Below are 55867 nucleotides of genomic sequence, written 5' to 3' on the forward strand. Positions count from 1 at the left end.
TCTCGAACAGCCGCTGGTACTGTTTCACCAGCGCGTTCTTCGGCTCGACCAGAATCTTCTTGAGCGAAGCCTCGTCCAGATCCTCCAGCGTCGCCACGACAGGCAGACGGCCGACGAATTCCGGGATCAAGCCGTACTTCAGGAGATCCTCCGGCTCCACGTGACGGAAGATTTCGCCGGTGCGGCGGTCTTCCGGCGCCAGCACCTGAGCGGCGAAGCCGATCGAGGTCGAACGTCCACGGGCCGAGATGATCTTTTCAAGGCCGGAGAACGCACCACCGCAGATGAACAGGATGTTGGTGGTGTCCACCTGCAGGAATTCCTGCTGCGGATGCTTGCGGCCGCCCTGCGGCGGGACCGAAGCCACCGTGCCTTCCATGATCTTGAGCAGCGCCTGCTGCACGCCCTCACCTGACACGTCGCGCGTGATCGAGGGATTGTCGGACTTGCGGCTGATCTTGTCGATTTCGTCAATGTAGACGATGCCGCGCTGGGCGCGCTCGACATTGTAATCGGCGGACTGGAGCAGCTTCAGGATGATGTTCTCGACGTCCTCGCCGACATAGCCGGCTTCGGTCAGCGTCGTCGCGTCCGCCATCGTAAACGGCACGTCCAGGATTCGGGCGAGCGTCTGCGCGAGCAGCGTCTTGCCCGAGCCGGTCGGACCGATCAGCAGGATGTTCGACTTCGCAAGCTCGACGTCGTTGTGCTTGGTCTGGTGGTTGAGGCGCTTGTAGTGATTGTGCACCGCGACCGACAGGACCTTCTTCGCATGGCTCTGGCCGATCACGTAATCGTCCAGGACCTTGCAGATTTCCTTCGGCGTCGGAATGCCGTCGCGCGACTTCACGAGCGAGGATTTGTTCTCCTCGCGGATGATGTCCATGCAGAGCTCAACGCACTCGTCGCAAATGAAGACCGTGGGACCCGCGATCAGTTTACGGACTTCGTGCTGGCTCTTGCCGCAGAACGAGCAATACAGCGTATTCTTGGAGTCGCTCGTGCCGACCTTACTCATTCATGTCTCCGTCCGCGGTTCGATCCCGTTCCGCTCGATCGCTCCATTCCGACACGATGATCGGCATGAAGCTTAAATAGAGCAAATTCCGTACCAAAAAAGACCCTACGCGTTACATCCCGTGCGAATCACGGTCTCAATTCTCCCGCGATCATAGCCGATCGTTCGTAGCCAACCATGCTGTCACCCGACTATCAAGAATTCGCTAATCGGGGGTCGCCGGCTACCCGTGACAATACCGTGATTTCCGGTCTTGGCACGGGCGAAGTGATCGAAATCACCCCGGCGTTGCTGGATTGCCACGAAAAACAAGCACGAAAGCGGAACTTTCTGCCTGTCGCAGGGCGCAAAACTGCGTTTTTGCGACGCGCACACGTGTCTTTAACGTGAACGCACCCTGATGGATGCACGGCATTCCCCGGAGGGATCGCCGTGACCGTAGTGCTACGGAGTCTTCGCCGACGCCTCTTCGGCGCGTTTGTCGATGACCCTGTCGACCAGACCGAACTCCTTGGCATCGCTCGCGGTCAGGAACTTGTCGCGTTCCAACGCGTCCTCGATCGCCTTGTAGGTCTGGCCGGTGTGCTTCACGTAGATCTCGTTGAGCCGCTTCTTCAGGTTCAGGATTTCCTGGGCGTGCAGCATGATGTCGGTAGCCTGGCCCTGGAAGCCGCCGGAGGGCTGATGCACCATGATGCGCGCGTTCGGCAGCGAGAAGCGCATGTCCTTTTCGCCGGCAGCAAGCAACAGCGAGCCCATCGAGGCGGCCTGGCCCGTGCACAGCGTCGAGACCGGCGGGCGGATGAACTGCATGGTGTCGTAGATCGCGAGACCCGACGTCACCACGCCGCCCGGCGAGTTGATGTACATCGAGATTTCCTTCTTCGGATTTTCCGCCTCAAGGAACAGCAGCTGCGCGACGATCAGCGTCGACATGCCGTCCTCGACCGGTCCGGTCAGGAAGATGATGCGCTCTTTCAGAAGGCGCGAGAAAATGTCGTAGGCGCGCTCGCCACGGTTGGTCTGCTCGACCACCATCGGCACGAGGTTCATGTAGGTTTCAACCGGATCGCGCATGAGTCACCTAGGGTTTTGAAGAGGCGGACATCGCCAGTCTTGGCTGCCAGTTTCGCTGGATGTGCCGGAAGGCAGATGGACGTCCCGTGATGCAGGAACTTGGTAGAAGAACTTGGTAGAAGCAGAAGGCGTACCGACAGATATAGCCCAATTCGCGCCTGACAAGTGCGGAGCGAATTAAGGCTTGATCCGTGAGGCACTTGAAGCTGATTCGTACAAAGAGGCCCAGCCGGCCACCTAGCTAGCTCGACCTCTTCGCTGATCATCCTTAATGGAAGACTCTATGGAGGGCCCTCCTGGAGCCTTCAGGCGGCGGTCTTTTCCGCCTCGTCGTCCTTGTAGAGGTCGTCGCGCGAGACCTTCTTCTCGGTCACCTTGGCGAGCTCGAGGATGAAGTCGACGACCTTGTCCTCATAGATCGGTGCACGAAGCTGGGCCAACGCTTGGGCGTTGCTGCGGTAATAGTCCCAGACTTCCTTCTCGCGGCCGGGCATCGAGCGCGCCCGCTCGATCACGGCGCGGCCGACCTCGTCGTCGGTCACGCTGATCTTGTTCTTCTCGCCGATCTCGGAGAGCACGAGGCCGAGCCGCACGCGGCGATCGGCGATCTTGCGGTACTCTTCCTTGGCGGCGTCTTCAGTGGTGTCCTCGTCGGCAAAGGTCTTGCCGGCGGAGTCCATCTCGGCTTTCACCGAGTTCCACATCAGATTGAACTCCTCGTCGACCAGCGAGGGCGGCGCCTCGAATCGATGCGCCTCGTCGAGGCGGTCGAGCAGCGCGCGCTTGACGCGCTGGCGCGTCGCGGTAGCGAACTCGGCGACCAGCCGCTCGCGCGCCGCTTCCTTCAGCTTGTCCAGCGATTCGAGGCCGAGCGTCTTGGCGAACTCGTCGTCGATCGCGAGATCCTGCGGCGCCTCGATCAGCGTCGCGGTGGTCTCGAACTCGGCCGGCTGACCGGCGAGCTTGTCGTTCATGTAGTTCTTGGGGAACGCCAGCTTCAGCGTGCGGGTCTCGTTGGCGGCGATGCCGGTGAGCTGCTCCTCGAAGCCGGGAATGAAGGTATTGGAGCCGATCACGACCTGGATGCCCTCGCCGGCGCCGCCCTCGAAGGCTTCGCCGTTGATGGTGCCCTTGAAAGCGATGGTGACGCGATCACCCGATTCGGCCTTGGCGCCCTCGGCCTTCGCGGCATAGCCGCGATTCGAATCGGCGATGCGCTTGATCGCCTCGTCGACGTCGGCGTCGGTGACTTCGGCGACGGGCTTCTCGACCTCGAAGGCCTTGAAGTCGGCGAGCGCAATCGACGGCACCACCTCGATCGCAACCGTGTAGGTCAGATCGGTCTTGCCGTTGAGCAGCTCCTCGACCTCGGCCTGCTCGGTCGGCATGGTGATCTTCGGCTCGGTCGCAAGGCGGAAGCCGCGCTCGGAGAACAGCTGCGTGTTGGTGTCGCGGATGGTCTGGTCGATGGTCTCGGCCATCACCGAGCGGCCATAGACCTTCTTGAGGTGCGTGACCGGCACCTTGCCGGGACGGAAGCCATTGATTTTGACCTTGTCCTTGAGGTCGACGAGCTTGGCACCAGCCTTGGCGTCGAGATCAGACGCGGGAACGCTGATCTTGAACTCGTGCTTCAAACCTTCCGAGAGGGTTTCTGTGACCTGCATGGCGTCCAATCTTCTTCTCGTTCGGTCTCGGCGCGCATGCGTCGGGACGCTGTCATTAATCGATCCAGCGCGAGGCAAACGCCTCAACGCCGGTGGTTCATCGGACCGGCTTCAGGCGGACAAACATCCGCGCGGGAGCAGGTCGCGTAATCCGTGCAAACGCTGAAAGCGCTTGGTGCGGGCGGAGGGACTCGAACCCCCACAACTTTCGTCACTGGAACCTAAATCCAGCGCGTCTACCAGTTCCGCCACGCCCGCGTAAATTTGCATCAAGACCGGCCGCGATGCCGCGGGCGGCGGGCTTATAACATGGGCCCGCCTGTTCGCAGCAAAAAAATGGCCGCTTGGCGGCACGCTTCAAGTAGGCACGGCGGCTGGACTTATCCACCGCGGCGTGGTCCGGATCGGCCCATGAAAACGCGGATCTTTGCCCTGACGAGGCGCGAGGTTTTGGCCAGCTTTGGAGCCTCGGCGGCCGGGCTGATGGTGGGCGGCGCAGGCCCGCTCGTGACCACCCAGCTCGCCCTTCAGGCAAGGCCGACAACCCTGGCTCTGAGGCCGGGTCAGCCGCCTACACCGATCTGGGAGCTGGCCGCCGTAAGCCACCTTGGAGACGTCCGTCTCAAGCGCGGCGACCGCTGCGAGGTGGTCTTCCGCAACCAGCTGCCTGTGCCGCTTGCACCAGTCTGGTACGGCCTCAATGGCCCCGCGGCAGCCGACCCGCTCCGGGGCCGCGCGCCGACGGCGCCGGACGCGACTGAAACATCAATTATTTCAATACCAAGCGCCGGAACCCTGCTGGCCGACTTCCGCCTATTCGAGGAAGGTCTGCAGCAGCCTGCGCGCCCGCTTCCGATCATCGCCGCCGAGACCAACCCGGTCGCCATCGATCGTGACGTGGTCCTCTTGATCGAGGAATGGCGGCTGCTGCCGGATGGCACCGCGCTTCCCCCGGGCCGGGACCCCAAGGACACGACCCCGCTCTATACAATCAACGGGCGGACTTCATTCGAACTCTCAGCCGCGGCCAATGAACGGCTGCGGCTGCGCTTTATCAATGGCTCGCAACGTTCTGTTCTGGCGATCAAATTGGAAAGCCACGAGGTCCACGTGATGGCCCTGGACGGACAGCCGGCCGAGCCGTTTTCGGCACGCAGCGGCGCTCTCGTGCTGGCCCCCGGCGCCCGTGCCGATGCCATTGTCGATGCGGCCGCCTCGGCCCCATTCCTGCTGCATGACGGCAAGGAGGCGCGCCAGGTTGGCAGCCTCGTGATCTCGGGCAAACAGGAGCGGCGCGTGCCGCTAGCGCCGCCACAGCCGCTCCCGTCAAATGACCTGCCTGACCGGCTCGATCTGAAAGGTGCCCTGCGGTTCGATGTCGCGCTCGGCGCACCCGACGCCGGGTGGATACGGCCTGCTAATTTCTCGACGTCCTCTGCTCCCGCCATCCGCGCCAAGGCCGGCCGCACCATCGTGCTGGCGCTGAAGAATCCCGGGCCGGTCGCATCCATGTTCCACCTGCACGGCCACCATTTCCGCCTGCTCGACAAGCTCGACGACGGCTGGAAGCCCTATTGGCTCGACACGCTCGCGATCGAACCCGGCCAGACCCAGCGCATCGCATTCGCTGCGGCCTCCCCCGGGCGATGGCTGATCGAATCCGTCGCAACCGACTGGGCCGCGCCGCGGCTGGTGCGCTGGTACGCGGTGGAGTGAGAGCTCAGTATTCTATGCCGAGCGCATTATAGATCCGCCGGTGCACGGCCGGCAGCGTTTCGGTCAGGTCCTCCGCAATCAGCCCCGGCCCCGCCTCACTCCCGGCCTCGCCATGCATCCACACCGCGATGCTGGCGGCTTCGAATGCCGGCACGCCTTGCGCAAGGAGACCGGCGACGATGCCGGCGAGCACGTCGCCGGCGCCGGCGGTGGCGAGCGAGGGCGGCGCGTTGGCGGCGATAGTGGCGCGGCCGTCGGGCGCGGCGATCGTGGTGTCCGGGCCCTTCAGCAGTACGACCGCGCCGGAGCGCTCGGCGGCGGCGCGCACACGCTCGATCTTCGAGCGGCCCGGATATTTGTTGCTGAGGTCGGAGAACAGGCGTGGAAACTCGCCCTCGTGCGGCGTCAGCACCACCGCCTTGTCCTGCGAGGACTTGATCGATTCAAACAGCCGCTCGGGATTCGCGGCAAAGCTGGTCAGCGCATCCGCGTCGAGCACGAGATGCCGCTGTGCGTTAAGCGCCGTGTGGACGAAATCGCAGGTGCGATCGCCGATGCCCGCGCCGGGGCCGATCATGCAGGTGTTGTAACGCTTGTCGCCGAGGAGCTCGCCGAACTCGATCGCGGTGTCGACGGGGCGAACCATCACCGCGGTGAGCGCAGCCGCATTGATCGCGAGCGCATCACGCGGCGTGGCCAAGGTCACCAGGCCCGCGCCGGCGCGCAGCGCCCCGCGCGCGGCGAGCCGCGCCGCGCCGGTCGCAGCCATATCGCCGGAGACCGCGAGCACGTGACCACGCGCGTATTTGTGGCCGTCGATGCGCGGCACCGGAAAGGCCGCGCCCCAGAAATCCGGATCGTTCTCGAAGATCTGCGGCGCGATCTCGTCCAGCACCTGCGCGTCGATGCCGATGTCGGCGACGCGCACCTGGCCGCAATGCATCCGCCCCGGCAGCAGCAGATGCGCCGGCTTCTTGCGAAAGAAGGTAACGGTCTCGGTGGCATTCACCGCCACACCCAGCACCGCGGCGCTGGTGCCGTTGATGCCGCTCGGCAAATCGACCGCGAGCACCGGCGCGCCATTGGCGTTGATCGCCTCGATCATCGCGCGTGCCTCGCCGTCGACCGGGCGGCTGAGGCCTGCGCCGAACAGCGCATCGATGATCAACGCGGGCCTGCCGATCGCCTGCGGATTGAACGGGAGCACCGGGTGCTTCCAGCCGCGCGCGGCGGAGGCCGCATCGCCCTGAAGCTGGTCGCGCTCGCACATCAGGATCACCGAGACCTCGCGGCCCTGGGCGGCGAGTTCGGCAGCTGCGACAAAACCGTCGCCGCCATTGTTGCCCGGGCCGGCGACGATCAGGATCGGCCCCTCCTCCACCAGCGCATTGGCGGCCTCCGTCACCGCCTGGCCCGCGCTGAGCATCAGCTTGAAACCAGGGGTGCCTGCCGCAATACTGAGCTGGTCGGCGCGCTGCATTTCGGCGTTGGTTAGAACTTCCATGCCACTTCCCCGTCCAAACGCCTTTTCAACAGGCACGGTTCGTGCCGGTTCATCCGACGGAACAACGATCTGCACAGATATTGAACCGTTTGCCTATTTCGTAGTCTTCGGTATTTTGTGCCGGTCGGCGCCACCTATCAGGGCTGCACGTTAAAAGGCTGATAACGCTCCAATAATCAGGGCATTTGCAACTTGGCATAGACCCTGCTTTCGCGGAAGCCGCTTCGGTTCGTCGTGCTCACTGGCATTTATCATGGTGCGGCCGGCCGTTGTTGCCGGACTGGTCAGGTTATTCCGGCATAGCGAAGACAAGATCGTGCGTTAAGAAAAGCGCATCCTGACGAAGACGTTGCTATTTGATCGACAGGCCGGGAGGCGCGCAGTGAAGAAAATCGAAGCCATCATCAAGCCATTCAAGCTCGACGAGGTGAAGGAAGCGCTTCAGGAAGTTGGCCTTCAGGGCATCACCGTCACGGAGGCCAAGGGCTTTGGCCGCCAGAAGGGCCACGCCGAGCTTTACCGCGGCGCAGAATATATCGTCGACTTCCTGCCCAAGGTGAAAATCGAGATCGTCATCGGCGACGATCTGGTTGAACGCGCCATCGACGCGATCCGCCGCGCCGCGCAAACCGGGCGCATCGGCGACGGCAAGATCTTCGTCTCCAACATCGAAGAGGCGATCCGCATCCGAACCGGCGAATCCGGGCTGGACGCTATCTGAGCCGGGTGCTATCCCGCATTTTGGCGACACTCTGACAAGAAATAGGCTGCTTCGGCGGCCTCATTTTGTTTGTGCCTCGCGCGCCTCAAGAAGCGTGAACACGGTCGCTTGAAGTTTGGAAACCGACCCGCAGAGCCAAAAGGGGTATGCATGAAGACCGCCAAAGACGTCCTGAAATCGATCAAGGACAACGACGTCAAATACGTCGACCTGCGCTTCACCGATCCGCGCGGCAAGTGGCAGCACGTCACGTTCGACATCAGCATGATCGATGAAGAAATTTTCGCCGAAGGAACGATGTTCGACGGCTCCTCGATCGCCGGCTGGAAGGCGATCAACGAGTCCGACATGTGCCTGATGCCCGATCCGGTGACCGCGACGATCGATCCGTTCTTCGCCGAGACCACGATGGTCATTACCTGCGACGTGCTCGAGCCGACCACCGGCGAGCCCTACAACCGCGACCCCCGCGGCATCGCCAAGAAGGCGGAAGCCATGGTGAAGTCGATGGGCGTGGGCGACACCGTGTTCGTCGGCCCTGAAGCCGAGTTCTTCGTGTTCGACGACGTGCGCTTCTCCGCCAACCCCTACAACACCGGCTTCCGTCTCGACTCCTCGGAGCTGCCGACCAATTCCGACACTGAATATGAAGGCGGCAATCTCGGCCACCGCGTCCGCACCAAGGGCGGCTACTTTCCGGTGCCGCCGCAGGATTCGGTGCAGGACATGCGCTCGGAGATGCTGGGCGCCATGGCCAAGATGGGCGTGAAGGTCGAAAAGCATCACCACGAGGTCGCTTCCGCCCAGCACGAGCTCGGCATGAAGTTCGACACGCTGACGCTGATGGCCGACCACATGCAGATCTACAAATACTGCATCCACCAGGTCGCGCACATCTACGGCAAGACCGCCACCTTCATGCCGAAGCCGGTCTTCGGCGACAACGGCTCGGGCATGCACGTGCACCAGTCGATCTGGAAGGACGGCAAACCGGTGTTCGCCGGCAACAAATACGCCGACCTGTCGGAGACCTGCCTCCACTACATCGGCGGCATCATCAAGCACGCCAAGGCGATCAACGCCTTCACCAACCCGTCGACCAACTCCTACAAGCGTCTGGTCCCGGGCTATGAGGCCCCCGTGCTGCTCGCCTATTCCGCGCGCAACCGCTCGGCCTCCTGCCGCATCCCCTACACGGCGAACCCGAAGGCCAAGCGCGTCGAGGTGCGTTTCCCCGATCCGCTCGCCAATCCCTATCTCGGCTTCGCCGCGATGCTGATGGCCGGCCTCGACGGCATCAAGAACAAGATCGATCCGGGTCCGGCGATGGACAAGGACCTCTACGATCTGCCGAAGGAAGAGCTCAAGCAGATCCCGACGGTGTGCGGCAGCTTGCGCGAGGCGCTCGAAAACCTCGACAAGGACCGCGCCTTCCTCAAGGCCGGCGGCGTGTTCGACGACGACTTCATCGACGCCTATATCGAGCTGAAGATGACCGAGGTCGTCCGCTTCGAAATGACCCCGCATCCGGTCGAGTTCGAGATGTACTATTCGGGCTAACGGGCTCGAACCTTATGCGGCAAGCAAAAGGCGCCCCGCGAGGGCGCCTTTTCGTTTGAGAGCGTAGGACCTTCCAGCTACGGGTTCTCGCGCCGCGGCATCAAATGATCGAGCAGGCCGATTGGCAGTGGAAACACGACGGTCGACGACCGCTCGCCCGCGATGTCGTGCAGAGCCGCGAAGTAACGCAGCTGCATCGCCTGCGGCTCCTGCGCGAGAATCCGGCCGGCCTCGACCAGCTTTTCGGCGGCCTGCTGTTCGCCCATCGCGTTGATCACCTTGGCGCGCCGCAATCGTTCCGCCTCCGCCTGTTTGGCAATCGCACGCACCATGGTTTCGTTGAGATCGACGTCCTTGATCTCGATTCCGGTGACCTTGATGCCCCAGACGTCGGTCTGCTTGTCCAGTATCTCCTGGATGTCGGCGTTCAACCTGTCGCGTTCGGCCAGCATCTCGTCGAGCTCGTGCTTGCCGAGCACCGATCGCAACGTGGTCTGGGCGAGCTGACTGGTCGCGGCCATGTAATCACCGACCTTGATGATGGCGCGCTCGGGGTCGACGATGCGGAAGTAGAGAACGGCATTGACCTTGACCGAGACGTTGTCGCGCGAAATCACATCCTGGGGCGGCACGACCTGCACCATTACCCTGAGGTCGACCTTGACCAGCTGCTGCACGATCGGAATGAGGATGATGAGGCCGGGCCCCTTCACCCCGGTGAAGCGCCCGAGCGTGAAGATAACGCCGCGTTCGTATTCCCTGAGGATGCGAACGGCCTGGGTGAGAAACATGATGACGATCAGCGCAAGCACTGCGTAAATCGAATATTCAAACATCAGAGTTGACCTCCCTCGCTCACAGCGCCCGGACGCCGGACCACCAGCGTCAGGTCGACGATATTGGCGACCTCGACCCTCTCGCCGGGCTTGAAGGTGTCAGTGCCGCGCGCTTGCCAGCGTTCGCCGTGCGTAAAGACGTGCCCCTCTTTCTCGTTCCAATCGAGGACCTCGGCGGCCAGGCCTCGCATCGCTTGCGCACCGACCCGTGGCGGACCGCGGCGAGCGCGCCGGAGCGCGCCGAGCACGACCAGAACGAAACCAGTGAACATCGCCGCGACGACGGCGATGACCGACCACGACAGCCGGTAGCCCGGCGCTTCGACCCTGACCAGCATGATGGCACCCAGCACGAAGGCGACGACGCCTCCAAGGCCGATCACGACGGTCGGATTGAACGCCTCGATGGCAAGGAGCGCGATCCCGACCAGCATCAAGCCGAGGCCGGCATAATTGATCGGCAGCAAATTGAGGGCGTAGAGACCGAGCAGCAGGCAGATCGACCCGACCACTCCCGGAGCGACTGCACCGGGGGACATGAACTCGAAGATCAGGCCGTAGATGCCGACCATCAGGAGAATGAACGAGACGTTGGGATCGGTGATGACCGCCAGGAATCGGGAGATCCACCCGGGATCGACGGCTTCGATGACGGCGTTCTGCGTTGCCAGGCGTTGCGTCTTGCCGCCCGCAACCTCGACGTCGCGACCATCGATTTGCCTGAGCAGGTCGGCCGGATCGCGCGCGACAAGGTCGATGGCGTGCGCCTGCAACGCGCCGTTGGCGGACAGGGTGGCGGCCTCACGGACCGCCTTCTCGGCCCAATCGGCATTGCGGCCGCGCAGTTCGGCGAGGCTGCGGATAAAGGCGACGGCATCGTTCGTCACCTTCGCCGTCATCGCGTCTTTCGGTTCGTCCTTCTTGTCCTTGCCGTCCTTGTCGGGCGTGCCACTCGGCAGGCCTGGAAGCGGTCCGCCAATCTGCACCGGCGTCGCGGCACCGATATTGGTGCCTGGCGCCATCGCTGCGATATGGGTCGCATACAGGATATATGTCCCGGCGCTCGCCGCATGGGCGCCTGCCGGCGCGACGTAGCCGATCACAGGAACGGACGAGGCGAGCACATCCGCGATGATCTCGCGCATGCTGGAGTTGAGACCGCCGGGGGTGTTCATTCGAAGAATCACGATCTCGGCGCGTCGTTCGCCTGCCTTGACCAACGCCTCTTTCAGATAGCTTGCCGATGCCGGGCCAATGGCTCCCCCGATCGTGACAGTGATTGCAAGAGGACGATTCTCCTCCGCTGAGCCGGGAAGGAGATAAAAAAGACAAGCGACGATGCCGATTGTCGCAACGAGGGCCGCCTTCATGGTCTGCACGGCAAGGGCTCCCTTGCCAAAGATATGGTGTTCCTCTCCCAAACCTCAATGTGGTGGCTTGTCGTCCGCGGTTGCGATTGTGCGATGCAATGGACGGGATCGAACTGCGGCAATCCGTGGCAGGCATGTGGAGCTCAGCAACGCGCTTCGACTTGAGATGCAAATTGTCAGGATTTGCGTCGCTGCGCTCGCAACGATGGGGCGGAATGCGCTCGCGTTAGAGCTTCCGACACCGCGTTCAACTACGCCGCCGCGCGCTGGCGTTCGACTATGGCTTCGCCAAACGCCTCGAACAGTTTTCGGTTGATCGGATTGCACTGCGGGTCGTATTCGGCGTGCCATTGCACCCCGAGCGCAAAGGTCGGCGCTTCCGCGATGCGAATGGCCTCGATGGTGCCGTCCTCGGCGATACCCTCGATCAGCACGCGTTTGCCGGGATCGAGGATGCCCTGGCCGTGCAGCGAATTGACCCTGATCTTCTCGCAGCCGAGCAGCGTTGCGAACGCGCCTCCGGGCGTCAGATCGACGTCGTGACGGTCGGCGAACACGACGGTCGGATCGGGATGGATCTCGCCGTTTTCGAGCCTCGGCATGCGGTGGTTCATGCGGCCCGGGATTTCGCGGATCTCGGGGTGCAGCGAGCCGCCGAAGGCGACGTTCATCTCCTGCAGGCCCCGGCAAATGCCGAACAGCGGGATGCCGCGGGACACACAGGCGATGGACAGCGCCAGCGCCACCTCATCACGGTGAATGTCGTAGGGCTCGTGCCGTTCACACGGATCGACATTGAAGCGGGTCGGATGGACGTTAGCCCGGGCGCCGGTGAGCACGATCCCGTCGACCACATCGAGCAGCGCGCCGAGATCGGTGATGTCGGGTGCTCCCGCAAACATCACCGGCAAGCCGCCGGAAACCTCGGCCACCGCACGCAAATTGCGTTCGCCGACCATCTGGACCTGAAATCGATTTTCGACGCGATGGGCGTTCCCGATCACGCCGACGACCGGCTTTCTCATCTCCCGTTCCGACCTCTCCAGTAAGAAGATTCTCCAAACATGCCCTTGGGGTGGAACAAATTCAACAGAAGGCTTCGCGGGACGGCAATGCTATTTTCGCGCAAATGCCTCCCGGGCCTCGATCTCGCCGCCGACGGGCAGGCCGGCGGCCTTCCCTGCGGTGGCCGCCGCCTCGCCCTGTGCAGCCAGCCAGGGCAGTTTTGCCTCGATTCCGCGCGTCACGGGCTCCCCGAGCACGCCCCCGAAATCCATCGGCCAGAATCCGTTGGGCACCACCTCGGCGGTGAGGCCGCGGATCGAGTAGCCGTCGCCCAGCACCGCCTCCGCACGGTCGGCGGCAACAAGGCGCGCGGTATTTGGCTCCATGGGATCGCCAAAGCTCACGAGCACGGGAATGAGGTCGCCCTGCACCGGAACGGTGCCGGTCTGCCGGTTGATATCGCTAAACGAGACGCGGTTGCCGCGCGCGGCGCCATAGGCGCGGAGCGCGACGTAGTTGATGTCATCGAGGTCGAGCTTGCCGCCCTGCTGATGCGCCAGCAATGCCACCAGGTTCTTGCCCCGACCGAGGTCGGCGAAGACCGCCTCCCCGCGCATCGTAGTGTGGCCGCCGCGGTTATAGTTGCGGTCGGGCACGACGGCCAGAATGCCGGATGCGGTCTTGATCCCGTCAGGCGTCATCATCTCGACCGTGAGGCGAAATTTGTGCCCGGGCCGGTTGATCCGGATCTGATCGCCGATCACGAGCACGGCCAAAAGCCCGAGCAGACCGGCCCATTTGCTGATGAAACTCAAGCGTCCTCCACCTGTTCATTCCTCATCGCTCTGCGCCGTTCGCGCGGCAGCGTCAAACCAGCGCGTTGCCCGGTCTTGATCGGAAGCGCGTTTGCCGAAAGAGTGCTCCGCCCGCCGCTCTCGAAAAGGACCCGAAGTGACCATTCCCAGAGATGAACGGCCCCGGACCCGCAACGATCTGGCCTGGTCGATCTCGGTCGGGGGCATCGGCATCGTGCTGTTCGCGGCAATGCTGGTGTTCAGCTGGTATTTTGCCACCACCCTGCTCCTGATCTTCACCGGCATGCTGCTCGGCGTTGGCCTCAACGCGCTGACCAACGCGCTTGGGCGGCGCGTTCACCTGCCCCATGCGGTCCGGCTCGCGATCGTCTGCACCGCGCTGGCCGTAATGCTCGCGGGCGTCGGCTATCTCGGCGGCGCTACCATCGCCGATCAGGCTTCGGTGCTGAGCAAGACCATCAAGTCGCAGATCACGAACGTAAAGTCCTTCCTCGACAACCACGGCATCGACACCAGCGTGTTTGATCTCGGCAATGCCGGACCCGCCGCCCCCACCGACGCCGGCTCGACGCCCGCCCCCAGTTCCGCCCCGCATGGATTGCCGAGCGGTGCCGGCGCGCTCGCCTCGAGCGGCGGGGCGATCGTCAGCCAGACCTTCAAGCTGCTGCTCGGCACGATCAGCGCCGTCGGCAACATCTTCATCGTGCTGTTTCTTGGGCTCGCCTTCGCCGCCCAGCCCAGCGTCTATCACGATGGCTTGTTATTTCTTGCACCGGCGAAGCATCGCACTCGCGTGGCCTTGATCATCGACCGCATCGGCGAGACGCTGGAGCGCTGGCTGATCGCGCAGATCGTCGTGATGCTTGCGGTCGGGGTCGTGACCTGGATCGGGCTTGCCGTCATCGGCATTCCCGGCTCGTTCATCCTGGGAATCCAGGCGGGCCTGCTCGCCTTCATCCCGACCGTCGGCGCCATCATTGCCGGCGTCGTCGTGGTGCTGGCGAGCCTCGCCTCGGGCTGGATCCCGGCGCTGTCGGCCTTCATCCTCTTCCTGGGCGTGCACGCCATGGAGAGCTATTTGCTGACGCCGATCCTTCAGCGCCAGGCACTGGACATCCCGCCGGCCACGCTATTCGCGTTCCAGATCCTGCTCGGCGTCGTGTTCGGAATCTGGGGCCTGGCGCTGGCGTTGCCACTGGTCGCCATCGCCAAGGTCATGATCGACCATTTCAAAGCGTATGAGGCGCCGCCTTTGGCGGAGGCGGCCTGACCGGCATCAGGTTGTGAGCACGGTCGCGGTGTGCTCGACCTCCGGGGGCGACGCAAAATACTGGCCGACGAGGCCGCGCCATTCGGTGAAATTCTCCGAGCCGCGGAAGTCGACGGTGTGGCTTTCCAGCGTCTGCCATTTCACCATCAGCCGGTAACGCTGCGGCTTCTCGATCGACTTGTGCAGCTCGAAACCATGAAAACCCTTGGAGCGGCCGAAAGCGGCCTTGGCCTTGGCGACGGCGGCCTCAAAGTCCTTCTCGCTGCCCGGCTTGACGTCGATTTGCGCGATCTCGGTGATCATCTGTTTCCACCCATTTTTGTTCGATGGGCGTGTCTAGCGCAGACGGCGACAAAGAAAAAGGCGCCGAAACGGCGCCCTGCCCGGTCCAAAAATGCAGATCACTCAGGCAAGCAGCAGAACGGTGCCCGCCACCATGAGCGCACAACCGGCGAACAGCGCGAGCGGCCAGTAGTTGCGGCCTTGCGCATAGCGTCCCTGGGCGCGGCGCTCGCTGATCAGCGCGCGCTCGTATTCATCCGCGGTAGAGAAGAGGCAGGCGAAACCGCCGCGTGCCGAGGCAGCTCGGGCTTCCAGCGACATCAGGGCAGTCTGCGGGTTCTGTCGACGGATCGATTCCATGACCGCAATGTTAGGGATCGAATGGTAAACAGGGGCTTACCGCAAGGCCTCCCTTGCCTAGGCTGTCGCCGGCTGCGCCTTGGATTGGGTCTTGGATTGTGTCTTGGGCACGCCGATCCGCGCGGCGCTCTGGCGGCGCCAGTTTTCCAGCGACAGCGGCAACTCCTCCGCCGCCTCGACGCGGTTACGGCCGCCGCGCTTGGCCTGGTAGAGCGCGGTGTCGGCCGAGGCCAGCAGCACTTCGAGCTCGGTGCCGGCCGGACCGCCGGCGACGCCGATGCTGACTGTGGTGTCGACCGGGCCTTCATCGACCACGACGCCGGAGGTCTCGAACGCCTCGCGCACGCGCTCGGCGACCAGCACGCCCTCCTCCAGCGAACAGGGCAAGAGGGCAGCAAACTCCTCGCCGCCGATCCGGCCCGACATGTCGGTGATGCGCAGATTGCTGACGACGACGGTCGAGAACAGTTTCAGCATCTCGTCGCCGGCGGGATGGCCGAAGCGGTCGTTGATCGACTTGAAATGATCGATATCGAAGATCATCACCGTCACCGGGCGGCCAGCCTTGGCCTCGCGCTCGATCACGCGGCCGCAGGCTTCCGAGAAGCCGCGGCGGTTGAGCATGCCGGTCAGCGGGTCCGTGGAGGCGGCAGTCCGGTGCGCCGTGACCGTGCGCTCGGACACCAGCATGAAGATCACGAACACGGTCCCGACGGCATAAAGCACGAGCTCGACCGCGAACACGGTGACCCAGATGCTGCCGGAGAAGCCGGCATCGTTCGGACGCAGGAAACTTCCGAGCAGGATCGGCAGCATCAAGGCGCAGCCGTGCATCACCGGGACCACGAAGGCCGGCCAGCGCCGTTGCAGGCTCTTGCGCCGCTCGACCCAGAGCTCGCTCGCGGTCAGCGCCGCGTAGACCGAGACGATGCCGGCGCCTACGATCATGCGCAGCATGGACGCCGTGGGATCGAGCAGCGTAGCGGCAGCGGCCCAGGCGAGCGCGCCGACCAGGAGACCCGGCCAGTTCGGCTTGCGGCCATGGAAGACGCGCGCCGCATTCCAGACCATGCCGCAGGCGACGAAGCCGACCGCGTTTAGTGCGAGGTAAAGATGCGGGCCCAGCTTTTCGCCGGCCGCAGTCCACAGCGCGACCGATGCGGCGCCGAGGAGATACGCGGTGCCCCACCATTTCAACGCAGGGCTGTTCTCCTGCCTGCCGAAAAACACCATCATGGCGCCGAGCAGTGCGGCAATCATGGTGGCGACCAAATAGAGCGTGATGCTATCGAGCGACGTCATGTCGGCCCCCTTCTAGACATAGCAGTTACGCGATCGACTCAGCCGATTTGCGCGCCCTTCCAGATGCGACGCTATGTCTCGCGCCTTCCATTCAGGTTTTTATCCAGACCCAACTTTTCAGGAAACACGCCATCAATTTGCATACAAACGAACAGCAAAAAGGGCGCTGAAATCAGCGCCCTTTTGCATCTCATTGAAGCCGCTTTCGCGGCGAATGTGACCGAAGCGATTAACGCTTCGAGAACTGGAAGGACCGGCGGGCCTTGGCCTTGCCGTACTTCTTGCGCTCGACCACGCGGGAGTCGCGGGTGAGGAAGCCGCCCTTCTTGAGCACGGTGCGCAGCTCCGGCTCGAAATAGGTCAGCGCCTTGGAGATACCATGACGCACCGCACCGGCCTGGCCGGACAGACCGCCGCCGGCGACGGTGCAGATCACGTCGTATTGGCCGGAACGCGCGGCCACGGAGAAGGGCTGCTCGATCATCATGCGCAGCACGGGACGGGCGAAATAGACCTCGACCTCGCGCGAGTTGACCGTGACCTTGCCGGCGCCCGGCTTGATCCAGACGCGGGCGACCGCGTCCTTGCGCTTGCCGGTGGCATAGGCGCGGTTGAACTTGTCGACCTTCTTCTCGTGCTTGGGCGCGTCGGGCGAGGCCGCCGTCTTGAGCTGCGAGAGCTGGTCGAGCGACTGGATGGATTCGGCCATGTTATGCGGCCCTCGTGTTCTTGCGGTTCAACTTGGCGATGTCGATCTTCTCGGGCGTCTGCGCCTCGTGCGGATGATCGGCGCCGCCATAGACGCGGAGGTTGCCCATCTGGACGCGACCGAGCGGACCACGGGGGATCATGCGCTCGACGGCCTTCTCGAGCACGCGCTCGGGATGCTTGCCCTCGAGGATCTGGCGCGCAGTGCGCTCCTTGATGTGGCCGACATAGCCGGTGTGCTTGTAGTAGGTCTTCTGCTCGCGCTTGCGACCGGTGAGGACCGCATGCTGCGCGTTGATGATGATGATGTTGTCGCCGCAATCAACGTGCGGGGTGTAGGTCGGGAGGTGCTTGCCGCGCAGGCGCATGGCGACGATGGTGGCGAGACGGCCGACGACCAGACCCTTGGCGTCGATCAGTACCCACTTCTTCGTCACCTCAGCCGGCTTTGCCGAAAAGGTTTTCATGTCAAAGTTTCCGTGAACGGGGAGCATCGGCGCGAACACCGCACCGGACTGAGCGGTTTTCTAGAGAACAGAGGCGCCATGGTCAATGCCCAAAGGCGCAATTTAAATGTTCAATATCAACGGGTTAAAAATATGGTATCGAGATACCCGCGAAAAGCTCAAGCATTTGGAATGGAATAGGTCGAGGTGACATGGGCAATCGGATCGGGCGAAGTGCCGGACAACAGGTTCACCTCGCCGACCGCCAGCCGCTTGCCGAGCTTGAGGAGCCGCGCCTCCGCCAGCACGTCCTGCCCGGGCTGGCCCTTGCGCAGGAAGTTGATGTTGAGATTGGTGGTCACGGCGAGCCCGATCGGCCCGATCGCCGACAGCAGCACCACGTACATCGCGAAATCGGCGAGTGCCATCAGCGTCGGGCCGGACACGGTTCCACCCGGCCGCAGCATCCTTTCGCTGTAGCGCTGACGCAAAAGGCAGGCCTGGCCGTCCGCGCTCTCGATCGTGATGTCGTCGCCGCTGAAGGCCTGAGGAAACTCGTTGCGGAGAAACTGCTCGAGCTCCGCCACGCTCATTTTCGCTAACGCCATGCTACCCCTCACCCTCGCTTCACGTCCCCTGTTACATTAAGTTATCTGCGTCATCCAATCGCAATAATCCAACCGGAAACGCTTCGATGTCCGTCCAGGCCGCCCGCGCCCCCTCCCCGCAACCGCCGATCCTGCTGCGCGAGACCATAGGTCCCATCGCGGTCCTGACCCTCAACCGCCCGGCCGCCCGCAACAGCCTCTCGGAGGCGATGATCGCAAGCCTGCATGCCGAGCTCAATGAGATCCGCGACGACAAGGCTGTCCGCGGCGTCGTGATCGCGGCCAATGGTCCCGCCTTCTCCGCCGGCCACGACATGAAAGAGCTGACCGCGCGCCGCGACGACCCCGATCGCGGCCGTGCCTTCTTCGCCGAGATGATGACCGCCTGTAGCGCGATGATGCAGGCGATCGTACACTTGCCCAAGCCCGTGGTCGCATCCGTCCAGGGCATCGCGACCGCCGCCGGCTGCCAGCTCGTGGCGAGTTGCGATCTCGCGATCGCCTCGGAAGCTGCGAGCTTCGCCACGCCCGGCGTCGACATCGGCCTGTTCTGCTCGACGCCGATGGTGGCGCTGTCGCGCAACGTGCCGCGCAAGCAAGCGATGGAGATGCTGCTGACGGGCGAGCCGATCCCGGCTGCACGCGCCCGCGAGATCGGGCTCGTCAATCGTGTCGTCGCCGTTGGCACCGAGCGCGAGGCCGCGATCGCGCTGGCCGAACAGGTCGCGCTGAAATCCGCCTACACCGTCAAGCTCGGCAAGGAGGCGTTCTACCGCCAGGCCGAGATGAGCCTTGCGGACGCCTATCGCTATGCGGCAGAGGTGATGACCGAGAACATGATGGCGCGCGACGCCGAGGAAGGCATCGGCGCTTTCATCGAGAAGCGCACGCCGACATGGCGGGACGAGTGAAATTCGTCATTGCGAGCAAAGCAAGCAATCCAGGATATCTCCGCGGTGACAGTCTGGATTGCTTCGTCGCTTCGTTCCTCGCAACGACAGCAAGAAGAAGAGCCAATGAACCACGACAGCTATCCCGACAACTACATCCGGGGCATCCTCAACGGCGTGAAGTCGATCGCGATGGTCGGCGCCTCGCCGGTCAACGTGCGACCGAGCTATTTCGCGTTCAAATATCTGGCCCAGCGCGGCTACGACATGATTCCGGTCAATCCCGGCCATGTCGGCAAGGAGCTGCTCGGAAAGCCCTTCGTCGCCTCGCTGTCCGACATCGGGCGTCCCATCGACATGATCGACATTTTCCGCAACTCCAGCCACATCATGCCGGTGGTCGAGGAAGCCCTCACACTCGATCCGCTGCCGACGGTGATCTGGATGCAGCTTGGCGCACGCGACGATGCGGCGGCACTGAAGGCGGAATCCGTCGGTATCAAGGTGGTGATGAACCGCTGCCCCAAGATCGAATATGGCCGTCTGTCCTCGGAGATCTCCTGGATGGGCGTCAATTCGCGCACGCTGAGTTCCAAGCGCCCCCCGGCGCCGACGCAGGGTATGCGCTTATCCCTCAATCGGATGAGTGTCGGCGGCGGCGAGACCGCGGCATCGGATCGCGCCGCCAAAAACAAGACCGAGCAAAGCTGACGCAATTGCGACGGGTTCATTTCGCGAACGCGACAATGCGTAGCACGATCATTCTGATGTGAAGCGCCGCCTTGACGGCAGCCACGGCGCCAATCAGCATGCCGCGCGATTTCAGACCACGAGAACAGGACGCCTCAATGAGCGATCGCCTTCCGGGATTTTCGACCCTCGCCGTGCATGCCGGTGCACAGCCCGATCCCACCACCGGTGCGCGCGCGACTCCGATTTATCAAACCACATCCTTTGTCTTCAACGACGCCGACCACGCCGCCTCGCTGTTCGGCCTGCAGGCGTTCGGCAACATCTATACCCGTATCGGCAATCCCACCAATGCGGTGCTGGAAGAACGCGTCGCGGCGCTCGAAGGCGGCACGGCCGCACTTGCCGTGGCCTCGGGCCATGCCGCGCAGGTCGTGGTGCTGCAGCAATTGCTCCAGCCCGGCGACGAGTTCATCGCTGCGCGAAAGCTCTATGGCGGCTCGATCAACCAGTTCACGCATGCGTTCAAGAGCTTTGGCTGGAACGTGGTGTGGGCCGATCCCGACGACATCGCGAGCTTCGAGCGCGCGGTCACGCCGCGCACGAAAGCGATCTTCATCGAGTCCATCGCCAATCCCGCCGGCAGCATCACCGACATCGAGGCGGTCTCGACGGTGGCGCGCAAGGCGGGCGTACCGCTGATCGTCGACAACACGCTGGCCTCGCCCTATCTGATCCGGCCGATCGATCACGGTGCCGACATCGTCGTGCACTCGCTGACGAAGTTTCTGGGCGGCCACGGCAATTCGATCGGTGGCATCATCGTCGATGCCGGCACCTTCGACTGGTCGACCGGCGGCAAATATCCGATGCTGTCGGAGCCGCGGCCCGAATATCACGGCATCCGGCTCCAAGAGACGTTCGGCAATTTCGCCTTTGCGATCGCCTGCCGCGTGCTCGGCCTGCGCGACCTCGGCCCCGCACTGTCGCCGTTCAATGCCTTCATGATCCTCACCGGCATCGAGACGCTGCCGCTGCGCATGCAGAAGCACTGCGACAATGCGAAGGCGGTCGCCGAATTCCTCGCCGGCCATCCGGCGGTGGCCTCGGTGAACTATGCGGGGCTTGCAAGCGACAAGTACTACCAGCTTGCGCGCAAATACGCGCCGAAGGGCGCCGGCGCCGTGTTCACCTTCGGCCTGAAGGGCGGCTACGACGCAGGCGTCAGCCTGGTGTCGAAGTTGCAGCTGTTCTCGCATCTGGCCAATGTCGGCGACACCCGCTCGCTCGTCATCCATCCGGCCTCGACCACGCACAGCCAGCTCGACGACGCCGCCAAGGTCAAGTCCGGCGCCGGCCCCGACGTGGTGCGGCTCTCGATCGGGATCGAGGACAAGGAAGATCTGATCGCCGATCTGGAACAGGCGCTGGGCGCGTAGCCTTCTCGGTCATTCCGGGGCGTTTGGGTGCGTCCCCGAAGACGGCCTCCGTTAACAGTCATTAACCATATCTGCCGCATACATCGTCACTGGATCGCCCCTTTGATTCGGAGCCGACGATGCTGCGCTGGATGGTGCCTGCCCTTGCGGCGATGCTGACGGTCTCAGCTGCGATTGCCGCCGATTTGCCGGCCACGCCGAAACGGCGGCCCGCCGCTCCGCCGCAGGAGCCGCCGCAGGTCTATGTCGAGACGGATCCGGATGCGCTGATCTCGCCGGCCTATGGCATCGGCAGCTACATCCGCAACCTGCCGGGTACGCCACTGCTGCCGGGCTCCCACACGCTGCCGGGCTATTACGGCCGCCCGTGGGATTACGATTATCAGGGCCCGTATTACGGCGGGAAGCAGGTCGATTATTTCTGGCGCCTGCCCTACTCGTGCGGCATCTACGGCTATTGCTGATCAGCCGGGCTGGTAGTGATCAGCCGGGCTGACTGACAGGAATCGCCCGCGGCTGCGCTTCGGTTGAGCCACGCGTCGCGAGCCGCTCTGTCTGCATCACCGCAAGCGTCAGCACCACGAGGGCAACCGCCTGATGCGCCAGCGCGAGATCAATCGGCACCTGGTTGAGCAGCGTGAGAATGCCGAGCACTGCCTGCAGGCTTACCGCGCCCAACAGCAAAAGCGCGCCGCTTGCCGCAGAACCTGCGCGTGAACGCACCGCATCGAACGCGTGCAACGCCGCCAGCGCGAACAGCGCATAGGCCGTCATGCGGTGCTCGAACTGCACCGTCAGCACATTGTCGAACATGTTGCGCCACCACGGCGTCTCGAACCACAGCCGCTCAGCCGAGGGAATGAACGCGCCGTCGATCTGCGGCCAGGTGTTGTAGGCGCGCCCGGCGCGCAGGCCGGCAACCAGCGCACCGAAATAGATCTGAATAAAGGTCACGACGAGGAGCAAGGCGCTCGTGAAGCGCAGCCGCGATGGTGCTGCGATCTGCGGCCGCTCGGCGAGCCGCCGCACCGTCCAGACGATGCCGGCGAAGATCAGCAGCGCGAGCACCAGATGCGTCGCCAGCCGATATTGCGAAACTTCGACCCGTTCGGACAGTCCCGAGGCCACCATCCACCAGCCAACCGCGCCTTGGAGCCCGCCAAGCCCAAACAGCAGCCACAGCCGCCGCTTCAACTCACCCGACAGGCCGCCGCGCCACAGGAAGAACAGGAACGGCAGCAGATAGGCGACCCCAATGAAGCGGCCGAGCAGCCGGTGGCTCCATTCCCACCAGAAGATCTCCTTGAACTCGGACAGGCTCATGCCCGCGTTGAGCTCGCGATATTGCGGGATCTTCTGGTAGGCCTCGAAGGCCGCCGTCCACTGCCCTTCCGAGAGCGGCGGCACGCTGCCCGTGACCGGCTTCCATTCGACGATCGAGAGGCCGGATTCCGTCAGCCGGGTCGCGCCGCCGACCAGCACCATCAGGGCGATCAGCGCCGCCACGGAGATCAGCCACCAGCGCACGGCGCGATGCGGCTCGGACGGGGCGGAAATCGTCGTCATTCGAGGCAAAAACCAGAGCTTGAACCGGACTGCGTGCCCCTTATAGTCCCCCGCTCCCGCAGCGCAAGTTACGCGAAAGCCGCAATATTCCGTCATGACGATCCGCACCCGCAAGTTCCTCGGCACCATCCTCCTCCTGATGCTCGCCACCGTCTGGGCCCTGCTCGGCATGGCGCTGGCGCAGATGCCATGGATCGCCGAGTCCGGCTGGCGGCAGGCGATCTATTACGTGGTGGTTGGCATGGGCTGGGTGCTGCCGGCGATGCCGATCGTGAGTTGGATGCAGCGGCCCGACCGGGCCAAATCTAGTTCGTAGCGCTGCCAGGTCGTAGCGCCTCTAGTTCGTAGCGGTGCCGGTCGGCTTCACCGGCGCAAAGGCCGTGCCCGACACCAGCACGCGTAGCATGCGCAGCGAGCGCGAGCGCACCCCGCCATCCCAGGAAATGCGCGGCAGCGCGCGCAGATTGGTGCGTCCCTCCGCATCCACGATGCCCGGGATCGTCGACACCGCGCTGGCGAAGCCGGCCTCCTCCGCCATCACGACATGGCTGCGCCGGAACGAGGCGCGATCGCCGAACGGAAAGGCGAGATGCCGGATGTCGCGATGGAAGGCCGCTTCCGCCACCGCCTTGCCCATCGTCATCTCGCGCAGCGCGGCTGCATCCTTCATGTTGGCGAGAACGGGATAGTTCACGGTCGCGCTGCCGATCGTCACCAGCGGATCGGCCGCGAGCTTCGCCAGATCCTCCCAATTCATCGACGCCTCGCGAGAGAGCGCGGCAAGGTCGATCCGGTAGCGCGTGCAGAGATCGGCGATCGCAGCCGACACATCCGCCGGCGGCAGCGAGCGCAGCCAACACTCGACGAACGAAAACAGCGCCTGCTTCTCGGCTTTGCCTGTGACGGTGAAGCGCTGCTCCTTTTCGCCCATCAACAGGCTGACACGGCTCTCGCGCGCGATCACCTGCTCGAGTCCGAGCCACCAGGCTTCTCCGACGCCGTCGGGAAACGCCGTGGGCACATAAATCGTGAAGGGCACGCCGTGGCGCGCCAGCACCGGATAGGCAAAGTCGATCAGATCCTTGCCGGCGCCGTCGAAGGTGAGCGCCACGAAGCGCCGCTTTTCCGGCAGCGTCACCGCGCGCCGGCAGACCTCGTCCATGCCGAGAAAATCATAATTCCACCGCTTCAGCGCGCGAATGGCGCGATCGAAGAAGTGCGGCGTGATCTCGTTCTCGCGCAACGGCTGAAACCCGCCGCGCCGCCGCGGCCGCACATGCGCAAAGCGCAGGATGGCGCCGGCACCACGACTACGCAGCGCAGCCTGGCCGGTGAACCAGGTCAGCTCGAGGCGCAGCCGTTCCAGCCATCTGTCGTCGGATGCCATATCCCACCTTCACGCCCGTCGGCGCCCGTTCCCCCTCCCTATAGTCATTACGCTTTGTTGACATTTCTTTGCAAAGGTCGGCCACAGGCCGAATTACGCACATTTTTGATTTCTCGACAGGTTTCGCGAATGACCATGGCTGCGGCGATGCAAAGCCGGACGGCAGAATCGCCAGCGCGGTCGAAAGCGAGCCGCATCGCGCATGTCGATATCGTCACCGATCTCGGCACGGCCGAGGCGGTCTGGCGCGCCTTCGAGGAGCCCGGTCACCTCTTCACGCCCTATCAGCGATTTGACCTGCTGAGTCCCTGGCAGGGCCTGGTCGGCGAACACGAACGCGCCCGCCCCTTCATCGTCATTGCCCGCGACGCCGAGCATCGGCCGCTCCTGCTGCTGCCGCTCTCGCTGCGCCAAAACCACGGCGTGCGCACGGCCTGCTTCATGGGCGGCAAGCATACCTCCTTCAACATGGGCCTGTGGAACGCCGAGTTCGCAGCGCAGGTCGCCATCGCCGATCTCGACGCGCTGCTTGCGTCCTTGCGCGAGCATGTCGACGTGCTCGCACTGACGCAGCAGCCGCTGCACTGGCACGACCAGCAGAATCCGTTTGTGCTCCTGCCGCGCCAGAGCGCGATCAACGGTTGCCCGCTGCTCACGATGGAGCCGGGCGGTCCGCCGGCGTCGCGGATCAGCAATTCCTTCCGCCGTCGTCTCAAGAGCAAGGAGAAGAAGCTCCAGGCTCTCGCCGGCTATCGCTATCACCTGGCGACCACGGACACGGACGTCACCCGCCTGCTCGACTGGTTCTTCCGCGTCAAGCCGGCGCGGATGGCCGAACAGAAGCTTCCCAACGTCTTCGCCGAGCCCGGCGTCGAGCAATTCGTCCGCAGCGCCTGCCTTGCGCTGCGCGGTGAAGGCCGCGTCATCGACATCCACGCGCTCGAATGCGACGACGAGGTGATCGCGATCTTCGCCGGCGTCGCCGATGGCCAGCGCTACTCGATGATGTTCAACACCTACACGATGTCCGAGCACGCCCGTTACAGCCCCGGGCTGATCCTGATGCGCTACATCATCGACCGCTATGCCGAGCGCGGCTACCGTTCGCTCGACCTTGGCATCGGCTCGGACGAGTACAAGCGGATGTTCTGCAAGGACGACCAGAACATCTTCGACAGTTTTGTTCCGCTGACGTCACGCGGAAAACTCGCGGCGATGGCGATGTCCTCGCTGAGCCACGGCAAGCGGCTGGTGAAACAAAACCAGATGCTGTTCGACCTCGCGCAGCGGCTGCGACGCGCGTTCGGGTAATCTGTCTTTGCCTACGCCGCCACGACGCGCGGCGCATCCACCGGATTCGACGGCTGCACCGGCTTGCTCAGCATCGTGACTTCGCTGAAGCCGACGGCGCTGAGCTGCTCGCACATCAGCGCGCGCGCATCCGGCGCCATCGACGCGTCGGGCACCACGACGGCGCGGGCATTCGCCGTCAGCAGTTCGGCCGGCAGGTCGGAGGCGCTGCCGGCATCGAGCAGCACGTGGTCGTAGGCGCGCAGCAGCGCGTCGACCGCCAGGGTCACCCGCGGCGACTGCAACAGACTGCGATCGAAGCCGGGACGGCCGGGCAAGACCAGATGCAGCCGCGAGAGCTTGTCCCGGGTGATGATTTGCGCGAACGACGCCTCGCCCTGCATCAGCTCGGCAAGGCCGGGTGCGGAGGCGTCGACGGATACGGCGGCCATGGTCGGCGAGGACGCGGCAAGATCGACCACGACAACCCGCGCATCGCGCGCGAGATACCGGGCCAGTGTCAGCGTCGACAGCGTGACGGCTTCGCCGGCTGCGGTGCCGAGCACCGTGACTTTCTTCGCCCCAGCCCCGGCGGCGCGCAGGCTAGCGGCCAGGCGTTCGATCTCCGGGAATTCGCTGACATCGGCATCCGCCGTCATCTCCGGCTGAAGCGGCGCGGGCTCTGCCATGACCGGATCGACGAACGGCTCGATGACCATCGGTTGAACAACTTGTTCCTGGCGAGCCGACGCCCGCGTTTGCGCTGGCGTGAATACAGCGACTGCACGGGGCGCGGTCTGGCGCAACAACTCTCCGGTGACGACGACGCCGGACGAGAGCAACAGTGTCGCGATCGTCGCGATCAGCACGATCGGCAGCTTCTTCGGATAGGCCGGCATGTTCGAGACGATGGCGCGTGAGATGATGCGGCCATCCGTCGGCGCGGTATCGATGGTCTCGCGGGTGTTCGCTTCACGGTACTTCGCGAGATAGGTTTCGAGCAGGTCACGCTGCGCCTTGGCCTCACGCTCGAGGGCGCGGAGCTGCACGTCCTGGCCGTTGGTTGACGTCGCCTGCTTCTTGAGCTGCTCGAGGCTTGCGGACAATTCCTGAACGCGCCCGCTGGCGGCACGCGCATCGTTTTCGAGCGTGCGGGCGAGCTTGGCGGCCTCGTCGCGGATCTGGGTGTCGAGGTCGGCGAGCTGCGCCTTCAATTCCTTGATGCGCGGGTGGTTGCCGAGCAACGTCGACGATTGCTCGGCCAGCTGCGCCCGCAACGCCACGCGCTGCTGGGAGGGCGTGCGCATCGATTCCGAGTTCAGCACTTCCGACGACTCGATCGGTTTGCCGCTCTGGATCATCTCGCGGATCAGGCGCGCCTTGGCCTCGGCATCGGCCTTGAGCGCGCGCGCATTGTTGAGCTGGGTGTTGACCTCGCCCATCTGCTGGTTCGACAGCGTCGTGTTGTTGGTGCCGATGAACAGGCTCGACTTGGAGCGGAAATCCTCGGCCTTCGCTTCGGCCTCGGAGACATTCCGTCGCAGCTCGTCGATCCTGCCGCCATACCACTGGCTCGCGTTCCGGGCCTGGTCCTGGCGCGCATCCTGTTGGAGCACGAGATAGCCGTCGGCGATTGAATTGGCGACGCGCGCGGCGAGATCGGGATCGGCGGACTGGAATTCGATCACGATCACGCGCGACTTGTCGACGGCGTAGGCCTGGAGGCGCTCGTAATAGGCGTCGAGCACGCGCTCTTCCGGCGTCATCGAGAACGGATCGCGGCCGATGCCAACCAGCGCCGCAAGCGACCTCAGCGGCGAAATGCCTTGCAGCACCGGATCGAACTCGGGCCGCTCCGCAAGCTTGTTCTTCTTGATGATCTCGCGCGCGAGGTCGCGCGACAGCACGAGCTGCACCTGGCTGGTGACGGCCTCTGCGTCGAGCGCCTGCCGCTCCTCGGCGCGATCGCTGTTGGGGCGCAGAAACACGTTCTCGCGGCCGTCGATCAGGATGCGGGACTCAGACTTGTAGCGCGGCGTGACGAGATTGACGATCGCGACGGACGCGACGAGCGCCAGCACCGTCGGCACGATGATCCAGCCGCGCTTGCGCGCCAATGCCGCGCCGAGCGCGTGAAGGTCGATGTCGCCGGATTCGACTGGCTGCTGCGTCGGAGCAACGGGCGCAGGCTTTGCTTCGATCCTGGGCGCGAGTTCGGCCCGCTTGGTTTCGGCTTTGGCCTTCGAGACGGCCCGCTCGACCACCGCCCTGTCCTTGCCGCCACGCCAGAACGCTAAACGCATCGAACACTCCCGCAGGCGCAACGCCACGAACTTACCTCAACCGGGACGATTACACTCCATTAAGGTTGCCGCTGGGTTAATCGCGGCATCCGACAGCTCGCGCAGGCGCGCTCGTCACCATTTGTTAACCACGAGGGCTCTTAATCCGTCTCGATTATTTCGTGAGTTTTGTTCGAGCATTCGCCGTCGAGCGCTGGTTTTGATCATGCCCCCCTCTCAAGACCAGCCGCTTCGCATCCTGCACGCCGTGCGCGCTCCAGTCGGCGGCATCTTCCGCCACATCCTCGACGTCGCCAACGGCCAGGTCGACCGCGGCCATCATGTCGGCATCCTCGCCGACAACCTCACCGGCGGCGAGCGCGCCGACAAGGCCCTTGCCGAGCTCGCACCGCGACTGAAGCTCGGCGTGCACCGGATGGCGATCCGCCGCGAACCGTCGCCGGACGATGTCCTGGTCTGGCTTCGCTTGCGGCGCCTGATCGCTACGCTCAAGCCCGACGTCATGCATGGCCACGGCGCCAAGGCCGGTGCTTTCATCCGCATGCGGCGGCGCTCCGACGACACCATCCGCATCTACACCCCGCATGGCGGCTCGCTGCATTATCCCCTCAACACGCTCAAGGGCGAGTTTTACGCGCGGCTCGAGCGCACGCTGATGGGCGCGACCGACCTTTTTCTGTTCGAAAGCGCGTTTGCCCGCGACACCTATCAGCGCATCGTCGGCACGCCGAAGGGCGTGGTGCATTGCGTCTTCAACGGTGTGACGCCGGAAGAATTCGAGCCTGTTATCATCGCCGGCGACGCCACCGACCTCGCTTATGTCGGTGAGTTCAGGCACATCAAGGGCGCCGATCTGCTGGTCGATGCGGTGGCGCGCCTGCACGAGGGCGGCAAGAGGGTCACCCTGACGCTCGGCGGCGATGGCGAGGAGACCGCGGCGTTGAAAGCGCAGGTCGAGAGGCTTGGCCTGACCAGTGCCATCCGCTTCATCGGCCATGTCAAGGCGCGCTACGGCTTTTCCAAGGGGCGGCTGCTGGTCGTTCCCTCGCGTGGCGATTCCATGCCCTATGTCGTGATCGAGGCCGGTGCTGCCGGCATTCCGATGATCGCGTCCAGAATCGGAGGCATCCCCGAGATTTTTGGGGCGGAGAGCCCGGCGCTGTTCGCGCCGAGCGACGCGGAGGCCATGGCGGAGGCGATTGCGGCCGCGCTCGACAATCCGCAAGCGACCGTGCAGCGCGCATCGTCTTTGCGCGAGCGCATCTCCGCGCATTTCTCTCAGCAGGCGATGGTTGATGGCGTGCTCGCGGGATATCGCGACGCATTTACCAAACACTAACCATCCTTAAGGCCCGCTTTAGAGAATCTTCCGATTTGTTCGATACTCGATGTGCCAGGGGATGCTCGCCCGGGGCGCAAGGACGCGTCCCGCGGGTTTTTGGAATGGACGTGGACGCCCGTGGAACCGCTCAACGCACGCTCGATGCTCGATGCCGCGACCAGCGCCGCGGCGAACCCGGCTGACCCGCCCTTTGTGGAGCGCCGCCGCCGACTCTCGCCCGCCGCGCTGGACATCGTCAACCAGAAGGTCGCCCGCGCCTATTCGCCAATCGTAATCACCGGCTTCGTCCGCCTGGCCGATTTCGCGCTGCTGAGCCTCGTCGGCATCGCGCTCTATCTCGGCTATGTCATGCCGCTCGCCGGCTCCTTCAGCTGGGTTTATCCCGCGCAAATCATCGCCGTCGCGATCTCCGCCGTGGTCTGCTTCCAGGCCGCCGACATCTATCAAGTGCAGTTGTTCCGCGGTCAGCTCCGGCAGATGACGCGGATGATCTCCTCCTGGTCGTTCGTCTTCCTGCTGTTCATCGGCATCTCCTTCTTCGCCAAGTTCGGCAGCGAAATATCGCGGCTGTGGCTTGCCGCCTTCTACTTCCTCGGGCTCGCCGCGCTCGTCTGCCAGCGCCTGGTGCTGCGCTCGCTGGTGCGCGCCTGGGCGCGCGAGGGCCGGCTCGACCGCCGCACCATCATTGTCGGCTCCGACCGCAACGGCGAACAATTGGTCGAGGCGCTGAAAGTGCAGGAGGATTCCGACATCCACGTGCTCGGCGTGTTCGACGACCGCAACGACAGCCGCGCGCTCGACACCTGTGCCGGCGCGCGCAAGCTCGGCAAGGTCGACGACATCATCGAGTTCGCCCGCCGCACCCGCGTCGATCTCGTGCTGTTCGCGCTGCCGATCTCCGCCGAAACGCGCATCCTGGAGATGCTGAAGAAGCTCTGGGTGCTGCCGGTGGACATCCGCCTCTCCGCGCACACCAACAAGCTGCGCTTCCGTCCCCGCTCCTACTCCTATATCGGCGAGGTGCCGACACTGGACGTGTTCGAGGCGCCGATCACCGACTGGGACCTGGTGATGAAATGGTTGTTCGACCGCATCGTCGGCAGCCTCGCGCTGCTGGCGGCCCTGCCGGTCATGGGATTGGTGGCGCTGGCGGTGAAGTTCGACAGCCCCGGCCCGGTGCTGTTCCGGCAAAAGCGCTTCGGCTTCAACAACGAGCGCATCGACGTCTACAAGTTCCGCTCGATGTACCATCATCAGGCGGATCCGACGGCCTCGAAGGTCGTGACCAAGAACGATTCGCGCGTCACCCGTGTCGGCCGCTTCATCCGCAAGACCAGCCTCGACGAGCTGCCGCAGCTCTTCAACGTGGTCTTCTCCGGCAATCTATCGTTGGTCGGTCCGCGTCCGCATGCGGTGCAAGGCAAGCTCCAGAGCCGCCTGTTCGACGAAGCCGTCGATGGATATTTCGCCCGCCACCGGGTCAAGCCCGGCATCACCGGCTGGGCTCAGATCAACGGCTGGCGCGGCGAGATCGACAACGAAGAGAAGATCCAGAAGCGCGTCGAGTTCGACCTCTATTACATCGAGAGCTGGTCGGTGCTGTTCGATCTCGTCATTCTGCTGAAGACGCCGATGTCGCTGCTGACTAAGAACGAGAACGCGTATTGAGCTGAGTTTCTCCGTCATGCTCCGCCTTGTCCGCAATTGCGTACTGGGGTGGGGCATCCAGTACGCCGCGGCGCCGCCATAGAGCCTCGCTGTCTCGGAGTACTGGATCGCCCGGTCAAGCCGGACGATGAGAGCGTGTTTTGTGGCGTACCGGTAGCGTGAGCGTGAGCGTGTGATGGCGTATCCGGCGACAGCGGGGGAGATGAATGCAGCGGTTCGCGCGGCGCCCGGCGTGCTGGCCCTTCAGCGTGCGCTGGTGTGGCTGGTCGGCGCCTCCGGCGCGATCGTCTTCATTGAGCCGAGCCCCTACGAGATCGTGACGTTGCTCGCCACCATCACCTTCTTCGCCACCGGTCTGCGCTTGCGGCTCGCGCTGATGCCGCTGGTGCTGATGCTGGTCCTGCTCAATGTCGGCTACACGATCAGCGCGATCCCGTTATTCGAACAGTCCGAGGTGGTGAGCTGGATTGCGACCTCCTGGTACATGGCGGTGACGGTCGTGTTCTTCGCCATGGTCACATCGGAGGACACCACGGCCCGGCTCGACATGCTCCGCCGCGGACTCGTGATCGGCGCGATGGTTGCCTCCCTGTCGGCGGTCGCCGGCTACTTCCACCTGGTCCCCGGCGGAGACGACCTCCTCACACTTTATGGACGCGCCCGCGGCACGTTCAAGGACCCGAACGTGCTCGGCGCCTTCCTGATCCTGCCGGCGCTGTTTTCGCTCCAGAGCGTGGTTTCCGACAAGCTCGGCAAGGCGTTCCGCAACGTCATCGCCTTCGGCATCATGTCGCTGGCGATCCTGCTCGCTTTCTCCCGCGCCGCCTGGGGCGGGCTGGTGCTGACATCCGCCTTCATGCTGGCGCTGATGGTGCTGACCAGCCGCACCAACGCGCAGCGCTCGCGCATCATTGTCATGGCGATCCTGGCCGCGGTCCTGGGCCTGGCGCTGATCGCGGTGTTGATGTCGTTCGATTCCATCGCCGAAATGTTCAAGCAGCGCGCGAGCTTCGACCAGAGCTATGACGAAGGCCGGTTCGGCCGGTTCGGCCGGCACATCCTCGGTGCGGAGATGGCGCTCGACCTGCCGTTCGGCATCGGCCCCCTGCAATTCCACCGCTTCTTCCCCGAGGACACCCACAACTCCTACCTCAACGCCTTCATGTCCGGCGGCTGGCTGTCCGGCATCTGCTATCCCGCGCTGGTCTTCACGACCGTTATCATGGGTATCAGGCACATCTTCGTCCGTGTGCCATGGCAGCGCGCCTATCTCGCCGTCTTCTCCGCCTTCGTCGGCACAGTCGGCGAAAGTTTCGTGATCGACACCGACCACTGGCGGCACTTCTGGATGATGCTGGGCGCGATGTGGGGCATGATCGCGGCCACACAGATCTACAAGACTAGGGCTGGCGACGAAGCTTCCTCAGCTTGAGATCGGGACGCTTCTCCGGCGGCGTGTCTAGCAGGCCCTTCAGCGCCGCGGTCGCCGCGAGCACGCCCTTGTAGCCCTCATTGGCGAAGCGCAGCAGCAAGCGCAATTCCGCGTCGGAATAGCCGCCAAAAACCTTCTCCATCGCCTGCTGCATCGGCACGTAGAACTGGCCGAGCCTTTCTATCGCCTCCGACACGACAGCAATGAAGACCTTGCGGCGATCGGCATCGTCGCGTTCCCGGCGCACCAGCCCCGCCTTTTCGAGCCGGTCGACCACGCCGGTGATGGCGCCCGTCGTCAGGCCCGTGACTTCGGCGAGCCGGCCGGCGGTGACGCGGCCTTCGAGATACAGGATGTCCATGCATTCCAGGTCGGAATTGGCAATTCCGGCAACGTTCGCAACCGTCTGGCCATAGAGCACGCCCTGCGCGGACGATCGGCGCATCGCCTCCTCGAGCTCCTGCAACAGCGCAGCGCGCGCCTTCGTCCTTGACAAGGCCGACCTCATATCTTAGTCGATATATCTCTTAGTCACTAAGAGATTTAGCGACCTTAATTCTCCTAGCACCACGGAAACGTCGGGAGCAAGCCATGTCCAACCGTCCCCGCAAGGCCCTGATCATCGGCGCTGGCATCGCCGGCCCCGTCGCCGCGGTCCTGTTGCGCCGCGCCGGCATCGAGTCCGCGATCTACGAGGCCTGGCCCTATTCGAAAGGCATCGGCGGCGGCCTTCAGATCGCACCGAACGGCATGCAAGTCATGGACGAGATCGGCCTTTCGAACGAGCTGATCAGCCGTGGCTCGATCGCGGAGTCGTTCGACTTCTATTCGCAAGGCGGAGAGAGACTCGGCGCGATCAATCGCGACATGGCGCGGCGCTTCGGCCAGCCGGCGGTCAATGTCTGCCGCGCCACGCTAAACGAGATGCTGATCGACAAGGCCTGGTGTGCCTGTGTGTCGCTGTATTTCGAGAAGCGCCTGATCAAGATCGAGGACCGCGGCGACCAGCCGATCATCGCCTATTTCGCCGACGGCACCACCGCCGAAGGCGACTTCCTGATCGGCGCTGATGGCGTGCACTCGGTTGCGCGGCGCCAGGTCGTGCCGGACGGACCGCAGCCGTTCGACACCGGACTGATCGGCTTCGGCGGCTTCGTTCCGTACGCCGTCCTCGACGGCCGGCCGATCGGCCGGAACGTCGAGACCACGTTCGGGCAGAGTGGCTTCTTCGGCTACGGCTATTGCAGTCCCGATCCGAACGACGGCGTGATGTGGTGGAGCACGCAGCCCGCACATGGCATGGACGCGGCGATGTTCCGCGCGCTCGACCCCGCGACACTGAAGCAGCACCTGCGCGGCTTCCATCGCGGCTGGCATGATCCGATCCCCGCCATCATCGACGCGGCCGAGAACATTGTGGTCACCGACACGCTCGACGTCGCGACTCTGCCGACCTGGTCGCGCAAGCGCTCGCTGCTGATCGGCGACGCCGCGCATGCGACCAGCCCGCATGCCGGCCAGGGCGCCTCGCTCGCGCTGGAGGATGCGATGCGCCTCGCCCGGCTGATGCAGCAAGGCCAGGAGCTCGGCGCCACCTTCCAGGCATTCGAGGCCGAGCGACGCCCGCGCGCGGAAAAGATCGTCGCTCTGGCGCGCCGGAACGGCAACAGCAAGCGCGAATTCAGCGCCACCGGCGCTTGGATCCGCAATCAGATGATGAAGTGGCTGCTGCCGTTGGGTTCGAAGAGCATGGAGTTCATGTACGCGTACGACGCGCGGGCGGTGTAGTTGCGAACGCTGTCATGCCCGCGAAGGCGGGCATCCAGTACGCCGCGACCTCTCGATTCGATCAGTGCCATCTCTGGGATACTGGATCGTCCGGTCAAGCCGGACGATGACACCGCGATTGTGGCAAGTGACCGGCTCTATCTCTCCACGGCGAATGTCAGCCCGGCGTGCTCGACCAGCCGCTTGATCAGCTTGTGCTGCATCGCTGCGCCCGGCGTCCAGAAGCCGGCGGCGACGTCTGTCGCGTCACGCAGCATGCAGATGGCGCATTCGGAGATCATCTTCGAGGTCGAGCCGTAGCCGGGATCGCGGTCGCCGGTGACGCCGGCGCGAACCATGCGGCCATCGGGTGCGATCGCGATATAGAGCAGATCGAAGAGACCGTTTTCGCGCTCTTCCTTCGACGGCCCCTCGCCCGGCTTCGGTGCGTCGGGGCCGGTCTTGCCCGCATTGGCCGCCATCACGAGCTTGGCGTTGGCCTCGCCCTTCTCGCCGGGACCGGTCAGGACCATCTCGTCGTAGACGAACTCCTGGCCGTAGGGGAAGCCCATCAGCATGTTGGAGCGATGGACGTTGCGCGTGTTGATCAGCGCCATCGTGAACGGCGCGGCCCAGGATTGCAGGTCCTCCTCGAGCAGCGACCTGTTGCCCTTCGGCTGCTTCGGGCCGGTGAAACCCGGTGTCAGCGCGAACGGATCGTTCAGGATCGTGATGAGGCTGATGTCTTTGGCAACCGCATCGAAGGTCGCCTTCGCGCTCGCCGCGGTGCCGCCCGAGAGCGTGCCGCGCATATCGCGCACGCGACCTTTCACGCGCGACGCCGGTGCGCCGAACATGCGCTTGGCCTCTTCCTGCACGAAGAACGCACCGAGCTCGAACGGCACGGAATCAAAGCCGCATGAAAATACGATGCGCGCGCCGCTCTCTTTTGCAGCCGCCTCGTACTTGTCGATCATCTGGCGCATCCAGATCGGTTCGCCGCAGAGATCGAAATAATCCGTGCCGGTGGCGACGCAGGCCGCGAGCAGTTCCTCGCCGTAGAGCTGATACGGACCGACCGTCGTGATCACCGACATCGTCCGTTCCGCCATCGCCTTCAGCGAAGCCGCGTCGGACGCATCCGCGACAATCAGCAGCGTGTTCCCGGGCGCGCCGACCGCATCGCGTACCGATTTCAGCTTGCCAAGGCTACGGCCTGCCATCGCCCATTTGAGCGTCTTGTCGCTCTTGTAATGCTGGGTCAGATATTCGGCGACGAGCTGACCAGTGAAACCGGTCGCACCGTAGACGATGATGTCGAATTTCGCAGAGCTCATGGTCGGCCTTTACTTCTTCGCGTAACTCACGCCCATGCCGGCACGGACGTCGCTTTGAATACCGTAGGGCGGGATCGGATAGCGCAGGCCGTTCTTGGCCAGCGCCTTCATGCCCAGAACCGCCTTGGCGAGATGTTCCGGCTTCAGTGCCATCAGCATCTCCTCGTCGGGCACGCCGCCATAGCGCCGTTCGGCATAGCATGGCAAGGACAGGCTGGGCTCACCGCTTTTGAGCGCCCGTCCCCAGGAATCCGCGCAAGCGGTCTCGCCGACCACACCCCATTCGAACTTCTTGTAGCCGGTATATTGCAGACCGTTGATCAGGATGATCATCTGTCCCGGCGTGGCGTAGACGAGGCAGATGTCGGGCGGATCGAGCCGGCCGCTGGCGAGCGGGCTGACCGCGAGCGCCTGGTACCGGCCGAACGGAACGACGTCCAGCGCCTCCTGGCGTTTGCGCGCGTCCTCTGCCGTGCCGTGCCAGACCCCGACATAGTTTTCGCCGGCGAGCCATTTCTCGTCCTGCGGTGCAAGGCCGATCACGGCGCGGCATTGCGCGCCGACGAGATCGTCGCCGGTAATGCCGACGGTCCAGCCGAGCCGCGAGGCCATGCTGACGATCTGGTCTGTGGTGTGAACCGCGTTCGGCCGCCGGATTTTCGGGATCGCCTCCATCTCCGCGGTACGCGCGAACAGCTTCATGCCGATCACCGTGGTCTTCAGCCGCAGCAGGCTGTTGAGATCGGCGACGAGGCCGGCAAGATCGATGCTGTCTGCACTCTGCTGTTGCATGGCGTCCTCCCGGCCGGCGGTCGCGCGCCGGCGCTATTTATTGTTTCTTGAACGGTTCTAGTCCTTCGCCGGTCCCGGGAGCAACTCGCTAGTCCGGCCCATCAGGCGGTAGGCAACGAGCCCGATCCATTCGCGCACCGCCACTTCGGTCCTGGCAAGACCGTCGCCGCCGACATTGGTGAAAGAGAGGAGAGCGTCACGCCCGCCCATTCGCCAGTCCACGGGATAGGCTTCGACGTCAAATCCGGCCTTGCGGAAGATCCCCATCGCGCGTGGCATGTGAAAGGCCGACGTGACCAGGAGCCAGCGTTCGCCCGGCTTTGGCGATACCAATTGCCTCGTGAAGATCGCATTCTCCCAGGTGTTGCGGGAATCGCGATCGAGAATCAGGCGATCCTTCGCGATGCCGAGGCTTTCGAGGATCGGCGCGGAGTAGTCGGCCTCCCTGGAATCGGTTTCGACAAGATTCGCAGTGCCCCCGGTGAAGACGATGCGCGCATTGGGATAGCGGCGCGCGAGCCCGGCCGGCGCAAACAAGCGATCGGCCGCGTGCGAAACGACTGGCGTGCGATGCGCCGCCGACAGATCGGTGTCGATGGAGCCGCCAAGCACGATGATGCCGTCGGGCGCGCCGCGCGCCGGGTCCCATGCCGGAAACCGCGATTCCAATGGATAGAGCAGCAGATTACCGAGCGGCGAGAACGCAGCCAGTGCCAGCAGCACCAGCGTGGTCACGGCGAGCTTGCGGCCGACCGCGGAAAAACGCGTCGCCATCAGCAGCAGCGACAGGATTCCCAGCTCGATCAGAAGATTGATCGGCAGCAGCGCGGTGCCGATGGTCTTGGAAAGAACGAAATACAGGGGAGCCTCGCTGGGATGATCGTGCCATGTGCGGGCTTGACCAGCCCGTCCATCTTCAGAAATCTTCTTGAAAGAGGATCGATCACCCGGTCAAGCCCGGGCTCGATGAAACCGGACGGACAAGCCACATGACCCATCACCACCTGCATTCCAGCCCCGAAACCTGCCATTGGGGCTTCTTCGAAGCTGCGCTCAAGCCCGTCCTTACCATCGCGAGCGGTGACGAGGTGACGGTCGACACCATCAGCGGCGGCCCTGACATGCTGCCCGACCGCAGCAAGTTTCACATCCCGCCCGAGATGTTCGAGGTTCATGCCAAAAACGAGCGCATGCTCCCCGGCCATATCCTCACCGGCCCGATCGCGGTCGAAGGGGCCGAGCCCGGTGACGTGCTCGCGGTCGAAATCCTCGACGTCCAGCTCCGCCAGGATTGGGGCTGGAACATGATCAAGCCGCTGTCCGGCACCCTGCCCGACGATTTCCACGAGACTCGCATCCTGAACATCCCGCTCGACCGGTCGCGGATGGTCGGCCGCATGCCGTGGGGGCTCGACCTGCCGCTCAAGCCGTTCTTCGGCGTGATGGGCGTTTCGCCGCCGCCGGCCTGGGGCCGCATCTCCTCGCTCGTTCCACGCGCCATGGGCGGCAATCTCGACAACAAGGAGCTTGGCGCCGGTGCGACACTCTATCTGCCGGTATTCGTTCCCGGCGCGCTGTTCTCCTGCGGCGACGGCCATGCCGTGCAGGGCGACGGCGAGGTCTGCGTCACCGCTATCGAGACCGCACTCCAGGGCCGCTTCCGCCTGACGCTGCGCAAGGACCTCAGGCTCGATTATCCCCGCGGCGAGACGGCGACGCACTACATGACCATGGCGATGGACCCCGATCTCGACCAGTGCGTGGTGCGGGCGCTGCGCGACATGATCGTGTTGCTCGGCGAGAAGCGAAACCTGTCGCGCGAGGACGCCTATACGCTGTGCAGCCTGGCGGCCGATCTGCGGGTGACCCAGACCGTCAACGGCTGCAAGGGCATCCATTGCATGATCGAAAAGGCGATCGTGCACGGCTGATCCGGCCCGCCCTTTCTGACCCATCGACGCCACACCGCCGCCAGGCCTCTCGCGCGGCGCGCCGCGCCATGCCGAACTTCCCCAGCGATTCCAATGGGCTGACGCATCGGCCGAAGCCGGATTTGACTTCCGCCTCCAAATCTAAATAGACTCTTAATCGTTACTTTTATGTACCCGCGTATGAGGCTAGCGTTTAGGCATGGCCACCGAAAAAGCCGAGACTGACCGCATTCCCGTAACCTTGGCGCTCTCGACCATCACCTATCTGGAGAAGCTGGTGAGACAGGGCACCCACGGCACCAGCGTTCCCGGCGTCGCACGTACCTTGATCGAGGAAGGCATCCGTCTCGCCATCAAGGACGGGCTTTTGTCGATTCGCGACAATGGCAGGACGTGAGCGCGCGCCGGGCGTGAGGCGGACGGATATCGAGAGGCGGATGGCCGACATCTGCAACCTGGGACCGCTACAATGCCTGTTCTCTCACCGACTTCTTCACAGACCTGGACCGACGAACGAATCGAACTTCTGAAGCTGCACTTCGAGGCCGGCCTCTCCTGCCGCGAGATCGCCGCCGACATCGGCGTCAGCCGCAACGCCGTGATCGGCAAGCTGTCCCGCCTGAATCTGACCCGCGGCCGGACTATCGACGACCGCAAGATTCAGAACAGGGGCACCGCGCCGCCGCGCGCGCCGCGGACCGTGCCGCGGCTGCAATACGAGATGCTCGCCACGATCTATGGCGAGACCGGCGCGCCCGTAGTCACCGGCCCGATCGACGATGCCAATCGCTGCTCGCTGCTGGAGCTTGCCGAGAACCGCTGCCGCTGGCCGATCTCCACGCCTGGCGCAGACGATTTCTGCTTCTGCGGTAACTCCGCATCCGACGGCCAGTCCTATTGCGCCGGCCACAGCCGCCTCGCCTACCGGCCAAACTCCCGGGCGCGCGTGATGCGCGGCTGAGCCGTGTCCCAAAAACGAAAAACCTCCGGCAGGGCATTGCCGGAGGTTTCTGGAGGCTTAGCATCACGCCAAGAGCCGCAACTTTCGTAAATCGGCTGCAAGCCATATAGCTTAGTAACTCAGGTAAGTAAATAAATTTGGGGCCGGTCGAATCGCATGGCTCGTCTTCGTCGTCCGCACGGGCCGTCGGATTTTCCGAAAGCCATCTCGTAAAAAGCCCCGGCGGTTTCCCGCCGGGGCTAGTTCAGATCCGAAGACCTTAGCTTACCAGTTGCGCTGGGCGCGCAGCAGCAGGCTGTAGGTGTCCTGGTCCTTCAGTTCGTATGCAGCCGCCGGCTTGGCAACGCTTGCCAGCGTCGGCGCCGTGATCGTTCCCGAGTACTTCTGGTCGAGGTGGCTGTAGACGAAGTCAGCCGAGAAGGTCAGGTTCTTGACCGGCGTCCAGCGGGTGATGACGCCGATCTGGCCAATGTTGAAGTCCGGGTTGCAGGTACCGGTCAGCGAAGCAAACGCAGCGCTTCCGCAGATCAGGCCCTTGGCCGTGCCGCTGTAGTTGACCGCAGCCCACGCACCATAGAGCGCCGAGTTCCAGTACGGGTTCCAATTGTGGGTGTAGGCACCACGGAAGCCGTAGGTCTTGGTCAGCTCGAGGCCGCCGCCGGCACCGAACACCGCATCAGACACGCCGGCGAAGCCGATGCTCTGATACGCGGAGCTCGAGCTGCCGAACATCGAGTAGCTGGTCGCTGCCAGCTCCTGGAAGTTGTAGCGGCTCGCGCCATCGGTATAGACGCCCGAAATGTTGATCTGGTCGCCCGCGCCCGTTGGAATGTTCTTGATCGACAGTGCGAGTTGGACCGCCCAGCCCCATTTGTCCTCGGGGTGACCGGTGGCTTCGGTTGCGCCGTAGTAGCCGACATGGTTGTCGTGTGCGGCAACCGATGCTTGGAACAGGCCCCAGGCCTGATCGACGCGGACCATGCCAACGATGTCGGGCGCAGTGGTGCCACCGAGATCGTTCGCGCCATAAGCTCCGCCGAGAACGCCGGCCGTGGACATCGCGGCTGTGTTCCAGACGTTGGTCTGGAAGGCCAGCGACTGGTCCTGCGCCGAGATCGACGCCGTCACGCCCTGACCGAAATCGGCAGTGTAGGTGAACTGATTGACACCGTTGGTGGTGCCGCTGCCGCCGACGAGCTGGTCGAAGTTGTTGCCGGGATAGTTGATCCAGGGCGCGTCGAACTGCGACACGGACTTACCCATGGTGAAGCCGGCGAACTGGATGAAGGCGTAGTAGACGCCGAGCGAACCGCCCGAGATCGTGCCTGAACTTGCGTTGTTCGGCGCAGACACACCGGTACTTCCGAGTTGCGAGTAAACGGTCGCACCCGGCGTCGTGCCGCTTCCCGTATAAATGTCAGTCGTCCAGGTGAACACCGCATCAAAATAGGTACGAACCACGCCGTACTCGGTCGCGGTACGCGTATCGATGTTGAGGTCCTCGCGAGCGCGAGTCGAGTAGTAGTTCGCCAGACGGTTGTTCGCAGCGGCAACACTGCTATACGCACCGCTGTAGTTGCCTCCAGCATTGAGCGCAACTTCAGCACGCAGGTAGCCGCCGAGCTTGATGCAGGTATCGCTGCCCGGGATATAGTAGAAGCCCGCGCCGTACAGCGTGCAGATCTTCACGTACTCGACCGCCTTGGCCTTGACCGGAAGATCAGCCGCCTGAGCTCCACCGACGGCGATCAGACCCGCCGCAGTGCCGAGCAAAAGGCTCTTCACCATTTTCATTTAAAACCTCCAAGTTGCTCATTTTACGGAGACTGGACCGTGAGGCCCCCCAGATCCCCGTCTCTAAATCCGCTCGGCCGCTTCGCGCTTTCGGACACACCCGCTTTCGACGCGAGGGACGTGAGCGGACCACCTGCAACGGGACGATCGAGTACCCCCACCGTCACGGATCAATATGCATCCGCTGTTCCCTAATCAAAATAGTTTATTTAGTCAGCCTTATGGGTTTCATTAAACCTGTGCCCCGCGCGCAACACCCGGGAGGAACGATTCAGCTGAGCAGATCATGTTTGTAGTTTTAGTGACAAAATCACCCTGCTCTGCACTTGCGTCAGAGCAGGCTTGCGTGGACTATCAGTTGCAGGACACCCGCCGCAAAGAAATCAGATCACGGGAGTGACGCTGTGTCAGCCACGAGGAAAGAAGGGGCGCGCCTCCGCTCCATCGGCAATCTGGATATCATCAAGCGCTTCACCTGGGAGATATCGTCGATCAACATGTACCTGGAGGAGCTGCGTCAGTTCTGGGCGAGAACGCTCGGCATCAGCGGCCCGCAATGGCTGATCCTGATGGCGATCTCCGACCTCGACAAGGACGACGGGATTCCGGTCAACGTCGTCTCCAAGCTCCTCCACGTCGATCCCTCGTTCGTCACCACCCAGTCCAAGCTGCTCGAGAAGAAGGGCCTGTTGCGCCGTCGCCCCTCGCCGACCGACGCAAGGGTGGTCCGGCTGTCCCTGACCGAGAAGACGCAGAAGCACCTGGCGAGCCTCGACGAGCAGTACAAGACGATCAAGGAATTCGTCTTCCAGGAGTTCAACGAGAAAGAACTGACGGCATTCACCACCAAGCTCGCGATGCTGAAAACCCGTCTCGAAAAGGCCTGCGTCCGCCTGACCCTCGACTTCTGACGCAGCGGCCGCTGCTAGATGCGCCCGGCGGCCCCGAGCCGCGATTCGAGCCAGTCGAAGATGTATTCATTGGCAAGGCTAGGATTGTCCGCATGGGCCTGCGCCGCGCCGGTTTCGGTCGCGGTGAACACCTTCAGCATCACATCCGAGCTACCGAGCCGGGACGTCCGTACGATCTGACGCGCCCGATCGGCCTTGAGCCAGCCGTCCTCGCCCAGCGTGATCAGCACCGGACAGTCGGCGCTGGACGCCATCAGCGGAGCATGGGGCACCGGGACGATGCTGACGTCGCTCATGGCGAACCGGCTGGCAAAGAAGGCCCGCTCGTGCAGATCCCACAGTCCGCCGTCGCAGACGGCGGCGGCAAGCCGCGGCTCCTGCAACACCGCGCGCGCCACGAAGGAAGAGCCCCAGCCATCGGCGACGATCGCGACGCGATCGAAATCGACGTCGCTGCACGTCTCCAGATAGTCCATGACGCACGGAATCGAACTCTCGAGATCCCGGCGCCGCAACAGCGCGTCGAGATAATCGTCGCGCTGGTCGCCAAAGAGATCCAGCGCCAGCAACGAGAATCCGCGCTCGCGCGCATGCGGCGCGAGCTTGAACAGGAACTCCTCCTTGCGGTGGCCGGGCTCGCCGATGCAGATCACGGTCGGGGCACGCACTCTTCCCGACGGCGCGGGCAGAAAATAGCCCTGCAACGAATGTCCGTCGAGCCAGGGGATCGTCACGACTTCCCCGGCCGGGTCGCGCGCCGCGAGGGAGCGGCGGGCGCAATCCTGCATCGCGAGCACCGCGACCCAGCGGCGCTCGTCGGCCTGATCGAGCGGCATTGCGGCCGCACTGTAGTAATTCATGGCGCGCAGCCAGTTGCGCTGTGCGGTCGCCCTGTGACCTTCGGCGAACGCGGCCTCGGCGCGATGCCGATTGGCCTGCGCCAGCTTCTTCCACTCGCGATGCCAGGACTGGTCTTCGCCCCGCTTCAGCCGCCGCGCGATCATCAGGCATTCCGCGATCGTGGCGCCGCCCTCCTGGGCCGCGGTGAGGAGCCGCGTGAATTCAGCGGAGATGTCCTCTCGCTCCGGGCAAAGGATCCAGTCGTCGGAGAGACATGCGGGTATCATCGGGAGCTACGCTCTGGTCATCGCCTTACACATCACTGACTAAACTATTTCAGTTCCCTGACCAAGCTGCCGTGCACTGAATGAGAGCCGTTCGAGATCACCATCGCTTGAACGCATGGAATGTGTCGCATGCGTGACATTCCAATTCGTCATAAGTGGCCGAGCACTGGCAAGAGGTGGCACGTAAAATGACCTGCGCGCCTCTTGCCATGATGATCATCATACTTATATCCGCGCGCTCGCCGACGGCCTCAGCAAGCAGCTTCAACCAAGCCGCCAGCCGACTTCCTGCGTAAAGCTTTCGTAGAAGGATCTTTCATAGGCGTGCTCCGGCGCAGCACGAACGCGCTCGTCAAGGCGCTTTGCGTCCTCGCCCACAAGAATGCGCCACTGCTCTGCCTTGACGCCGTCGAGGATAATCTTCGCGGCCTGCGCGGCGGTCGTCGGTGCATCCTCAAGGAAGCTGCGCGCGCGCTCGGCGAACACCGCCTGGATGTCGTCGTCCGACATCTTGTCAGCATCCGGAACGCCGGCCGCGACCATGCGCTTGCGGGTCAGCGCGACCTCGTCGGCGTTGAGCCGCTCCGAGCCGTCGACGCTTTGCACCTTGCGCGAGTTGGACACGATCGAGGTGCCGATATGGCCTGGCATCACCACCGAGCATTTGACGTGCGGCGCGTGCAGGCGGAGGTCGTTGATCAGCGCTTCGGTAAATCCCTTCACGGCGAACTTCGCCGAGCTGTAGGCTGTGTGCGCCTGCCCCATGCCGATCGAGGCCCAGAAGCCGTTGACGCTCGCGGTGTTGACGATGTGGGCCTCGTCCGCCGCGACCAGCATCGGCAGGAAGGTGCGGACGCCCAGATAGACGCCGCCCCAGCAGATGTTGAAGGTGCGCTCCCACTGCTCGCGCGTGTTGGTGAACAGGCTGCCGCCGCCACCGATGCCGGCATTGTTGAACAGGAGATGGATCCGGTCGGTCTTCTGCTGCTCGGCGAGCTCGTCGCGAAATCGCTTCAGATGATCCTCGATCGAGACGTCGGCGACATGGGTCGTGACGCGCAGGCCCTGCGGCAGTTTTTCGACCTCGCACAGCCGCTTGGTCTCGGCCATCGCGGCTTCCGAGACATCGCACATGGCGACATTGCAGCCCTCGGCGACGAGCTGCCGCGCGAGCTCGCGTCCCATTCCCGTGCCGCCGCCGGTGATGACGGCGATCTTTCCTACAAAATCCTTCATGGGACTTTCGGCCCCTCCCCTTGTCGGTATGTTTCTTCATGGCCGCGCCGCGCATCGGGGCGCAGCGCAAAATGTAGCAGCGCCGCATCCGCAGGTAAAAGCGGATCGGCGCTGCCATGGTCGACAGTTATTTCGGGGCGCGGACTATTCGGCCGCTTCGACGCGCGCTCCGTTCAACGCGCCGAGACCGTCCAGCGCCTTGCGGACCGCCGCCTGCTGCGCGGGCGAGGCCTCCGGCATCGGCGCGCGCGGATAAGTCCTGGGCAGCCCCTGGAGCGTCTGCGCATAGCGCGTGCAGGCCGGCAAATTGTCGGCGATCACAGCGTTCCAAAGCGTCAGCAGCTTCTTGTGCAGGTCGAGCGCGCGCGGATGGTCGCCCGCCTTCACCGCATCCCACAGTGCGACCGAGGCATGCGGCGCTGCGGTCAGGATCGCGGCGATCGAACCATGCGCCCCCAGTGTGTAGGACGGATACATCAGCGCATCGACCGCGCTGTAGATCAGCTTGTCCGGCGCCATCATCATTAGGTCCGCGAACAGTTTGAGATCGCCGGCGCTCTGCTTGACGCCGACCACCAGCGGCACCTCCGTCATGATCCGCGTCAAGAGCGCCGGCGACAGATACGACCACGGCACCACGTTGTAGATGATGATGGGCATGCCGGTCTCGTCAGCCATGGCGCGGAAATGCGCTACCATCGCCTCGTCGTCCGGCTTGAACAGATAATGCACCGGCGTGACCTGGAGCGCGGCGACATTCATGTCGCGCACGAGCTTGCCGCGGCGGATCGCATCGCGCGTGGAATCGACGATGATGCCGGCGATCACGGGAATGCGCCCCTTCACCGCCGCAACGGTCGCTTCCATCAGGTCGCGATATTCCTCGTGATCGAGCGTGTGCCCCTCGCCGGTCGAGCCGCCGGCCGCGACGCCATGCGCGCCGGCGCCAATCATCCAGTCGACCTGGGGCGCCACGAGGGAGTAGTCGATCTCGCCATCCTTGCGGAACGGCGTCGTCATCGGCGGAATCACGCCGGTCGGTCGTGCCTTCATGGTCTGTCCTCGCGTTTCCATAACGGTCCCGCTCTTTTGGCGAGGATCCGCACGACCCCAGCCTATCGGCTGTGCAGGCCCTGTGAAGGGCTGCCCGCGCGGCGCTGCCCTCAGCATTCAACATCCCTGCGGTCATCCCTTCCCGGTTCCGCGTATTTGCCCGGCTTCGGTTTGGGGCAATTTTTTACAATCCGAATCGTCAAATGGACTCCGGACGCTGGGTCGGGTCGGCCAGGCCCGCGTGTTGTTTGCGTCACAGGCTCTGGCACTTCGCTTGCATCCTCTTCGTGGTCAGAAACAACCGATGAGGTGACTGGAATGTTCGTGACCGTCGTTGCCGTGCTCTGCCGGCTGAGTGCAGCCAGTTCAGGCAGTTGCATCGAGGAAATCGTGACCGACAGCAACATGACGCCCGAGATGTCGATGATGCAGTGCGCGATCGGCGCACAGGCCCCGTTGGCGAAATGGATGGGCGAGCATCCGATCTATCACGCCAACTGGCGCCTCGATCGCTACAAATGCGTGCCGGGTCACTACGAGATCAAGAGCCACGCCTAAGGTCCCGCAAAACTACTGATACCAAGACGACGGACGAGGAAACGTCCCGGGGGCCGCATGGTCTCTCCGCGCGGGCAGTGCTTAGCGCCAGCCAGCGGCGGCGCACTTTGTGACAACGATCACACCTTCCCTTTTAGGCCACCGCACCCAGATAATCGCACGCGCCTGCCGCCCCTCCGGCGTCGGCATCGGCGCGTAATTGTGCGGCTGGTCACGGAGCAGATGCAGCTCGACCAGCAGGGCCACCGCCTCGCCCGCTCCGCGAGATCGACGCTATCGGGGTAAAGCAGATCGTGCGTGCCCGAGAAGATCGTCATCGGCGCCAGCGCGCGGAAGGCGCCATTGAGCGGGCTGACGAAGGGATGACCGACATCGAGCTCGCCGGCATAGAGCCGTCCCGCTTCGACGATCCCCGGAATATCCTGGATCGGATCGCGCGCCGCGATCGCCACCTGCTCCGGACGGCTGACCGACGCATCGGCCGCGGTTGGCGCGAGGACGCTGACGCCGTCCGCGCTGGCGATCTCAATTTCCATGACAACCGGGGCACCGCCGCGATCCTACTAGAGTCTAGCCGAGACCGGCGCAACGGCGCCGGAGGTCGCCGAGGCGCTAACCTAGACCGTGGATAGGGCCCAGCGGGTGATCGATGCCTATCTGGCATGCCGTGGCGTGTTGGCGGCAAACGCGATTCAGAAGCTCGAAGACGATCGAGACAAACGCGCCTGAGGGCGCGCGCCGCGGAACCGATGCTGAAGGCACTAGGCCGAAGATGACGGCGCTTGCGAACTCATGTCTTGATCAAGTTCTGCGGCACGTGCCTGATCAATCGGAATTATTTCGAGAGCGGCCTCTACCAGCGCTTGCTTTACTTTCCTCGCCTTGGTCCCGCTTACTGAGCCATGATACCAATTCCACGTTGCTGGATCGTGCTCGACCTGCGCTCCGGCAGCTCGAATTTGTCCGATCGTAAGAGACGCGGCACCAACGGGGTTGCGGACAGCTGGATACATCGCGATAGGGGACAACCCGTCCGAGACTAGGATCTCTTCGAGATCGCCGGACAGTTTGCTGTCCGCTTTCGAGGGACTGAAAGCCTTCGATGATATGCGATAGCGTCCGGTCCGTTCGTCGCGAACTACATGATAGGGCGACTGAAGAGTGCGGATAAACCGAAACTCAGGCTGCAACCGGGAATGTGACCAGGTCGGTCTGAGGAGGCACATGAGCTGCATAACGCTGCTGCGCAGCAATCCAGGGCGCCCAACGATAAAAGAGAGCAAGCGCTTCGCCACCTTCACCGTCGAACTCCGCCCCACTCGAATGATCACGAACCCAAATCGAAGCTTCGCCTTGGTCATCAAGGTCAAACTCGAGTTCGCCGCGGTGCGTATGCCATTCGATCTGGAGACTGCCATCACCACCAGGCACTAAACGCGGCGCTGCGACCTCATTGGCCGATGCGCCCTCTAGCGCACTCTTGACGTAGAACAGCGCGCGCGACAGAAGCGCCGAGGAGATCGATACCGAGCCTGGGCCATCCCAACCGGCCGGAAGAAGGGCCAAGTGGTGCGCATTCGCCGCAAGCCGTGCCCTCCAGTCGGAACCGGTAGCGGCAAATATGCCGCCGGGCTGGCCGAACGATGGCTGCGCAGCAACCGAATCGACGGGCTTGATCCAGTGAGCTTTCTCGCTCAGCGTCGGCGCGGACGCCGGAGCACCATTTGCGAGGAAAACACTCGTCAGGGACCCGACTAAAAATTGGTTAAGCGGCATCGGACACAATCGCGCTCTGATACATCTCGCGAATCTTAGCATGCAGATCGTTCATTATATGCTTACTTTCGTGGCCTTCCGCAACCTCTGCCATTCCCGTGAAGTTGAATGCGACTACAGGGATATCCGGCGGGGCGTTTCCTAAAGCGACCATCGCGGTAACGATCCCTGTTAACCTACCCTCCGCAGGCGGGTAGACGCTCTCAGTCCAGGTCGTGTTGAAAACATTCACCGGCCGTCCCGTCGTCTGAACAAATTTAAAGATTTCCGAAATACGCTTCTGCTGCCCATGCTGGTTTAATGGAGACGCGTTGGCATAATTGACTTCCACGAGCCGGTGCTCAGAACGAAGATGAAAACGTTGCGTAGTCCATGCCTCGAATCTCGACAGCAATTGTGACCACCTCTGCAGCATTATCTCGAAGCCTGGGTAATCGGCCAAGTCCCCCAATGGCTCAATCCTGCTCCACCCCATAGCAAACCTGTCAGCCTGCAGCTGAATCGAAGAACGTCCGTCCCCCGTTCGCAGCAACATACGCGGTAGCGTTCCGACAGGATGGATCTCGAATGAAAACTGCGGCGCTCCAGGTGCCGGCATGTTTGACACAGGTAGCGGTTGCAGCTCCTGGATGATCGGGAAATCGGAAAACGCACCAACCCAGTCCGCGAGGTCAAGCACGGTCAACGGCAACGGTGCGCGAAAGTGTGTGGCCAGGATCAATTCCTGAAGCGTTCTAGTAGGCGCTACCGGCGCGTCAACTGACACTGGCATCAAACGAAGTCTCCTAGCCTCACCTGACCAAAGCACCACGCAATTGTCGCGGCAAGGCCGCCCTGTGGACGAACCTAAACCGCAACTACAGATGGGGTCCATTCAGGCTGCCCTTCCGCAACCGAACAGCCCAGGAACACAAATTGCAAACTAAATGCAAACGGGCAGATAGGTTCAAACCAGCCGCTCCGAAACAACATTGTGAATATTTAGGAAAAATGGTCGGAGCCAGAGGATTGAGCCTCCGCCCCCTAGTTCCCAGACCAGCACCAGGCCAGGCCGGGCCGGGCCGCCCCCGAGGCGCACTGCGAATCCCCGCACAGCACCGAAGCCCTGGCGTCTCTTCCCCATCTCGGAAGCTTGGCATGATGACACCATGCTCCTGTTTTGCCCGACACGTCAAACCGCTTCGGAAAAACCTCATCTCGCCAATAGCTTCGCTACTGTGCATGGGGTTGTTTTCGGCATTTCGTTTACCGGCCACGGAAGCAGCCCCGCCACTGATCGCGGCGCATGCGTCACGAGCGGCAGCCGGCTCCACGCCGCCCCTCGATCCACCCGACAGATGATTTGGAAAAAATGGTCGGAGCGAGAGGATTTGAACCTCCGACCCCTAGTCTCCCAGACTAGTGCGCTAACCGGGCTGCGCCACGCTCCGAACGTCGTTCCATTAGCTAGGATCGCCGGTTTGCGCAAGGCGAGGTCACACCATTTTGGTGTCTCTGCCGAAAGGCCCCGGAACTGCCCCCAAGCGGAGGGAATCCGGCGTCAGGCGTCCTTCAGTGCCTGATCCAGCATTTCACGGCAGGCCATGAGCTCAGCGAGCACCCGTCCGAGGCGCTCCCGGTCGATAGCGCTGGGGCCGGGGGGCGCGGCGGGGGCGCCGCCCTTGCGGAAGGTGGTGAGGATTTCCTCGTCGTCGGTCTCCGAGAAGCGGAAGTCGATGCCCTCCTCCTCCTCGCCCTGGTAGTCGTCATCGTCGCTGTCGCGGGCGCCGCGGACGCCGGTCTCCTCCTCGGGCTCCATCAGGCTCGCGCCGACGGCGTCCTCGATGGCGCCGAACGAGACCGCGGCCGCGCCGTCAGCCAGGCCCTGCACCGATTTGACGCCATGCTCCTTGAGGATCCGCTGTACCCCGCGGATGGTGTAGCCCTCCCCGTAGAGCAGACGGCGGATGCCCTTGAGCAGGTCGACGTCGTCGGGACGGTAGTAGCGGCGGCCACCGCTGCGCTTCATCGGCTTGATCTGAGAGAATCGGGTCTCCCAGAACCGCAGCACGTGCTGCGGAATGTCGAGTTCCTGCGCTACTTCGCTGATGGTTCGGAACGCATCCGGCGCCTTGTCCAAATGCCAAATCCTTATCCGAAAGGCGGTTTAGGCCTCGGGTTGTACCTTGCTGCCGTCGCCGTTGGTGCGGTGCTGGGCGTTGATCCGCTGCTTCAGGATCGCCGAGGGCTTGAACACCATGACGCGACGCGGCGAGATCGGCACCTCGGTGCCGGTCTTCGGGTTGCGACCGATGCGCTGGCCCTTCTTGCGGACCATGAAGGAGCCGAACGAGGACAGCTTCACCGTCTCGCCTTTCTCAAGGCAATCGGTGATCTCCTTCAGCACGAGTTCCACGAAGGCGGACGATTCCGTGCGCGACAGTCCCACCTTCTGGTAGACGGCTTCGCACAGATCGACACGCGTTACGGTTTTACTTTGATCGGTCATCGCCCTGCCCCCACATCACGGCGAACAATTGTTGTCTGAAATTATGAGGTTACGATACGCCGGTCAACAGCGCTCATCAATGCAGACGCATCGATAATCGTGCTGATTCGGGCAAAATTTTATCGACTGTTGCTACCAGCGCACCAGCGCGGAGCCCCAGGTGAAGCCGCCGCCCATGGCTTCCAGCAGAACCAGGTCGCCGCGCTTGATGCGGCCGTCCTTGCGCGCCACCGCCAGCGCCAGCGGGATCGAGGCCGCCGAAGTGTTGCCGTGACGGTCCACCGTCAGCACCACCTTCTCCGGCGCGATATGGAGCTTGTGGGCGGAGGCGTCGATGATTCGCTTGTTGGCCTGGTGGGGCACGAACCAGTCGATGCTGTCGGCATTGAGCCCGGTCGCCTCGAAGGCGTCGACGATCACGTCGGTGATCATGCCGACCGCATGCTTGAAGACCTCGCGGCCCTCCATGCGCAGATGACCGACGGTCTGGGTCGAGGACGGCCCGCCGTCGACGAACAGCTTCGCCTTGTGGCGGCCGTCGGAGCGCAGATGCGTGGTCACGATCCCGCGGTCGGTTGCGGCATTGCCCGGTTGCTCCTGCGCCTCCAGCACCACTGCGCCAGCGCCGTCGCCGAACAGCACGCAGGTGCCGCGGTCGTTCCAGTCGAGGATGCGCGAGAACGTTTCCGCACCAATCACCAGCGCGCGCTTGAAGGCGCCGTTGCGCAGGAAATTGTCGGCGGTGGCGAGCGCGAACACGAAGCCCGAGCACACCGCCTGAAGGTCGAAGGCCGCGCCATGGTTGATGCCGAGCCCGTGCTGGACGGCGACCGCGCTCGCAGGGAACGTGTTGTCGGGCGTCGAGGTCGCGAGCACGATCAGCTCGATCGACTGCGCGTCCACGCCGGCGTCGGCGAGCGCAGCCTGCGCCGCCTTGAGCGCCAGATGCGAGGTGAACTCGCCCTCGGCAGCGATACGCCGCTCGCGAATGCCCGTGCGCTGCACGATCCACTCGTCGGACGTGTCGATGCGCGCCGCCAATTCGGCGTTGGTCACCACCTGCTCCGGCAAATAAGAGCCGCAGCCCAGCACGACCGAACGAATTTGAGTCACGAAACATCCTCCGGCGCGGTGGGCACGAAATTGAGTGCACCACCCTCGCGGTTGAGCATCTGATTGATCTTGTTGAGAAGATCGAATTTCACCATCTCATAGCCAACATCGATCGCATAGGCAAAGCCTTCGGCGCTGATTCCGCCATGGCTCTTGACCACGATCCCGTTCAATCCCAAGAGCACGCCGCCGTTGGACTTGTTCGGATCCATCTTGTTGCGCAGCGCCTGGAAGGCGCCGCGCGCCAGGAGATAGCCGAACTTGGACATCCAGCCCCGCATCATCTCGTTGCGGAGCAATTCCGCCATCTGCCGCGCGGTTCCCTCGGCGGCCTTCAGCGCGATATTGCCGCTATAGCCTTCTGTGACGATGACGTCGGCCACGCCCTGGCCGATGCCGCCGCCCTCGACGAAGCCGAGATAGTCGAGCTCCGGCAGGTTCCTGGCACGCAGGATTTCGCCGGCCTCGCGAATCTCCTCGTGCCCCTTGATCTCCTCGACCCCGATATTGAGCAAGCCGACCGTGGGACGGCTCTTGTTGAACAACACGCTCGCCATTGCCGCGCCCATGATGGCGAGCGACACCAGATGGTGCGCATCGCCGCCGATGCTGGCGCCGAGGTCGAGGACGACGGAATCGCCGCGCTTGGTCGGCCACATACCGGCGATCGCCGGACGGTCGATGCCGGGCAGCGTGCGCAGGTGGAAACGCGACATCGCCATCAGCGCGCCGGTATTCCCGGCAGAGACCGTAACATCCGCCTCGCCCTTTTTCACCGCATCGATGGCAAGCCACATGGAGGAGGTCTTGCGGCCGCGCCGCAGCGCCTGGCTCGGCTTTTCCTCCCCGCTGACCGCGACGTCGGTGTGGATGATCTTCGAGGCGGCCTTCAGCGCGGGGTGGCGGTCGAGCTCGGGCTCGATCTTGGCGCGGTCCCCGACCAGCAGGAATTCGATCTCGCGATGGCTCTGGAGCGAGATGGCGGCTCCTGGAATGACCACGGCGGCGCCGGCGTCGCCCCCCATGGCGTCAAGCGCGATGCGAACCTTGCTTGGCATAAAAGTCCTGGAAACCTGGTCTGGTGCGGTCTTGAACGAGCGGGGCCGCAAAGTGGGTTCGCCATCCATGTACATGGCGGTCGGCCAAGCGCCACGCGCACCCGGACCGGGCCGCGACAATAGCGTTTTGTTATCCCGAAACAACCTCTTGCCCCCAGCCTTTTGCATCCGGGACGATCCGGCTGCGGACGGACGATTTCACAGGTAGTATATAGAAATCAGATAGATAACTTGACCTTTCAAAGCGCCGCCGCAAACACCTCACGCCCCCTGGCAAAGCGGTCTTCTGGGGAAGACGGCACCTATTTGTCTTTCTTCTTGTCCTGAAGCGCCTTCAGTACCGCAAAGGGATGGTCCTCCGGATCGGGGGCGGTGGCCTCCACCTCGAACACGACCCCCGGCTTCCGCGGATAGGGATCGACCGCCAGGAACAGCGCATCGGTGGCAAGCCTCCCGAGGTCAATGATGCCATTGACGATCGCCTCCGGCGGATCGGCGACATGCTCCTTATCGTTCTGCCCCTCCTCCATCAGATCGGCCAGCCGGCGCACCTCGGCCTCCGGGGCGAATATAAGGTCCACCTCTTCCCTGATCTCGCTCTCGATCGGGTCGAGCGTGACCACACAGATCTGGCCGATCCGGGCGTGAACGTGCCCCGTGACCTGGATCCGGTTGCCGCTTTTCGGCACGACATCGAAGGCGGCCTGGACAGAGAGGACCTCCCGCAAGCCTGCCGTCTCGGCCATGGCCTGCCGCTCGGCGGCCGAGGCCTCGAGCTTGCGATGCAGCCCGGTGTCGGGGATCTGTGCAACGACGACGGGCACCCGCCAGGGATCGGACCCGGATCCTGTAATCGGTCGGCTCATGGCGTGACATCCTCAGGAAGCGCTGGAGGAAACTTGAAGGACGCACCCAGCAGTGCGGCCTCGCCGGTCCGGCCCAGATCGGCCTCGGTAGCCCTGGCATAGTCCGCCAGCCGCTGCGCCTGATCCATGCCGGCTCCATTCAAGATATTCTTGCAGATCGCCGATGCCAGCGTCGCGGCGCCGCCTTCCATGGCCTGGTCGTAGGCCTGGACCCGGCCGTAAAAGGCCTCGCCGAAGGCGCGCATCCGCTTCGGCACGGTCTGGTCGCCTATCCCCATCTCGCGCAGATTGTCGTCCATGTCCTCGCAGAAGCGATCGAACAGCGCCTGCGACAGCTCGGTGGCGCCTTGTTGGGAAGCGCTCTGGACCGTGCGCAGGCGGCGCAGCAGCAGCCAGAGATGCAGCAGCAACAGGTCGAAACGCCCGTTAACCGTATCCGGCACGCCCAAGTCTCGGTAAAATATGGGTTCTCGCGCCTGCGTCACGATCATGCCATAGATGGCTTCAATGGTGCCCGGCGAGGCTAGCCGGGGTTTCCTGAAGTGATTGAACGGCCAAAACATTGTGGTTTCCGCAAGCGGGCGCGCGCGTGTTGCATTCAGAGTCTCCGCCCGGTACTTCAGCGCCTCGCGCGACGCAAGGGGACGGAATCAGTTCCGCTATGACGATAACGAACCAGACCAGCCGGCGCGCGGACAAGCGGCGCGGCGTTCAAGCACGTTGGCGCGGCTTGCGCCTGTTCGCGGCCACGGCCCTGGTTGGCGTTGCGCTTGCCGGCTGCACCGGCGAGCAGTTCCAGAAGGGTTACATCCTGCCGCCCAACGCGCTGGAGCAAATTCCGATCGGCGCGAGCCAGGATCAGGTGCTGATCGTGATGGGCACCCCTTCCACGGTCGCAACCCTCGACGGCGAGGTGTTCTATTATATCTCGCAGCGCTCGGAGCGCATGGTCGCCTTCATGAACCAGAAGGTGGTCGACCAGCGCGTCATCGCCGTCTATTTCGACAAGTCGCGACGCGTGCGTCGGCTTGCGAATTACGGTCTCCAGGACGGCAAGATCTTCGACTTCGTCAGCCGCACCACGGCGACGTCGGGCCAGGAGATGAGCTACCTCACGCCGATCTTCAAGCTGCTGAGCTTTAACTGAGCCTTCAGCCTGCGGCGTCGTGCCGCTGCGTGCGACTTGCCGTTGCGCGTCCTGTTCCATACGCTCCTTGCAAAACAAGAAGCAGGGAGTGGATTCGTGCCCAATAGATTGCTGTCCCGCCGTCGCGTGCTCACCGGTGCTGCCGGCCTCTCGGCCGCAGCGATCCTGCCGCGATCGAGCCTGGCAGACTGGAAACCCACCGAAAACGTCCGCGTCGTGGTGCCCGCCGCCGCCGGCGGTTCGACCGACGTGATGGGCCGGCTCCTGGCCGCGCATCTGCAGACCGCCTGGGGCCAGTCGGCCGTCGTTGAAAACCGCTCCGGTGGCGGCGGCACGATCGGCGCGGCCGAGGTGGTCCGTTCGAAGCCGGACGGCCACACCATCCTGATCGGCAATCCCGGTCCGAACGCAATCGCCTACAGCATTTTCAAGAACCTCACCTACAAGCCGGACCAGCTCCAGCCGGTCTCCAACATGATCCGGATCCCGAACATCGTCTCGGCGCATCCGAAGACCGGCATCAAGTCGATCGCCGAGCTGATCGCCTATCTCAAAACCAATCCCGACAAGCTCAGCTACGCCTCCTCCGGCGTCGGCCAGAGCCCTCACCTCACCGGCGCCTGGTTTCTCCAGCTCACCGGCCTGAAGATGACGCACATCCCGTTCCGCGGCGCTGGTCCCGCGCTCCAGGCGGCGCTCGCCGGCGACATCCAGATTCTGTTCGACAACCTCTATCCGAGCCTGCCGCAGGTGCAGAACGGCACCCTCACCGGCCTCTGCGTCACCACGACCGAGCGCAGCGACCTCGCGCCGAACCTGCCGACCATGCGCGAGAGTGCGCCGGAGCTGGCGAATTTCGACGTCTCGTCGTGGTTCTCGGTTTTCCTGCCGAAGGGCGTCTCTCCTGCCGTGCTCGAGGCGCTCAATCTCCAGGTGAAAGCGATGCTCGAGCGCGACGACATCAAGAAGAACATCGTCGCTATGGGCGCCCGTGCCGACTACGGCACGCCGCAGCAGTTTGCCGAATTCGTGGACGTCGAGACGAAGAAGTTCGCCGGCATCATCCAGAAGGAAGGGCTGCAGATGGACGTGCAGTAGGCGTCACTTCCGTCATTGCGAGCGCAGCGAAGCAATCCAGAATCCCTTCGCGGAGAGACCCTGGATTGCTTCGTCGCAAGAGCTCCTCGCAATGACGGATTGAAAGCATCCAACCTATCGAACAGAAAACCCCGCGGCTCACGCCGCGGGGTTTTGTCTTGTTCGTTCGCGCCGCTCAGTGCGCCAAAATCGCCAGCAGCAGCAGCGCCACGATGTTCGTGATCTTGATCATCGGATTCACCGCGGGACCTGCCGTGTCCTTGTAGGGATCGCCGACGGTGTCGCCGGTCACGGCCGCCTTGTGAGCATCACTGCCCTTGCCGCCGAAATGACCGTCCTCGATGTACTTCTTGGCGTTGTCCCAGGCGCCGCCGCCCGAGGTCATGGAGATCGCGACGAACAGGCCCGTCACGATCACGCCGAGCAGCATCGCACCCACGGCCGAGAACGCCGCCGACTTGCCGGCGACGCCGCCGCCCGCGATGGCGTAGATCAGGAAGTAGACCACGATCGGCGATAGAACCGGCAGCAGCGAGGGGATGATCATCTCCTTGATTGCCGCACGGGTGAGCAGGTCGACCG

General features: G+C 63.6%; 56 protein-coding genes and 2 tRNA genes (2 of these 58 only partly in view). 21 read left to right on the forward strand and 37 right to left on the reverse strand.

Annotation, left to right across the window (positions count from 1 at the left end; genetic code table 11):
• The 4 genes from clpX to IVA74_RS26735 all read right to left on the reverse strand — a co-directional run.
• Window positions 1–1018 carry the 5' portion of an ATP-dependent Clp protease ATP-binding subunit ClpX gene (clpX, locus tag IVA74_RS26720; RefSeq protein WP_045003136.1) on the reverse strand. Its footprint begins 254 nt before the window's first position, so only the first 1018 of its 1272 coding nucleotides appear in the window; it begins with the start codon at window positions 1016–1018; its stop codon lies beyond the left edge, outside the window.
• Window positions 1019–1462: 444 nt separating this feature from the next.
• Entirely contained in the window at window positions 1463–2095 is a 633-nt protein-coding gene (locus IVA74_RS26725; protein ID WP_247349357.1) for an ATP-dependent Clp protease proteolytic subunit, read from the reverse strand.
• 305 nt (window positions 2096–2400) lie between these two features.
• Window positions 2401–3762, reverse strand: a complete 1362-nt coding sequence (gene tig / locus IVA74_RS26730) for a trigger factor (protein WP_247349358.1) — start codon at window positions 3760–3762, stop codon at window positions 2401–2403.
• A 173-nt stretch (window positions 3763–3935) separates the two neighbouring features.
• Window positions 3936–4020, reverse strand: a tRNA-Leu gene (locus tag IVA74_RS26735).
• A 153-nt stretch (window positions 4021–4173) separates the two neighbouring features.
• Between IVA74_RS26735 and IVA74_RS26740 the strand changes: the two genes are divergently transcribed.
• Window positions 4174–5478: a multicopper oxidase domain-containing protein gene (locus IVA74_RS26740; protein WP_247349359.1), complete on the forward strand. Its 1305-nt coding sequence runs from the start codon at window positions 4174–4176 to the stop codon at window positions 5476–5478.
• A 4-nt stretch (window positions 5479–5482) separates the two neighbouring features.
• On the opposite strand, the gene IVA74_RS26745 is transcribed toward IVA74_RS26740, so the two are convergent.
• Window positions 5483–6982 (reverse strand): NAD(P)H-hydrate dehydratase, encoded by a 1500-nt coding sequence (locus IVA74_RS26745; protein WP_247349361.1) that lies wholly within the window; start codon window positions 6980–6982, stop codon window positions 5483–5485.
• A 382-nt stretch (window positions 6983–7364) separates the two neighbouring features.
• On the opposite strand from IVA74_RS26745, the gene IVA74_RS26750 reads away from it, so the two are divergent.
• Window positions 7365–7703: a P-II family nitrogen regulator gene (locus IVA74_RS26750; protein WP_007603495.1), complete on the forward strand. Its 339-nt coding sequence runs from the start codon at window positions 7365–7367 to the stop codon at window positions 7701–7703.
• 150 nt (window positions 7704–7853) lie between these two features.
• Window positions 7854–9263 carry a type I glutamate--ammonia ligase gene (gene glnA / locus IVA74_RS26755; protein ID WP_247349362.1) on the forward strand — a complete coding sequence of 470 codons (1410 nt, stop codon included), beginning with the start codon at window positions 7854–7856 and terminating at the stop codon, window positions 9261–9263.
• Between the two features lie 77 nt (window positions 9264–9340).
• Here glnA and IVA74_RS26760 read toward each other — a convergent pair whose 3' ends face one another.
• The 4 genes from IVA74_RS26760 to IVA74_RS26775 form a co-directional block, all read right to left on the reverse strand.
• Window positions 9341–10102: a slipin family protein gene (locus IVA74_RS26760; protein ID WP_247349488.1), complete on the reverse strand. Its 762-nt coding sequence runs from the start codon at window positions 10100–10102 to the stop codon at window positions 9341–9343.
• Window positions 10099–11478, reverse strand: coding sequence for a nodulation protein NfeD (locus IVA74_RS26765; protein WP_247349363.1), 1380 nt, complete (start codon window positions 11476–11478; stop codon window positions 10099–10101). The genes IVA74_RS26760 and IVA74_RS26765 overlap by 4 nt, the downstream gene beginning before the upstream one ends.
• A gap of 242 nt (window positions 11479–11720) precedes the next feature.
• Complete coding sequence (locus IVA74_RS26770) at window positions 11721–12494, reverse strand: gamma-glutamyl-gamma-aminobutyrate hydrolase family protein (protein ID WP_247349364.1); 774 nt, start codon at window positions 12492–12494, stop codon at window positions 11721–11723.
• A gap of 90 nt (window positions 12495–12584) precedes the next feature.
• Window positions 12585–13289, reverse strand: coding sequence for a hypothetical protein (locus IVA74_RS26775; RefSeq protein WP_247349365.1), 705 nt, complete (start codon window positions 13287–13289; stop codon window positions 12585–12587).
• A 136-nt stretch (window positions 13290–13425) separates the two neighbouring features.
• On the opposite strand from IVA74_RS26775, the gene IVA74_RS26780 reads away from it, so the two are divergent.
• On the forward strand, window positions 13426–14559 hold the full coding sequence (locus IVA74_RS26780; RefSeq protein ID WP_247349366.1) for an AI-2E family transporter: 1134 nt from the start codon (window positions 13426–13428) through the stop codon (window positions 14557–14559).
• Between the two features lie 6 nt (window positions 14560–14565).
• Here the strand turns inward: IVA74_RS26780 and IVA74_RS26785 are convergent, their stop codons facing one another.
• From IVA74_RS26785 to IVA74_RS26810, 6 genes are all read right to left on the reverse strand, one after another.
• Window positions 14566–14862 carry an antibiotic biosynthesis monooxygenase family protein gene (locus tag IVA74_RS26785; RefSeq protein WP_247349367.1) on the reverse strand — a complete coding sequence of 99 codons (297 nt, stop codon included), beginning with the start codon at window positions 14860–14862 and terminating at the stop codon, window positions 14566–14568.
• 102 nt (window positions 14863–14964) lie between these two features.
• Window positions 14965–15201: a hypothetical protein gene (locus IVA74_RS26790; protein ID WP_247349368.1), complete on the reverse strand. Its 237-nt coding sequence runs from the start codon at window positions 15199–15201 to the stop codon at window positions 14965–14967.
• A gap of 57 nt (window positions 15202–15258) precedes the next feature.
• Window positions 15259–16503 (reverse strand): GGDEF domain-containing protein, encoded by a 1245-nt coding sequence (locus IVA74_RS26795; RefSeq protein ID WP_247349369.1) that lies wholly within the window; start codon window positions 16501–16503, stop codon window positions 15259–15261.
• Between the two features lie 229 nt (window positions 16504–16732).
• On the reverse strand, window positions 16733–17212 hold the full coding sequence (rpsI, locus tag IVA74_RS26800) for a 30S ribosomal protein S9 (protein ID WP_247349371.1): 480 nt from the start codon (window positions 17210–17212) through the stop codon (window positions 16733–16735).
• A gap of 1 nt (window position 17213) precedes the next feature.
• A complete protein-coding gene (rplM, locus tag IVA74_RS26805) occupies window positions 17214–17678 on the reverse strand; it encodes a 50S ribosomal protein L13 (protein ID WP_092028874.1) in 465 nt (154 codons plus the stop codon).
• Between the two features lie 158 nt (window positions 17679–17836).
• Window positions 17837–18265, reverse strand: coding sequence for a PaaI family thioesterase (locus IVA74_RS26810; protein ID WP_247349374.1), 429 nt, complete (start codon window positions 18263–18265; stop codon window positions 17837–17839).
• An 86-nt stretch (window positions 18266–18351) separates the two neighbouring features.
• Here IVA74_RS26810 and IVA74_RS26815 point away from each other — a divergent pair, with 86 nt between their 5' ends.
• The 4 genes from IVA74_RS26815 (at window position 18352) to IVA74_RS26830 (ending at window position 21748) form a co-directional block, all read left to right on the forward strand.
• Entirely contained in the window at window positions 18352–19176 is an 825-nt protein-coding gene (locus tag IVA74_RS26815; protein ID WP_247349376.1) for an enoyl-CoA hydratase, read from the forward strand.
• 105 nt (window positions 19177–19281) lie between these two features.
• Entirely contained in the window at window positions 19282–19866 is a 585-nt protein-coding gene (locus IVA74_RS26820; protein ID WP_247349378.1) for a CoA-binding protein, read from the forward strand.
• Window positions 19867–20003: 137 nt separating this feature from the next.
• Window positions 20004–21284: an O-acetylhomoserine aminocarboxypropyltransferase gene (locus tag IVA74_RS26825; RefSeq protein ID WP_247349379.1), complete on the forward strand. Its 1281-nt coding sequence runs from the start codon at window positions 20004–20006 to the stop codon at window positions 21282–21284.
• A gap of 119 nt (window positions 21285–21403) precedes the next feature.
• Window positions 21404–21748 (forward strand): hypothetical protein, encoded by a 345-nt coding sequence (locus IVA74_RS26830; protein ID WP_247349380.1) that lies wholly within the window; start codon window positions 21404–21406, stop codon window positions 21746–21748.
• A gap of 19 nt (window positions 21749–21767) precedes the next feature.
• Here the strand turns inward: IVA74_RS26830 and IVA74_RS26835 are convergent, their stop codons facing one another.
• The gene (locus IVA74_RS26835) at window positions 21768–22850 is read right to left on the reverse strand and encodes a COX15/CtaA family protein (RefSeq protein ID WP_247349381.1); all 1083 of its coding nucleotides are present in this window, start codon (window positions 22848–22850) and stop codon (window positions 21768–21770) included.
• A 94-nt stretch (window positions 22851–22944) separates the two neighbouring features.
• On the opposite strand from IVA74_RS26835, the gene IVA74_RS26840 reads away from it, so the two are divergent.
• Entirely contained in the window at window positions 22945–23166 is a 222-nt protein-coding gene (locus IVA74_RS26840) for a DUF2842 domain-containing protein (RefSeq protein WP_247349382.1), read from the forward strand.
• A gap of 21 nt (window positions 23167–23187) precedes the next feature.
• On the opposite strand, the gene IVA74_RS26845 is transcribed toward IVA74_RS26840, so the two are convergent.
• The gene (locus IVA74_RS26845) at window positions 23188–24237 is read right to left on the reverse strand and encodes a polysaccharide deacetylase family protein (protein WP_247349383.1); all 1050 of its coding nucleotides are present in this window, start codon (window positions 24235–24237) and stop codon (window positions 23188–23190) included.
• A 129-nt stretch (window positions 24238–24366) separates the two neighbouring features.
• On the opposite strand from IVA74_RS26845, the gene IVA74_RS26850 reads away from it, so the two are divergent.
• Entirely contained in the window at window positions 24367–25548 is a 1182-nt protein-coding gene (locus IVA74_RS26850) for a GNAT family N-acetyltransferase (protein ID WP_247349384.1), read from the forward strand.
• Between the two features lie 11 nt (window positions 25549–25559).
• Here IVA74_RS26850 and IVA74_RS26855 read toward each other — a convergent pair whose 3' ends face one another.
• A complete protein-coding gene (locus tag IVA74_RS26855) occupies window positions 25560–27830 on the reverse strand; it encodes an exopolysaccharide transport family protein (RefSeq protein ID WP_247349385.1) in 2271 nt (756 codons plus the stop codon).
• 205 nt (window positions 27831–28035) lie between these two features.
• Between IVA74_RS26855 and IVA74_RS26860 the strand changes: the two genes are divergently transcribed.
• From IVA74_RS26860 to IVA74_RS26870, 3 genes are all read left to right on the forward strand, one after another.
• Window positions 28036–29169 carry a glycosyltransferase family 4 protein gene (locus IVA74_RS26860; RefSeq protein ID WP_247349388.1) on the forward strand — a complete coding sequence of 378 codons (1134 nt, stop codon included), beginning with the start codon at window positions 28036–28038 and terminating at the stop codon, window positions 29167–29169.
• Window positions 29170–29289: 120 nt separating this feature from the next.
• Window positions 29290–30840, forward strand: a complete 1551-nt coding sequence (locus IVA74_RS26865; RefSeq protein ID WP_247349390.1) for an undecaprenyl-phosphate glucose phosphotransferase — start codon at window positions 29290–29292, stop codon at window positions 30838–30840.
• A 175-nt stretch (window positions 30841–31015) separates the two neighbouring features.
• Window positions 31016–32272 carry an O-antigen ligase family protein gene (locus IVA74_RS26870; protein ID WP_247349392.1) on the forward strand — a complete coding sequence of 419 codons (1257 nt, stop codon included), beginning with the start codon at window positions 31016–31018 and terminating at the stop codon, window positions 32270–32272.
• Here IVA74_RS26870 and IVA74_RS26875 read toward each other — a convergent pair.
• A complete protein-coding gene (locus tag IVA74_RS26875; protein WP_247349489.1) occupies window positions 32241–32717 on the reverse strand; it encodes a MarR family transcriptional regulator in 477 nt (158 codons plus the stop codon). The two genes, IVA74_RS26870 and IVA74_RS26875, sit on opposite strands and share 32 nt — an antisense overlap.
• A gap of 146 nt (window positions 32718–32863) precedes the next feature.
• Here IVA74_RS26875 and IVA74_RS26880 point away from each other — a divergent pair, with 146 nt between their 5' ends.
• Entirely contained in the window at window positions 32864–34060 is a 1197-nt protein-coding gene (locus IVA74_RS26880; protein WP_247349394.1) for an FAD-dependent monooxygenase, read from the forward strand.
• A gap of 137 nt (window positions 34061–34197) precedes the next feature.
• On the opposite strand, the gene IVA74_RS26885 is transcribed toward IVA74_RS26880, so the two are convergent.
• The 3 genes from IVA74_RS26885 to IVA74_RS26895 are packed head-to-tail and all read right to left on the reverse strand — an operon-like array spanning window position 34198 to window position 36993.
• Window positions 34198–35376, reverse strand: coding sequence for a saccharopine dehydrogenase NADP-binding domain-containing protein (locus IVA74_RS26885; protein WP_247349395.1), 1179 nt, complete (start codon window positions 35374–35376; stop codon window positions 34198–34200).
• A gap of 9 nt (window positions 35377–35385) precedes the next feature.
• The gene (locus tag IVA74_RS26890) at window positions 35386–36168 is read right to left on the reverse strand and encodes a DUF169 domain-containing protein (protein ID WP_247349396.1); all 783 of its coding nucleotides are present in this window, start codon (window positions 36166–36168) and stop codon (window positions 35386–35388) included.
• A gap of 57 nt (window positions 36169–36225) precedes the next feature.
• Window positions 36226–36993 carry a YdcF family protein gene (locus IVA74_RS26895; RefSeq protein ID WP_247349492.1) on the reverse strand — a complete coding sequence of 256 codons (768 nt, stop codon included), beginning with the start codon at window positions 36991–36993 and terminating at the stop codon, window positions 36226–36228.
• Between the two features lie 164 nt (window positions 36994–37157).
• On the opposite strand from IVA74_RS26895, the gene IVA74_RS26900 reads away from it, so the two are divergent.
• From IVA74_RS26900 to IVA74_RS26910, 3 genes are all read left to right on the forward strand, one after another.
• The gene (locus IVA74_RS26900) at window positions 37158–38099 is read left to right on the forward strand and encodes an acetamidase/formamidase family protein (protein ID WP_247349397.1); all 942 of its coding nucleotides are present in this window, start codon (window positions 37158–37160) and stop codon (window positions 38097–38099) included.
• Window positions 38100–38298: 199 nt separating this feature from the next.
• Window positions 38299–38496: a hypothetical protein gene (locus IVA74_RS26905; RefSeq protein ID WP_007603456.1), complete on the forward strand. Its 198-nt coding sequence runs from the start codon at window positions 38299–38301 to the stop codon at window positions 38494–38496.
• A 72-nt stretch (window positions 38497–38568) separates the two neighbouring features.
• Complete coding sequence (locus IVA74_RS26910; protein ID WP_247349398.1) at window positions 38569–39060, forward strand: GcrA family cell cycle regulator; 492 nt, start codon at window positions 38569–38571, stop codon at window positions 39058–39060.
• Window positions 39061–39324: 264 nt separating this feature from the next.
• Here IVA74_RS26910 and IVA74_RS26915 read toward each other — a convergent pair whose 3' ends face one another.
• Window positions 39325–40854, reverse strand: coding sequence for a porin (locus tag IVA74_RS26915; RefSeq protein ID WP_247349399.1), 1530 nt, complete (start codon window positions 40852–40854; stop codon window positions 39325–39327).
• Window positions 40855–41258: 404 nt separating this feature from the next.
• On the opposite strand from IVA74_RS26915, the gene IVA74_RS26920 reads away from it, so the two are divergent.
• The gene (locus tag IVA74_RS26920) at window positions 41259–41765 is read left to right on the forward strand and encodes a MarR family transcriptional regulator (RefSeq protein WP_247349400.1); all 507 of its coding nucleotides are present in this window, start codon (window positions 41259–41261) and stop codon (window positions 41763–41765) included.
• A gap of 14 nt (window positions 41766–41779) precedes the next feature.
• On the opposite strand, the gene IVA74_RS26925 is transcribed toward IVA74_RS26920, so the two are convergent.
• The 3 genes from IVA74_RS26925 to IVA74_RS26935 form a co-directional block, all read right to left on the reverse strand.
• Window positions 41780–42892, reverse strand: a complete 1113-nt coding sequence (locus tag IVA74_RS26925; protein ID WP_247349401.1) for an alpha/beta hydrolase — start codon at window positions 42890–42892, stop codon at window positions 41780–41782.
• A 264-nt stretch (window positions 42893–43156) separates the two neighbouring features.
• Entirely contained in the window at window positions 43157–44128 is a 972-nt protein-coding gene (locus IVA74_RS26930) for an SDR family NAD(P)-dependent oxidoreductase (RefSeq protein ID WP_247349402.1), read from the reverse strand.
• A 144-nt stretch (window positions 44129–44272) separates the two neighbouring features.
• A complete protein-coding gene (locus IVA74_RS26935) occupies window positions 44273–45181 on the reverse strand; it encodes a dihydrodipicolinate synthase family protein (protein ID WP_247349403.1) in 909 nt (302 codons plus the stop codon).
• A gap of 318 nt (window positions 45182–45499) precedes the next feature.
• Here IVA74_RS26935 and IVA74_RS26940 point away from each other — a divergent pair, with 318 nt between their 5' ends.
• On the forward strand, window positions 45500–45739 hold the full coding sequence (locus IVA74_RS26940; protein ID WP_247349404.1) for a hypothetical protein: 240 nt from the start codon (window positions 45500–45502) through the stop codon (window positions 45737–45739).
• 119 nt (window positions 45740–45858) lie between these two features.
• Here the strand turns inward: IVA74_RS26940 and IVA74_RS26945 are convergent, their stop codons facing one another.
• The 10 genes from IVA74_RS26945 to IVA74_RS26990 form a co-directional block, all read right to left on the reverse strand.
• The gene (locus tag IVA74_RS26945; RefSeq protein ID WP_247349406.1) at window positions 45859–46275 is read right to left on the reverse strand and encodes an alpha/beta hydrolase fold domain-containing protein; all 417 of its coding nucleotides are present in this window, start codon (window positions 46273–46275) and stop codon (window positions 45859–45861) included.
• A gap of 643 nt (window positions 46276–46918) precedes the next feature.
• Complete coding sequence (locus tag IVA74_RS26950) at window positions 46919–47515, reverse strand: hypothetical protein (RefSeq protein WP_247349407.1); 597 nt, start codon at window positions 47513–47515, stop codon at window positions 46919–46921.
• Window positions 47505–48287, reverse strand: coding sequence for a TIGR04255 family protein (locus tag IVA74_RS26955; protein ID WP_247349409.1), 783 nt, complete (start codon window positions 48285–48287; stop codon window positions 47505–47507). The genes IVA74_RS26950 and IVA74_RS26955 overlap by 11 nt, the downstream gene beginning before the upstream one ends.
• A gap of 580 nt (window positions 48288–48867) precedes the next feature.
• Window positions 48868–48945, reverse strand: a tRNA-Pro gene (locus tag IVA74_RS26960).
• Window positions 48946–49055: 110 nt separating this feature from the next.
• Window positions 49056–49634 carry a MerR family transcriptional regulator gene (locus tag IVA74_RS26965; protein ID WP_247349410.1) on the reverse strand — a complete coding sequence of 193 codons (579 nt, stop codon included), beginning with the start codon at window positions 49632–49634 and terminating at the stop codon, window positions 49056–49058.
• 27 nt (window positions 49635–49661) lie between these two features.
• Window positions 49662–50003: an integration host factor subunit alpha gene (locus IVA74_RS26970; RefSeq protein ID WP_026311906.1), complete on the reverse strand. Its 342-nt coding sequence runs from the start codon at window positions 50001–50003 to the stop codon at window positions 49662–49664.
• 132 nt (window positions 50004–50135) lie between these two features.
• A complete protein-coding gene (locus tag IVA74_RS26975; RefSeq protein ID WP_247349411.1) occupies window positions 50136–51116 on the reverse strand; it encodes a beta-ketoacyl-ACP synthase III in 981 nt (326 codons plus the stop codon).
• Window positions 51113–52174: a phosphate acyltransferase PlsX gene (gene plsX / locus IVA74_RS26980; protein ID WP_247349412.1), complete on the reverse strand. Its 1062-nt coding sequence runs from the start codon at window positions 52172–52174 to the stop codon at window positions 51113–51115. The genes IVA74_RS26975 and plsX overlap by 4 nt, the downstream gene beginning before the upstream one ends.
• 302 nt (window positions 52175–52476) lie before the next feature.
• The gene (locus IVA74_RS26985; RefSeq protein WP_247349413.1) at window positions 52477–53040 is read right to left on the reverse strand and encodes a DUF177 domain-containing protein; all 564 of its coding nucleotides are present in this window, start codon (window positions 53038–53040) and stop codon (window positions 52477–52479) included.
• Window positions 53037–53603, reverse strand: coding sequence for a ubiquinol-cytochrome C chaperone family protein (locus IVA74_RS26990; protein WP_247349414.1), 567 nt, complete (start codon window positions 53601–53603; stop codon window positions 53037–53039). The genes IVA74_RS26985 and IVA74_RS26990 overlap by 4 nt, the downstream gene beginning before the upstream one ends.
• A 98-nt stretch (window positions 53604–53701) precedes the next feature.
• Here IVA74_RS26990 and IVA74_RS26995 point away from each other — a divergent pair, with 98 nt between their 5' ends.
• Together IVA74_RS26995 and IVA74_RS27000 are read left to right on the forward strand one after the other, a co-directional pair.
• Entirely contained in the window at window positions 53702–54187 is a 486-nt protein-coding gene (locus IVA74_RS26995) for an outer membrane protein assembly factor BamE (RefSeq protein WP_247349415.1), read from the forward strand.
• A gap of 96 nt (window positions 54188–54283) precedes the next feature.
• Window positions 54284–55285, forward strand: a complete 1002-nt coding sequence (locus IVA74_RS27000) for a tripartite tricarboxylate transporter substrate binding protein (protein ID WP_247349416.1) — start codon at window positions 54284–54286, stop codon at window positions 55283–55285.
• 175 nt (window positions 55286–55460) lie between these two features.
• Here the strand turns inward: IVA74_RS27000 and IVA74_RS27005 are convergent, their stop codons facing one another.
• A protein-coding gene (locus tag IVA74_RS27005; RefSeq protein WP_247349417.1) for a sodium-translocating pyrophosphatase crosses the window boundary here: on the reverse strand, window positions 55461–55867 show its final stretch. Its footprint extends 1714 nt past the window's final position; 407 of the gene's 2121 nt are visible here — the last part of the coding sequence; its start codon lies beyond the right edge, outside the window — the gene reads right to left on this strand; it ends in the stop codon at window positions 55461–55463.

Origin of the sequence: Bradyrhizobium sp. 132, assembly GCF_023074185.1 — a bacterium.
In the GTDB taxonomy this organism is placed as follows: domain Bacteria; phylum Pseudomonadota; class Alphaproteobacteria; order Rhizobiales; family Xanthobacteraceae; genus Bradyrhizobium.

Excerpts from the sequence above, each read along its gene's own strand:
- IVA74_RS26725 (WP_247349357.1), bottom strand. The coding sequence starts at position 2,095 with ATGCGCGATCCGGTTGAAACCTACATGAACCTCGTGCCGATGGTGGTC.
- tig (WP_247349358.1), bottom strand. The coding sequence starts at position 3,762 with ATGCAGGTCACAGAAACCCTCTCGGAAGGTTTGAAGCACGAGTTCAAG.
- IVA74_RS26740 (WP_247349359.1), top strand. The coding sequence starts at position 4,174 with ATGAAAACGCGGATCTTTGCCCTGACGAGGCGCGAGGTTTTGGCCAGC.
- IVA74_RS26745 (WP_247349361.1), bottom strand. The coding sequence starts at position 6,982 with ATGGAAGTTCTAACCAACGCCGAAATGCAGCGCGCCGACCAGCTCAGT.
- glnA (WP_247349362.1), top strand. The coding sequence starts at position 7,854 with ATGAAGACCGCCAAAGACGTCCTGAAATCGATCAAGGACAACGACGTC.
- IVA74_RS26770 (WP_247349364.1), bottom strand. The coding sequence starts at position 12,494 with ATGAGAAAGCCGGTCGTCGGCGTGATCGGGAACGCCCATCGCGTCGAA.
- IVA74_RS26785 (WP_247349367.1), bottom strand. The coding sequence starts at position 14,862 with ATGATCACCGAGATCGCGCAAATCGACGTCAAGCCGGGCAGCGAGAAG.
- IVA74_RS26790 (WP_247349368.1), bottom strand. The coding sequence starts at position 15,201 with ATGGAATCGATCCGTCGACAGAACCCGCAGACTGCCCTGATGTCGCTG.
- IVA74_RS26795 (WP_247349369.1), bottom strand. The coding sequence starts at position 16,503 with ATGACGTCGCTCGATAGCATCACGCTCTATTTGGTCGCCACCATGATT.
- rpsI (WP_247349371.1), bottom strand. The coding sequence starts at position 17,212 with ATGGCCGAATCCATCCAGTCGCTCGACCAGCTCTCGCAGCTCAAGACG.
- rplM (WP_092028874.1), bottom strand. The coding sequence starts at position 17,678 with ATGAAAACCTTTTCGGCAAAGCCGGCTGAGGTGACGAAGAAGTGGGTA.
- IVA74_RS26810 (WP_247349374.1), bottom strand. The coding sequence starts at position 18,265 with ATGGCGTTAGCGAAAATGAGCGTGGCGGAGCTCGAGCAGTTTCTCCGC.
- IVA74_RS26815 (WP_247349376.1), top strand. The coding sequence starts at position 18,352 with ATGTCCGTCCAGGCCGCCCGCGCCCCCTCCCCGCAACCGCCGATCCTG.
- IVA74_RS26820 (WP_247349378.1), top strand. The coding sequence starts at position 19,282 with ATGAACCACGACAGCTATCCCGACAACTACATCCGGGGCATCCTCAAC.
- IVA74_RS26825 (WP_247349379.1), top strand. The coding sequence starts at position 20,004 with ATGAGCGATCGCCTTCCGGGATTTTCGACCCTCGCCGTGCATGCCGGT.
- IVA74_RS26830 (WP_247349380.1), top strand. The coding sequence starts at position 21,404 with ATGCTGCGCTGGATGGTGCCTGCCCTTGCGGCGATGCTGACGGTCTCA.
- IVA74_RS26835 (WP_247349381.1), bottom strand. The coding sequence starts at position 22,850 with ATGACGACGATTTCCGCCCCGTCCGAGCCGCATCGCGCCGTGCGCTGG.
- IVA74_RS26840 (WP_247349382.1), top strand. The coding sequence starts at position 22,945 with ATGACGATCCGCACCCGCAAGTTCCTCGGCACCATCCTCCTCCTGATG.
- IVA74_RS26845 (WP_247349383.1), bottom strand. The coding sequence starts at position 24,237 with ATGGCATCCGACGACAGATGGCTGGAACGGCTGCGCCTCGAGCTGACC.
- IVA74_RS26850 (WP_247349384.1), top strand. The coding sequence starts at position 24,367 with ATGACCATGGCTGCGGCGATGCAAAGCCGGACGGCAGAATCGCCAGCG.
- IVA74_RS26855 (WP_247349385.1), bottom strand. The coding sequence starts at position 27,830 with ATGCGTTTAGCGTTCTGGCGTGGCGGCAAGGACAGGGCGGTGGTCGAG.
- IVA74_RS26860 (WP_247349388.1), top strand. The coding sequence starts at position 28,036 with ATGCCCCCCTCTCAAGACCAGCCGCTTCGCATCCTGCACGCCGTGCGC.
- IVA74_RS26870 (WP_247349392.1), top strand. The coding sequence starts at position 31,016 with ATGGCGTATCCGGCGACAGCGGGGGAGATGAATGCAGCGGTTCGCGCG.
- IVA74_RS26875 (WP_247349489.1), bottom strand. The coding sequence starts at position 32,717 with ATGCGCCGATCGTCCGCGCAGGGCGTGCTCTATGGCCAGACGGTTGCG.
- IVA74_RS26880 (WP_247349394.1), top strand. The coding sequence starts at position 32,864 with ATGTCCAACCGTCCCCGCAAGGCCCTGATCATCGGCGCTGGCATCGCC.
- IVA74_RS26885 (WP_247349395.1), bottom strand. The coding sequence starts at position 35,376 with ATGAGCTCTGCGAAATTCGACATCATCGTCTACGGTGCGACCGGTTTC.
- IVA74_RS26890 (WP_247349396.1), bottom strand. The coding sequence starts at position 36,168 with ATGCAACAGCAGAGTGCAGACAGCATCGATCTTGCCGGCCTCGTCGCC.
- IVA74_RS26900 (WP_247349397.1), top strand. The coding sequence starts at position 37,158 with ATGACCCATCACCACCTGCATTCCAGCCCCGAAACCTGCCATTGGGGC.
- IVA74_RS26905 (WP_007603456.1), top strand. The coding sequence starts at position 38,299 with ATGGCCACCGAAAAAGCCGAGACTGACCGCATTCCCGTAACCTTGGCG.
- IVA74_RS26910 (WP_247349398.1), top strand. The coding sequence starts at position 38,569 with ATGCCTGTTCTCTCACCGACTTCTTCACAGACCTGGACCGACGAACGA.
- IVA74_RS26915 (WP_247349399.1), bottom strand. The coding sequence starts at position 40,854 with ATGAAAATGGTGAAGAGCCTTTTGCTCGGCACTGCGGCGGGTCTGATC.
- IVA74_RS26925 (WP_247349401.1), bottom strand. The coding sequence starts at position 42,892 with ATGATACCCGCATGTCTCTCCGACGACTGGATCCTTTGCCCGGAGCGA.
- IVA74_RS26930 (WP_247349402.1), bottom strand. The coding sequence starts at position 44,128 with ATGAAGGATTTTGTAGGAAAGATCGCCGTCATCACCGGCGGCGGCACG.
- IVA74_RS26935 (WP_247349403.1), bottom strand. The coding sequence starts at position 45,181 with ATGAAGGCACGACCGACCGGCGTGATTCCGCCGATGACGACGCCGTTC.
- IVA74_RS26940 (WP_247349404.1), top strand. The coding sequence starts at position 45,500 with ATGTTCGTGACCGTCGTTGCCGTGCTCTGCCGGCTGAGTGCAGCCAGT.
- IVA74_RS26945 (WP_247349406.1), bottom strand. The coding sequence starts at position 46,275 with ATGGAAATTGAGATCGCCAGCGCGGACGGCGTCAGCGTCCTCGCGCCA.
- IVA74_RS26950 (WP_247349407.1), bottom strand. The coding sequence starts at position 47,515 with ATGCCGCTTAACCAATTTTTAGTCGGGTCCCTGACGAGTGTTTTCCTC.
- IVA74_RS26955 (WP_247349409.1), bottom strand. The coding sequence starts at position 48,287 with ATGCCAGTGTCAGTTGACGCGCCGGTAGCGCCTACTAGAACGCTTCAG.
- IVA74_RS26970 (WP_026311906.1), bottom strand. The coding sequence starts at position 50,003 with ATGACCGATCAAAGTAAAACCGTAACGCGTGTCGATCTGTGCGAAGCC.
- plsX (WP_247349412.1), bottom strand. The coding sequence starts at position 52,174 with ATGCCAAGCAAGGTTCGCATCGCGCTTGACGCCATGGGGGGCGACGCC.
- IVA74_RS26985 (WP_247349413.1), bottom strand. The coding sequence starts at position 53,040 with ATGAGCCGACCGATTACAGGATCCGGGTCCGATCCCTGGCGGGTGCCC.
- IVA74_RS26990 (WP_247349414.1), bottom strand. The coding sequence starts at position 53,603 with ATGTTTTGGCCGTTCAATCACTTCAGGAAACCCCGGCTAGCCTCGCCG.
- IVA74_RS26995 (WP_247349415.1), top strand. The coding sequence starts at position 53,702 with ATGACGATAACGAACCAGACCAGCCGGCGCGCGGACAAGCGGCGCGGC.